Origin of the sequence: Kitasatospora herbaricolor (assembly GCF_030813695.1) — a bacterium.
GTDB classification, from domain to species: domain Bacteria; phylum Actinomycetota; class Actinomycetes; order Streptomycetales; family Streptomycetaceae; genus Kitasatospora; species Kitasatospora herbaricolor.
Genome location: NZ_JAUSVA010000002.1, coordinates 8141690 through 8199360, shown reverse-complemented (window position 1 = coordinate 8199360; position 57671 = coordinate 8141690). Strand labels below are relative to the sequence as shown.

General features: G+C 72.9%; 47 protein-coding genes and 4 pseudogenes (2 of these 51 running past the window's edge). 34 read left to right on the top strand and 17 right to left on the bottom strand.

The features are described 5' to 3' along the window. On the top strand, nt 1-59 hold the end of the coding sequence (locus tag J2S46_RS35565) for a beta-xylosidase family glycoside hydrolase (RefSeq protein WP_229913055.1). Its footprint begins 1096 nt before the window's first position; the window shows 59 of its 1155 coding nt (coding positions 1097-1155); its start codon lies beyond the left edge, outside the window; its stop codon occupies nt 57-59. Between the two features lie 135 nt (nt 60-194). Here J2S46_RS35565 and J2S46_RS35560 read toward each other — a convergent pair whose 3' ends face one another. Both J2S46_RS35560 and J2S46_RS35555 read right to left on the bottom strand, forming a co-directional pair. Beyond that, the gene (locus J2S46_RS35560; protein ID WP_191292183.1) at nt 195-719 is read right to left on the bottom strand and encodes a 2'-5' RNA ligase family protein; all 525 of its coding nucleotides are present in this window, start codon (nt 717-719) and stop codon (nt 195-197) included. 94 nt (nt 720-813) lie between these two features. Then, on the bottom strand, nt 814-1875 hold the full coding sequence (locus tag J2S46_RS35555) for an ATP-dependent DNA ligase (protein ID WP_191292184.1): 1062 nt from the start codon (nt 1873-1875) through the stop codon (nt 814-816). Nucleotides 1876-1966: 91 nt separating this feature from the next. Between J2S46_RS35555 and ligD the strand changes: the two genes are divergently transcribed. Further along, nucleotides 1967-2974: a non-homologous end-joining DNA ligase gene (ligD, locus tag J2S46_RS35550; RefSeq protein WP_191292185.1), complete on the top strand. Its 1008-nt coding sequence runs from the start codon at nt 1967-1969 to the stop codon at nt 2972-2974. Between the two features lie 29 nt (nt 2975-3003). Here the strand turns inward: ligD and J2S46_RS35545 are convergent, their stop codons facing one another. The 5 genes from J2S46_RS35545 to J2S46_RS35525 all read right to left on the bottom strand — a co-directional run bounded on the left by J2S46_RS35545 (nt 3004) and on the right by J2S46_RS35525 (nt 7199). Then, a complete protein-coding gene (locus J2S46_RS35545) occupies nt 3004-4194 on the bottom strand; it encodes an 8-amino-7-oxononanoate synthase (RefSeq protein WP_191292186.1) in 1191 nt (396 codons plus the stop codon). Between the two features lie 134 nt (nt 4195-4328). Further along, the gene (locus tag J2S46_RS35540; RefSeq protein WP_191292187.1) at nt 4329-4979 is read right to left on the bottom strand and encodes a hypothetical protein; all 651 of its coding nucleotides are present in this window, start codon (nt 4977-4979) and stop codon (nt 4329-4331) included. 29 nt (nt 4980-5008) lie between these two features. Next, nucleotides 5009-5554 (bottom strand): PPE domain-containing protein, encoded by a 546-nt coding sequence (locus J2S46_RS35535; protein WP_191292188.1) that lies wholly within the window; start codon nt 5552-5554, stop codon nt 5009-5011. A gap of 208 nt (nt 5555-5762) precedes the next feature. Then, complete coding sequence (locus tag J2S46_RS35530; protein WP_191292189.1) at nt 5763-6050, bottom strand: putative quinol monooxygenase; 288 nt, start codon at nt 6048-6050, stop codon at nt 5763-5765. Nucleotides 6051-6155: 105 nt separating this feature from the next. Further along, complete coding sequence (locus J2S46_RS35525) at nt 6156-7199, bottom strand: aldo/keto reductase (protein WP_191292190.1); 1044 nt, start codon at nt 7197-7199, stop codon at nt 6156-6158. Nucleotides 7200-7337: 138 nt separating this feature from the next. Here J2S46_RS35525 and J2S46_RS35520 point away from each other — a divergent pair, with 138 nt between their 5' ends. Together J2S46_RS35520 and J2S46_RS35515 are read left to right on the top strand one after the other, a co-directional pair. Further along, complete coding sequence (locus tag J2S46_RS35520) at nt 7338-8267, top strand: helix-turn-helix transcriptional regulator (protein WP_191292191.1); 930 nt, start codon at nt 7338-7340, stop codon at nt 8265-8267. 22 nt (nt 8268-8289) lie between these two features. Further along, nucleotides 8290-10782: a DEAD/DEAH box helicase gene (locus tag J2S46_RS35515; protein ID WP_370882342.1), complete on the top strand. Its 2493-nt coding sequence runs from the start codon at nt 8290-8292 to the stop codon at nt 10780-10782. Between the two features lie 153 nt (nt 10783-10935). On the opposite strand, the gene J2S46_RS35510 is transcribed toward J2S46_RS35515, so the two are convergent. Beyond that, nucleotides 10936-11778, bottom strand: coding sequence for an aldo/keto reductase (locus J2S46_RS35510; RefSeq protein ID WP_191292193.1), 843 nt, complete (start codon nt 11776-11778; stop codon nt 10936-10938). A 67-nt stretch (nt 11779-11845) separates the two neighbouring features. Between J2S46_RS35510 and J2S46_RS35505 the strand changes: the two genes are divergently transcribed. Further along, complete coding sequence (locus tag J2S46_RS35505; protein WP_191292194.1) at nt 11846-12517, top strand: helix-turn-helix transcriptional regulator; 672 nt, start codon at nt 11846-11848, stop codon at nt 12515-12517. An 83-nt stretch (nt 12518-12600) separates the two neighbouring features. Here J2S46_RS35505 and J2S46_RS35500 read toward each other — a convergent pair whose 3' ends face one another. Continuing rightward, nucleotides 12601-13200: a TetR/AcrR family transcriptional regulator gene (locus tag J2S46_RS35500; RefSeq protein ID WP_370882280.1), complete on the bottom strand. Its 600-nt coding sequence runs from the start codon at nt 13198-13200 to the stop codon at nt 12601-12603. Between the two features lie 272 nt (nt 13201-13472). On the opposite strand from J2S46_RS35500, the gene J2S46_RS35495 reads away from it, so the two are divergent. After that, complete coding sequence (locus tag J2S46_RS35495; protein ID WP_191292195.1) at nt 13473-14417, top strand: alpha/beta hydrolase family protein; 945 nt, start codon at nt 13473-13475, stop codon at nt 14415-14417. Between the two features lie 173 nt (nt 14418-14590). Here the strand turns inward: J2S46_RS35495 and J2S46_RS35490 are convergent, their stop codons facing one another. Beyond that, nucleotides 14591-15493, bottom strand: coding sequence for a hypothetical protein (locus tag J2S46_RS35490; RefSeq protein ID WP_191292196.1), 903 nt, complete (start codon nt 15491-15493; stop codon nt 14591-14593). 221 nt (nt 15494-15714) lie between these two features. On the opposite strand from J2S46_RS35490, the gene bioB reads away from it, so the two are divergent. The 3 genes from bioB to bioD all read left to right on the top strand — a co-directional run bounded on the left by bioB (nt 15715) and on the right by bioD (nt 19105). After that, a complete protein-coding gene (bioB, locus tag J2S46_RS35485) occupies nt 15715-16962 on the top strand; it encodes a biotin synthase BioB (RefSeq protein ID WP_191292197.1) in 1248 nt (415 codons plus the stop codon). Nucleotides 16963-17123: 161 nt separating this feature from the next. Beyond that, the gene (locus J2S46_RS35480; RefSeq protein WP_229913061.1) at nt 17124-18356 is read left to right on the top strand and encodes an adenosylmethionine--8-amino-7-oxononanoate transaminase; all 1233 of its coding nucleotides are present in this window, start codon (nt 17124-17126) and stop codon (nt 18354-18356) included. Then, the gene (bioD, locus tag J2S46_RS35475) at nt 18353-19105 is read left to right on the top strand and encodes a dethiobiotin synthase (protein ID WP_191292198.1); all 753 of its coding nucleotides are present in this window, start codon (nt 18353-18355) and stop codon (nt 19103-19105) included. The genes J2S46_RS35480 and bioD overlap by 4 nt, the downstream gene beginning before the upstream one ends. A gap of 168 nt (nt 19106-19273) precedes the next feature. On the opposite strand, the gene J2S46_RS35470 is transcribed toward bioD, so the two are convergent. Further along, a complete protein-coding gene (locus J2S46_RS35470; RefSeq protein ID WP_191292199.1) occupies nt 19274-19711 on the bottom strand; it encodes a nuclear transport factor 2 family protein in 438 nt (145 codons plus the stop codon). 116 nt (nt 19712-19827) lie between these two features. Between J2S46_RS35470 and J2S46_RS35465 the strand changes: the two genes are divergently transcribed. From J2S46_RS35465 to J2S46_RS35455, 4 genes and pseudogenes are all read left to right on the top strand, one after another. Further along, complete coding sequence (locus tag J2S46_RS35465) at nt 19828-20430, top strand: TetR/AcrR family transcriptional regulator (RefSeq protein ID WP_191292200.1); 603 nt, start codon at nt 19828-19830, stop codon at nt 20428-20430. A 43-nt stretch (nt 20431-20473) separates the two neighbouring features. Continuing rightward, nucleotides 20474-20575, top strand: a pseudogene (locus tag J2S46_RS40940) (transcriptional repressor LexA); the annotation flags it as partial. 93 nt (nt 20576-20668) lie between these two features. Then, nucleotides 20669-21025: a DUF4190 domain-containing protein gene (locus J2S46_RS35460; RefSeq protein WP_229913056.1), complete on the top strand. Its 357-nt coding sequence runs from the start codon at nt 20669-20671 to the stop codon at nt 21023-21025. A 2-nt stretch (nt 21026-21027) separates the two neighbouring features. Beyond that, nucleotides 21028-21339 carry a hypothetical protein gene (locus J2S46_RS35455; RefSeq protein ID WP_191292202.1) on the top strand — a complete coding sequence of 104 codons (312 nt, stop codon included), beginning with the start codon at nt 21028-21030 and terminating at the stop codon, nt 21337-21339. Nucleotides 21340-21439: 100 nt separating this feature from the next. Here J2S46_RS35455 and J2S46_RS35450 read toward each other — a convergent pair whose 3' ends face one another. Continuing rightward, the gene (locus tag J2S46_RS35450) at nt 21440-21865 is read right to left on the bottom strand and encodes a GNAT family N-acetyltransferase (RefSeq protein WP_191292203.1); all 426 of its coding nucleotides are present in this window, start codon (nt 21863-21865) and stop codon (nt 21440-21442) included. Nucleotides 21866-21980: 115 nt separating this feature from the next. Next, nucleotides 21981-22682 carry a class I SAM-dependent methyltransferase gene (locus tag J2S46_RS35445; protein WP_229913057.1) on the bottom strand — a complete coding sequence of 234 codons (702 nt, stop codon included), beginning with the start codon at nt 22680-22682 and terminating at the stop codon, nt 21981-21983. 241 nt (nt 22683-22923) lie between these two features. Between J2S46_RS35445 and J2S46_RS35440 the strand changes: the two genes are divergently transcribed. From J2S46_RS35440 to J2S46_RS35430, 3 genes and pseudogenes are all read left to right on the top strand, one after another. Continuing rightward, complete coding sequence (locus J2S46_RS35440; RefSeq protein WP_191292204.1) at nt 22924-24159, top strand: NAD(P)/FAD-dependent oxidoreductase; 1236 nt, start codon at nt 22924-22926, stop codon at nt 24157-24159. Nucleotides 24160-24561: 402 nt separating this feature from the next. Then, nucleotides 24562-25749, top strand: a complete 1188-nt coding sequence (locus J2S46_RS35435; protein WP_191292205.1) for an ROK family protein — start codon at nt 24562-24564, stop codon at nt 25747-25749. A 74-nt stretch (nt 25750-25823) separates the two neighbouring features. Beyond that, nucleotides 25824-26225 (top strand): annotated as a pseudogene (locus J2S46_RS35430) (transposase); the annotation flags it as partial. Nucleotides 26226-26243: 18 nt separating this feature from the next. Here J2S46_RS35430 and J2S46_RS35425 read toward each other — a convergent pair. Next, the gene (locus tag J2S46_RS35425; protein ID WP_191294906.1) at nt 26244-27446 is read right to left on the bottom strand and encodes an IS110 family RNA-guided transposase; all 1203 of its coding nucleotides are present in this window, start codon (nt 27444-27446) and stop codon (nt 26244-26246) included. Between the two features lie 234 nt (nt 27447-27680). Between J2S46_RS35425 and J2S46_RS35420 the strand changes: the two are divergent. Further along, nucleotides 27681-28259 (top strand): annotated as a pseudogene (locus J2S46_RS35420) (IS5 family transposase); the annotation flags it as partial. A 358-nt stretch (nt 28260-28617) separates the two neighbouring features. Here the strand turns inward: J2S46_RS35420 and J2S46_RS35415 are convergent. After that, the gene (locus J2S46_RS35415; RefSeq protein ID WP_191294573.1) at nt 28618-29394 is read right to left on the bottom strand and encodes a GntR family transcriptional regulator; all 777 of its coding nucleotides are present in this window, start codon (nt 29392-29394) and stop codon (nt 28618-28620) included. Between the two features lie 274 nt (nt 29395-29668). Here J2S46_RS35415 and J2S46_RS35410 point away from each other — a divergent pair, with 274 nt between their 5' ends. The 13 genes and pseudogenes from J2S46_RS35410 to J2S46_RS35350 all read left to right on the top strand — a co-directional run bounded on the left by J2S46_RS35410 (nt 29669) and on the right by J2S46_RS35350 (nt 47544). Next, nucleotides 29669-30472, top strand: a complete 804-nt coding sequence (locus tag J2S46_RS35410) for an exodeoxyribonuclease III (protein ID WP_191294572.1) — start codon at nt 29669-29671, stop codon at nt 30470-30472. A 295-nt stretch (nt 30473-30767) separates the two neighbouring features. Further along, on the top strand, nt 30768-31178 hold the full coding sequence (locus J2S46_RS35405) for a hypothetical protein (protein WP_191294571.1): 411 nt from the start codon (nt 30768-30770) through the stop codon (nt 31176-31178). Nucleotides 31179-31665: 487 nt separating this feature from the next. After that, on the top strand, nt 31666-32163 hold the full coding sequence (locus J2S46_RS35400) for an ATP-binding protein (protein WP_191294570.1): 498 nt from the start codon (nt 31666-31668) through the stop codon (nt 32161-32163). A 107-nt stretch (nt 32164-32270) separates the two neighbouring features. Beyond that, nucleotides 32271-32666 carry a hypothetical protein gene (locus J2S46_RS35395; protein WP_191294569.1) on the top strand — a complete coding sequence of 132 codons (396 nt, stop codon included), beginning with the start codon at nt 32271-32273 and terminating at the stop codon, nt 32664-32666. A gap of 344 nt (nt 32667-33010) precedes the next feature. Beyond that, the gene (locus tag J2S46_RS35390; RefSeq protein ID WP_229913410.1) at nt 33011-34120 is read left to right on the top strand and encodes an ROK family transcriptional regulator; all 1110 of its coding nucleotides are present in this window, start codon (nt 33011-33013) and stop codon (nt 34118-34120) included. A gap of 157 nt (nt 34121-34277) precedes the next feature. Then, on the top strand, nt 34278-35606 hold the full coding sequence (locus J2S46_RS35385; RefSeq protein WP_191294568.1) for an extracellular solute-binding protein: 1329 nt from the start codon (nt 34278-34280) through the stop codon (nt 35604-35606). Between the two features lie 126 nt (nt 35607-35732). Further along, nucleotides 35733-36689, top strand: coding sequence for a carbohydrate ABC transporter permease (locus J2S46_RS35380; RefSeq protein WP_191294567.1), 957 nt, complete (start codon nt 35733-35735; stop codon nt 36687-36689). Then, entirely contained in the window at nt 36686-37543 is an 858-nt protein-coding gene (locus J2S46_RS35375) for a carbohydrate ABC transporter permease (RefSeq protein WP_073928205.1), read from the top strand. Before J2S46_RS35380 ends, J2S46_RS35375 begins: the two co-directional genes overlap by 4 nt. Before the next feature lie 9 nt (nt 37544-37552). Next, the gene (locus tag J2S46_RS35370; RefSeq protein WP_191294566.1) at nt 37553-39166 is read left to right on the top strand and encodes a beta-N-acetylhexosaminidase; all 1614 of its coding nucleotides are present in this window, start codon (nt 37553-37555) and stop codon (nt 39164-39166) included. 64 nt (nt 39167-39230) lie between these two features. Next, complete coding sequence (locus J2S46_RS35365; protein WP_191294565.1) at nt 39231-42080, top strand: RICIN domain-containing protein; 2850 nt, start codon at nt 39231-39233, stop codon at nt 42078-42080. A 623-nt stretch (nt 42081-42703) separates the two neighbouring features. Beyond that, nucleotides 42704-43591, top strand: a pseudogene (locus tag J2S46_RS35360) (alkaline phosphatase family protein); the annotation flags it as partial. Continuing rightward, the gene (locus tag J2S46_RS35355) at nt 43577-44266 is read left to right on the top strand and encodes a discoidin domain-containing protein (protein WP_229913411.1); all 690 of its coding nucleotides are present in this window, start codon (nt 43577-43579) and stop codon (nt 44264-44266) included. The pseudogene J2S46_RS35360 and the gene J2S46_RS35355, both read left to right, overlap by 15 nt. Nucleotides 44267-44643: 377 nt before the next feature. Next, nucleotides 44644-47544, top strand: a complete 2901-nt coding sequence (locus J2S46_RS35350; RefSeq protein ID WP_191294563.1) for an ATP-binding protein — start codon at nt 44644-44646, stop codon at nt 47542-47544. A gap of 175 nt (nt 47545-47719) precedes the next feature. On the opposite strand, the gene J2S46_RS35345 is transcribed toward J2S46_RS35350, so the two are convergent. Then, nucleotides 47720-49900: a M4 family metallopeptidase gene (locus J2S46_RS35345; protein WP_191294562.1), complete on the bottom strand. Its 2181-nt coding sequence runs from the start codon at nt 49898-49900 to the stop codon at nt 47720-47722. 209 nt (nt 49901-50109) lie between these two features. Further along, complete coding sequence (locus tag J2S46_RS35340; protein WP_307352346.1) at nt 50110-50967, bottom strand: hypothetical protein; 858 nt, start codon at nt 50965-50967, stop codon at nt 50110-50112. 813 nt (nt 50968-51780) lie between these two features. Here J2S46_RS35340 and J2S46_RS35335 point away from each other — a divergent pair. The 4 genes from J2S46_RS35335 to J2S46_RS35320 form a co-directional block, all read left to right on the top strand. Then, a complete protein-coding gene (locus tag J2S46_RS35335; protein ID WP_229913404.1) occupies nt 51781-53514 on the top strand; it encodes a putative Ig domain-containing protein in 1734 nt (577 codons plus the stop codon). A 647-nt stretch (nt 53515-54161) separates the two neighbouring features. Next, the gene (locus J2S46_RS35330; protein ID WP_191294552.1) at nt 54162-55607 is read left to right on the top strand and encodes an RICIN domain-containing protein; all 1446 of its coding nucleotides are present in this window, start codon (nt 54162-54164) and stop codon (nt 55605-55607) included. Nucleotides 55608-55904: 297 nt separating this feature from the next. Further along, complete coding sequence (locus J2S46_RS35325) at nt 55905-56405, top strand: hypothetical protein (protein ID WP_191294553.1); 501 nt, start codon at nt 55905-55907, stop codon at nt 56403-56405. Between the two features lie 35 nt (nt 56406-56440). After that, on the top strand, nt 56441-57671 hold the 5' portion of the coding sequence (locus tag J2S46_RS35320; protein ID WP_229913405.1) for a bifunctional polysaccharide deacetylase/glycosyltransferase family 2 protein. Its footprint extends 1064 nt past the window's final position; only the first 1231 of its 2295 coding nucleotides appear in the window; the start codon lies at nt 56441-56443; its stop codon lies beyond the right edge, outside the window.

Below are 57671 nucleotides of genomic sequence, written 5' to 3'. Positions count from 1 at the left end.
CGATGAACAAGTCCGGCGCCACCGCCCGGTTCGAGTACCTGCGGACCTACGCCGGCTGATCCCGCCCCGAGCAGCCCCTCCGTCCGGTGGCCGTCCCCTGCGGGCGGCCCCCGGACGGACGCCGTCGTACCGGGGGCCGCCCGCCGCGGTCCGCCACGACGCCGCCCGGCGCGGTGACGCACCGCGCCCGGCCGTCAGCCGGACAGCTCCACGGTGCTGCGGGTCCCGCTGTCGTAGCTGCGGGCGGCGTCGAAGGTGCCGGCGGGCCGGCACGGCACCGGCAGTGCGGCGTGGGCGAGCGCCAGGCCGCGTGCGTCCAGCGGCCGGGTGAGGCTCAGGTGCGGCCGCCAGCGTCCGGGCACGAGCCACGGGTGCGGACCGGGGGCTCCGTCGAGAAGGTCCCAGACCTCGCCGTGGAGGGCGAGCAGCTCCACCGTCGGATCGACCTCCAGGGCGAGGACGTGCCGCCCACGGGCCGCCCGGAGGACGACCGGCCCCGTCGACCGGGCCGGCAGCGGCAGCGTGCGCCGCAGCAGGGCCGCGACATCCGCCAGGACCGCCGCGGGCACCGCCTCGCACGCGGCCACCGTCAGGTGCGGCCGGTTGGTCGGGTGCGGGTGCGAGGCCAGGCCGGGTACGCCCGCGTCGGCCAGCCGGCGCCACACGCGCCGCACCTCGGCGTCGAGGTCCGGCACGCAGGTCAGCTCGACGGTCCGCACCCTGCCACGGTACGGCGTCCGGGTCCGCCCGACCCGGCGGCGGCGGACGGCCCCGCGACCCGCACGGGCCGGCGGCGGGCTCCCGGGGCGCGCCCTACGTCCCCAGCACCCGCGCCAGGTCGTACGAGACCGGCTCCTCCAGTTGCTCGTACGTGCAGCTCTCCGGGGTCCGGTCCGGGCGCCAGCGGCGGAACTGCGCGGTGTGCCGGAACCGGGTGCCCTCCATGTGGTCGTACGCCACCTCGCAGACCCGCTCCGGGCGCAGTGCCACCCAGGAGAGGTCCTTGCCGCCCGTCCAGCGGCTCTGCGCGCCGGGCAGCCGCCCGCTCGCCTGGGCCTCCTCGTCGGCCCAGGCGCCCCAGGGGTGCCCGGCCGCGGCGTCCATCCGCAGCGGGGCCAGCTCCTCGACCAGCTCGCGGCGGCGGGCCGCGGTGAAGGCCGCGCAGACACCCACGTGCTGCAGCCGCCCGTCGGCGTCGTACAGGCCGAGCAGCAGCGAGCCGACCACCGGACCGCTCTTGTGCTCGCGGTAGCCCGCCACCACGCAGTCGGCGGTCCGCCCGTGCTTGACCTTGAACATCGTCCGGTCGCCGGGCCGGTAGGGCTGGTCCAGCGGCTTGGCCACCACGCCGTCCAGTCCGGCGCCCTCGAACTGCGCGAACCAGGTGCCGGCCAGCTCGCGGTCGGTGGTGGCCGGGGCGGTGAAGACCGGGTCGGCGGCGTTCCGCAACGCCTCCACCAGGGCCGGCCGGCGCGAGGACAGCGGTTCGTCCAGCAGCGAGCCGTCCCCCAGCGCCAGCAGGTCGAAGCCGACGAAGGAGGCCGGGGTCCGCTCGGCGAGGGTCCGCACCCGGGAGGCCGCCGGGTGGATCCGCTCCAGCAGTTCCTCGAACCGCAGCCGCCCCTCGCGCGCGATCACGATCTCGCCGTCCACCACGCAGCGCGGCGGCAGCGCCTCCCGGAAGGCGGTCACCAGCTCGGGGAAGTACCGGGTCAGCGGCTTGCCCGTCCGGCTGCCGATCTCCACCTCGTCACCGTCCCGGAAGACGATCGCGCGGAAGCCGTCCCACTTGGCCTCGTACTGCATCCCGGGCGGGATCTCGGGCACCGACTTGGCGAGCATCGGCGCGACCGGCGGCATCACAGGCAGGTCCATGTCTCCGATGGTGCCGCCGCCCGACCCGGCCCGCACGGGGACGGCCGCGCTCCGGGCGCGCGCCCCGGCCCCTCCGCCTAGCGTGGTCGGTATGGCTGGAGCTGTGGAGCTGGACGTCGCCGGGCGCACCGTACGGCTGTCGAACCCGGACAAGGTGTACTTCCCCGAGCGCGGGTACACCAAGCTGGACGTGGCGCAGTACTACCTGGCGGTCGCCGAAGGGGTGCTGCGGGGCCTGCGCGAGCGGCCGACCACGCTGCAGCGGTTCCCGGACGGGGTGGACGGCGAGTTCTTCTACCAGAAGCGGGCGCCCAAGGGCCTGCCCGACTGGCTGCCGACCGCGACGATCAACTTCCCCAGCGGCCGTTCGGCGGACGAGATCTGCCCGACCGAGCCGGCCGCCGTGCTGTGGGCCGCCAACCTGGGCTGCCTGACCTTCCACCCCTGGCCGGTGCGCCGGGCCGACACCGAGCACCCCGACGAGCTGCGGATCGACCTCGACCCGCAGCCCGGGACCGACTTCCACGACGCCGTCCGGGCCGCCCACGAGCTGCGCGCGCTGCTGGACGGGTACGGGCTGCAGGGCTGGCCGAAGACCTCCGGCGGGCGCGGCCTGCACGTCTACGTCCCGGTGGAACCGCGCTGGACCTTCACCGACTGCCGGCACGCCGTGATCGCGCTCGGCCGGGCCCTGGAGCAGCGGATGCCCGGCCAGGTCACCACCGCCTGGTGGAAGGAGGAGCGCGGCGAGAAGATCTTCGTCGACTACAACCAGATGGCCCGCGACCGCACCATCGCCTCGGCGTACTCGCTGCGCGCCCGGCCCGGCGCCACCGCCTCCACGCCGCTGCGCTGGGAGGAGCTGGACGACGCCTCGCCCGAGGACTTCGACCTGCGGACGGTACCGGCCCGGTTCGCCGAGGTCGGCGACCTGCAGGCCGGGATGGACGGCCGGGCCTTCGGGCTGGAGCCGCTGCTGGAGCTGTACGAACGGCAGGCGAAGGACGAGGGGATGGGCGAGCTGCCCTACCCGCCGGACCACCCCAAGGCGGCCGGCGAGCCGACCCGGGTCCAGCCCAGCCGGGCCCGCAAGCACTGACCGGGCCGGTCCGGGCCCGTCGGGGCAGGTCAGCCGGCGGCGCCCGCCGGCGCGGTCGCGGTGATGATGCGGACGGCGTCGGCGATCTGCCGCTCGGTCAGGTCGCCGCGGGCGGTCAGCCGCAGCCGGGAGACGCCGTCGGGCACCGACGGCGGGCGGAAGCAGCCCACCGCGAGGCCGGCCGCCCGGCAGTCCGCCGCCCAGGCCACCGCGGCCTCGGGGCCGGGCGCGCGCACCGACACCACCGCGGCGTCCGGTGAACTCGCCACCAGACCGGCGGCGGTGAGCCGGGCCGACAGCGTCCGGGCCACCTCGCGGGCACGCTCGGCGCGGTGCGGCTCGGCCCGCAGCAGGCGCAGCGCCCCCAGGGCGGCGCCCGCCGCGGCCGGGGCCAGGCCGGTGTCGAAGATGAAGGTGCGGGCGGTCTCGACGAGGTGCCGGACGACCCGGCGCGGGCCGAGGACGGCGCCGCCCTGCGCGCCGAGCGACTTGGACAGCGTCACGGTGGCGACGGTGTCCGGCTGCCCGGCCAGGCCGGCGGCGGCCAGCGCGCCCGCGCCGCCGGGGCCGAGCACGCCGAGCCCGTGCGCGTCGTCCACCAGCAGGGCTGCGCCGTGGGCGCGGGCGGCGGTGGACAGCTCCGGGAGGCGGGCGGCGTTGCCGTCCACCGAGAAGACCGAGTCGGTGACCACCAGGGCGCGCCGGTGCGTCCGGGCCGCCAGCGCGGCGGCGACGGCGGCGGGGTCGCTGTGCGGCGCCCGGTGGACGTCGCTGCGCGACAGCCGGCAGCCGTCGATCAGCGAGGCGTGGTTGTTGGCGTCCGAGACGATCAGGGTGTCCGGGTCGGTGAGCGCGGTGAGCGCGGCCAGGTTCGCGGTGTAGCCGGAGGAGAACACCAGCGCCGCCTCGACCCCGCAGAACGCGGCCAGCTCCTCCTCCAGCTCGGTGTGCAGCGCGGTGGTGCCGGTGACCAGCCGGGAGCCGGTGGAGCCGCCGCCCCAACGCAGGGCCGCCTCGGCGGCGGCGCCGGTCACGGCGGGGTGGTGGACCAGCCCGAGGTAGTCGTTGCTCGCCAGGTCCAGCACCGGGTCGTCGGCCGGGCGGCTGCGCAGCGTCCGGGTGAGGCCGGCCCGGGCCCGCAGCTCGGCGGCCTCGTCGAGCCAGTCGAAGACGGCGGCCGGGGTGAGGGTCTGCTGCTCGGGCGCGGTGGGATGGGCCATGGGCCGCACTCTGGCACGAGGGAAGCGGCCCGGGCAATGTGCGCCTGCGCACACGGCCCGGGCCGCCTGCCGTCGCCCCGTCAACTCCCCCGGTGCGACGGGAACCCCCGGGACGACCGGCACGACGGGATCCCTCAGTGGGACCAGTACGGGTCGTCGACGGACGGCGTACGGTCCGGGCCGCCGTCCGCCCGCCGCGGCGCGTCCGCCGGGAGCGGCGGGCGTTTCCCGTAGACCGACGTGCCGCCGTACTCGGCGTCGGCCACCGTCGCGGCGACCACCACCGTGACGTACGGGGCCGAGCCGCCCGGCCCCGCCTCCGGGTCCTGGGGGCGGCCGTCCAGCGTGACCGTGACGAACACGCCGTCCGGGGTCGTCGCCGACCGGGTGACGCGGTCCTGGCGCCCGTCGTAGGGCGTCCCGGCCGGGTCGAGGGCCGGGCCGACCCGGTACCCCCGCTGCTGCCAGGAGGCGGTCACCGCCGCCAGGAACTCGTCCCGCCGGCCGGGCGCCAGCCGCACCCGCACCCGCCAGCTGCGGCTCACCAGCGAGTAGCGGCTCGCCTCGCCGTCCCAGTGCGGATCGCCCCGGCCGACGTCGTACCAGTCGTCCAGGTAGGGGACGGCCGGGGCCACGCCGTCCATGCTCCCGTGCAGCGCGCCGTCGATCCGGTCCCGGGCCTGCTCCGCGGTCATCACCGGCCGGTCGAGCCGCGGCAGCCACCCACCGGTCGCCCACCCGTACCCGCCGAGCGCGAGGAGCAGCGCGAGGCCCCCGGCGGCCACCGCCGCGCAGGATCGCGGCGCGCGCCGGTTCACCGGCCCGCCACCAGCCGCGCGCGGTCGCCGTGGCCGGCCACCACGGCGCCGATGTTGGCGAGGGACGGCCCGCCGTTCTGCGGCGTCATGGCCAGGGTGATGCGGTCGCCGATGTCCTGGGCGGCCGCCTTCTGCGTGCGCTCGTAGTCGGCCGCGTCCGGGTCGTGCCTGCTGCGCGGGTCCAGCGGCTCCCAGCCGACGTCACCGCGGTCGTCGACGCCGAGGCCCTTCGCCCGGGCGTCGGCGAGGGCCTGCAGCAGCTTGGCCCGGGCGAGTTCGAAGGCCTCGGCGCCGTCGCGCAGCACCGCGCCGATCAGGCCGAGTTCGATGCCGGCGGCCTGCAGCCTGCCGGTGGTCCCGTCGATGGAGGCGATGGCGCCGGTGGCGGCCTGACCGGTCCACTGCGACCCGTGCACCCGGTCGGCGGTGCCGCGCTGCCAGCTGGAGGTGTGCTCCTGGAAGGCGCTGTGCAGCCGGTCGTAGGCGTCGGCGGCGCCGTACAGCTCGCCCGGCCTGGCGTCGCGCAGAGCGGCGATGTCCATCCGCTCAGCACCCGGCCCGCGGGCCGGTGACGTGCGCAGGTGTGTGGTTCATGAGCTCCCCCGAGTCGGTGTCCGGGGCGCTCCCGCCCCGTGGCGGCGATCACCCTAGCGCGTTGTCGATCATGCCGCCTGAGTACGGGTACTCAGGCGGCAGGCCCGGGCGGGCGGGGCAGGCGAGGCAGGCAGGGCAGGGCAGGCAGGCGGGCGGTCAGGCCCTCCGCTCGGTCAGTCGGCGCAACTGCGGCGGTACGGCCAGCACTTCGCCGAGGACTTCGCTCACCTGCTTGAAGTGGCCTGTCCCGAAGTGGAGTTGGAGGGCCTCCTCGTCCGTCCACTCCTCGAGGACGGCCATCTGCTCGGGCCGGTTCGGGTCGGCGTAGAGCTGGTAGCCGAGGCAGCCGGGCTCCGCCAGGGACGGCTCGATCATCGCCTCCAGCGCGGTGCGCAGCCGGTCGGTGCGGCCGGCTGCGGCCACCAGGGTCGCGATCACGATCACGGGTTCACTCCTTGTTCCACGGATGGGGACGGGGGCCGACGGACGGGCGGGCGGGCCGGTGTCCCCCAGGGGCAGTCGCCCGTCCTCGGGGACACCGGCGGCCGCTCAGGGGCGCAGCGGTCCGGAGCCGGCCCCGGTGCGGGCCAGTGCCGCGGTGATCGCGTCGAGGTCGGCGGCGTCCAGCTTCAGCCGGACGGCGCCGGCCCAGTCGTCGATCTGCCCGGGCCGGCGGGCGCCGACGATGGCCCCGCTCACGCCGGGCCAGGCGAGGGTCCAGGCGACGGCCACCGCCGACACCGTGCTGCCGTGCCGTTCGGCCACCGGGCGCAGGGCGTCCACCAGGGCGAGGTTGCGGGGGAGTTCGGTGGTGAAGTCCGGGAAGCCGCGCCGCCAGTCCTCCGGGTCCAGGCCGGCCACCCGTTCGGCCGTGAAGGCGCCGGTGAGCAGGCCCGAGGCCAGCGGCTGGTAGACCACGGCGGCCGCGTCGTTGGCCGCGGCCCAGGCCAGGTCCGCCGCGGCGGACCTGCTGAGCAGCGAGAACTGCGGCTGGATCGCGTCCACCCGGGCGACCTTCGCGGCCGCGGCCAGCTGCTCGGGGCCGTGGTTGGAGAGACCGATCGCACGGACCTTGCCCTCCGTCCGCAGGTCGGCCATCAGCTGCCAGTACTCCTCCAGCGGGGTGCCCTGGGCCTCGGCCGGCGCCTCGGCGCCCCACTCCAGCGGCCGGCCGTCGCCGGGCCAGTGCACCTGGTAGAGGTCGATCTGCTCGACCCCGAGCCGGCGCAGCGAGGCCTCCAGCTCGCGGCGCACACCGGCGGGCTCCATCACCTTGCGGGGCGCGCCGAGCGGGTCGCGGTCGTCCCAGACCAGGCCGCACTTGGTGAACACGTACGGCCGCCGGGAGGCCGGCAGCCCGGCCAGGGCCTGCCCGACGACCTCCTCGGAGTGGCCGAGGCCGTAGACGGCGGCGGTGTCGATCCAGTTGACGCCCAGCTCGACGGCGCGGTGGACGGCGGCGATCGAGTCGCGGTCGTCCTGGGCTCCCCAGCTGTAGCGCCAGCCGGCGCCGCCGATCGCCCAGGCGCCGAAGCCGATCCGGCTGATCATCAGGTCGGTGCCGCCGAGCGGCACGGTGGGTACGTCGGTCATGTAGGTCCCTCCGGAGGGGGTGCGGTCTGCTGCCGGACCCGATCCTTCGCCCGCCGCGCCGTCCCCGGCAGGGCTCCGCCCTACCCTGGGTCCAGCAGGACCAGGCTCGGCGCCGGCCGGTGCGCGATGATCTGCGGCATGGACAGACGAGCCGAGCTGGGGCAGTTCCTCCGGTCGCGCCGCGCGCGCCTGAAGCCGGAGGAGACCGGCCTGCCCGACTACGGCGGCCGGCGGCGGGTGCCGGGGTTGCGGCGCGAGGAGCTGGCCCAGCTGGCCGGGGTGAGCGTCGACTACTACGTGCGGCTGGAGCAGGGCCGGACCGACCACGTGTCGCAGGCGGTGCTGGACGCGGTGGCGCGGGCTCTGCGGCTCGGCCCCGACGAGCGCCGGCACCTGGGCAACCTGGCCCGCCCCCGGCCGGCGGCCCGGGAGCCCCGGCCGGTTCAGCGGGTGCTGCCCGGCCTCCAGCGGCTGCTGGACTCGATGAGCGACGTCCCCGCGTACGTGCTGGGACCGGACACCGAGGTGCTGGCGTGGAACCGGCCGGCGGCGGCGCTGATCACCGACTTCGGGGCGCTGGAGCCCGGGCGACGGCAGAAGGCCCGGATGATCTTCCTGGACGAGGCCTCCCGGGAGCTGTACGCGGACTGGGAGCAGAAGGCCGCCGACGTGGTGGCGTACCTGCGCCTGGGGGCGGGCCGCCACCCGCACGACCCGGGACTGTCCGCCCTGATCGGCGAACTGAGCATGGGCAGCCGCGACTTCGCCCGGCTCTGGGCCGGCCAGGAGGTCCGCGACAAGACCCGGGGCTCGTACGGGTTCCGGCACCCGGTGGTCGGCCCGCTGGAGCTGGCCTTCGAGACCTTCCGGCTGCCCGACGACCCGGACCAGGCGCTGGTGGCGTACACCGTGGAGCCCGGCAGCCCGAGCGAGGCGGCGCTGCGGCTGCTGCTCTCGCTGGAGGCGACCGACCGGCCCGGCGGAGCACCCGTCGCGGGGCCGGACGCCGCCCCGGGCGGCCCCGGCGTCCCGGCCTTTGCCCGGGGGCGCCGCGAGCAGGCAAGATAGCCGGGTGACCCTCCTTGACCTGATGCCGAGCCCCGCCACCCCCGACGCGCTGTACGAGACCTTCGCCGCCTGGGCGGAGGAGCGCGGCATCACGCTGTACCCCGCCCAGGAGGAGGCGCTGATCGAGCTGGTCTCGGGGAACAACGTGATCCTGGCGACCCCGACCGGCTCGGGGAAGAGCCTGGTGGCGGCGGGTGCGCACTTCGCGGCGCTGGCCGAGGGCAAGCGGACCTTCTACACCGCGCCGATCAAGGCGCTGGTCTCGGAGAAGTTCTTCGACCTGTGCAAGATGTTCGGCACCGAGCAGGTCGGCATGATGACCGGCGACGCGAGCGTGAACCCGACCGCGCCGATCATCTGCTGCACGGCCGAGGTGCTGGCCAACATCGCGCTGCGCGACGGGGCGCAGGCCGACGTCGGCCAGGTGGTGATGGACGAGTTCCACTTCTACGCCGAGCCGGACCGCGGCTGGGCCTGGCAGATCCCGATCCTGGAGCTGCCGCACGCGCAGTTCCTGCTGATGTCGGCCACCCTCGGCGACGTCCGCCGCTTCGAGGAGGACCTGGCCCGCCGCACCGGCCGCCCGACCACCGTGGTCCGCTCGGCGACCCGGCCCGTCCCGCTGTTCTACGAGTACCGCCGCACCACCATGCACGACACCCTGGAGGAGCTGCTGACGACCGGTCAGGCGCCGGTGTACGTCGTGCACTTCACCCAGAAGGAGGCGGTGGAGCGGGCGCAGTCGCTGATGAGCATCAACATGTGCTCGAAGGCGGAGAAGGACGCCATCGCCGACCTGATCGGCAACTTCCGCTTCACCACCAAGTTCGGCCGCAACCTCTCCCGGTTCGTGCGGCACGGCATCGGCGTGCACCACGCCGGCATGCTGCCCAAGTACCGCCGCCTGGTCGAACGCCTCGCCCAGGCCGGTCTGTTGAAGGTCATCTGCGGCACCGACACGCTCGGCGTCGGCGTCAACGTGCCGATCCGCACGGTGCTGTTCACCGCGCTGTCCAAGTACGACGGCATCCGGGTGCGCACCCTGCGGGCCCGCGAGTTCCACCAGATCGCCGGCCGGGCCGGGCGGGCCGGCTTCGACACCGTCGGGCAGGTGGCGGCGCAGGCGCCGGAGCACGTGGTGGAGAACGACAAGGCGCTCTCCAAGGCCGGCGACGACCCGAAGAAGCGCCGCAAGGTGGTCCGCAAGAAGGCACCCGAGGGCTTCGTCGGCTGGACGGAGGAGGGCTTCGAGAAGCTCATCGCCGCCGACCCGGAGCCGCTGGTCTCCCGCTTCAAGGTCAGCCACGCGATGCTGCTCTCGGTGATCGGCCGCCCCGGCAACGCCTTCGAGGCGATGCGGCACCTGCTCACCGACAACCACGAGGAGCGCTCCGCGCAGCGCCGGCACATCCGCAACGCCATCGCCATCTACCGCTCGCTGCTGGACGGCGGCGTGGTCGAGCGGCTGCCGGAGCCGGACGCCGACGGCCGGATCGTGCGCCTGACCGTCGACCTGCAGGAGAACTTCGCGCTCAACCAGCCGCTCTCCACCTTCGCGCTGGCCGCCTTCGAACTGCTGGACCCGGCCTCGCCCTCGTACGCGATGGACGTGGTCTCGGTGGTCGAGGCGACCCTCGACGACCCGCGCCAGATCCTCGCCTCCCAGCAGAACAAGGCGCGCGGCGAGGCCATCGGCGAGATGAAGCGCGACGGCGTCGAGTACGAGGAGCGGATGGAGCGGCTCCAGGACATCACGTACCCGAAGCCGCTGGAGGAACTGCTCAGCCACGCGTACGACGTCTACCGGCGCGCGCACCCGTGGATCGGCGACCACCCGCTGCAGCCCAAGTCGGTCGTCCGGGACCTCTACGAGCGGGCGATGACCTTCAGCGACTACGTCGGCCACTACGACCTGGCCCGCACCGAGGGCATCGTGCTGCGCTACCTGGCGGGCGCGTTCAAGGCGCTGGAGCAGACCGTCCCGGAGGACATCAAGACCGACGACCTCAAGGACGTGATCGCCTGGCTGGGCGAGCTGGTCCGCCAGGTCGACTCCAGCCTGCTCGACGAGTGGGAGCAACTGGCCAACCCCACCGACCCGTTGGCCCCCGAGGTGACGCTGGACGACCGGCCCGCGCCGGTCACCGCCAACGAGCGGGCGTTCCGGGTGCTGGTCCGCAACGAGATGTTCCGCCGGGTGGAGCTGGCCGCGCTGGAGAACTACCACGCGCTCGGCGAGCTGGACGGCGAGTACGGCTGGGACGCCGACCGCTGGGCGGACGCGATGGACCCGTACTGGGAGGAGCACGACGACCTCTCCACCGGCCCGGACGCACGCGGGCCGAAGATGCTGCTGATCGAGCAGGAGGAGGACGCCTGGCAGGTCCGGCAGATCTTCGACGACCCGGCGGGCCACCACGACTGGGGCATCAGCGCCGAGGTCGACCTGCACGGCTCGAACGAGGAGGGCCGCGCGGTGCTGCGCATCACCGCCGTGGACCGGATGGGCGGCTGACCCCGGGCGGTCAGCGCCGGGAGCCCTCCGGGGCTGCCGGCGCCACAACGGGCGGTGCGGACAGCGGGCGGCGCGGACAGCGGGCGGCAGGCGGCCCTGTGCGGCCGGCGGCCGGTGGCCGGTGGCCGGCCCGTGTCAGCCCCGCAGACGGGATCAGCCCCGCAGGTAGGACAGGTCCTGGTCGCCGAGCACCAGGCCGCCCGCCGCGAGGTTCTCCTCCAGGTGGTCGAGCGAACCGGTGCCCGGGATCGCCAGCACCACGGGTGAGGCCGCCAGCAGTGAGGCGATCGCGACCTGCGCGGGAGTGACGCCCAGGCCCGCCGCGACCTTGCCGAGCCGCTCCGCCTGGTAGGAGTCGCCGCCCCCGCCGAGCGGGAAGTACGGCACGTACGCGATGCCGGCCGCCTCGCACTCCGCCAGCAGCCCCGCGTCGGCGCTGTGCCGGTTCTGCACCGCGGCCACCGGCGCGACCGCCCGGGCCTCGGCGAACTGGGCGGCGTCGACGTTGCTCACGCCGAGATGCCGGATCAACCCCTCGGAGCGGAGCTGGGCCAGCACCGCGAACCGTTCGGCGATCGACTCGCCGCCCGGCCCGCCCATCCCGCCGACCCGCAGGTACACCAGGTCGAGCCGGTCCAGCCCGAGGGAGCGCAGATCGGCCTCGACCAGGCCGCGCAGCTCGTCCGGCGCCGCCTGCCGGCTCGGCACGCCGTCCGGCCCGGGCAGCGGCCCGACCTTCGTGGCGATCACCAGGCCGTCGCGGTACGGGGCCAGCGCCGTCCGGATCAGCTCGTTGGCCCGCACCTCGCCCCGGCCGTAGAAGCCGGCCGTGTCGAAGTGGTCCACCCCGAGCTCCAGGGCGCGCCGGAGCACCGCGACACCACTCTCCGCAGCACGTGACGGACCGTCAAACGTGCTCATCGCCAACCGCATCGCGCCGAAGCCGAGCCGGTTGACGGTCAGGTCCCCGCCGAGGGGGAAGGTCTTGATCGTCATGGGATCCATGCTGTCCGCGGCCACCACGCCCGGCAAGCTCGTGGCCAGTTGCTGCCAGACTGGTGGCATGCGCAACGAACCGGTGTTCTCGGTCCACGGGGACGCGGAGCTGATGACCCGCGCCGGCCACCTCTTCGAGTCGGCACGGCACGAGTTCCTGTGCGCCGCCCGGGACCTCGCCACCTGGTCGCAACCGGAGGCCCGCGCCGCGATCCGGGCCCGGATGCGCACCGCGGACGCCCCGGACTTCACCGCCCGGAAGCTGCTCAGCCCGGTCGCGCTCGCCGACGAGGGGGCCCGCGCGCACCTGCGGCTGGTCCGCAGCAAGGGCGCCCTGGTGCGGATCAGCGCCTCGCCGCTGCCGCACGAGACCATCCTGATCGACCGGCGGGTGATGATCCTGGCCGGCCGGGAGACGCCGGCCGGCCGCGAGTACACCGTCACCACCTCGCCGGCCCTGGTCGAGGGCGTGCACGCGCTGTTCCTGGCGCTCTGGGACACCGCCGTCGATCTCGACACCCGCCTGCGCGGCGACGTCCCGCACCTCGACGCCGACGGCCGGCGGATCCTGGACGCCCTCGCCTCCGGGCTGACCGACGAGTCGGCGGCCGGACGGCTCGGCCTCTCGCTGCGCACCTACCGGCGGCGGGTGGCGGAGCTGATGGCCAAGCTCGAAGCCGGCTCGCGGTTCCAGGCCGGACTGCGGGCGGGCGAACTGGGGCTGCCGCGCGACCGCTGAGCGCGCAGGCCGGGACGGAACACCGGCGGGCGGCGGGCGACCGGCCGAACGGAGCCGCCCGGAAGGGCTCTTGCGGGCCGTACTCAGGGCGAGTGGCGCAGCCCCGCGACGAGCAGCGTCACCATCCGGCGGGCGTCGTAGCGCCCGTCGCTCTCGGCGCCGACGCAGAGGTTCCCGATGCCGCGCATCAGCTGGTACGCCGTGATGTCCGAACGGATCTCGCCGGCGGCCGCGGCCCGGTCGAGGAGCCCGGTGCAGACCGGCAGCAGGCGGTCGAGGAAGTAGGCGTGCAGCGTCTCGAAGCCGGCGTTGTCGGCCTGCATCGCGCCGGCCAGTCCGTGCTTGGTGACCAGGAAGTCGACGAAGAGGTCGACCCACCGCCCGAGCGCGACGCCGGGCGTCGGGCTGCTCGCCAGCAGGGCCGGGCCGGCGTCGGCGCAGGCGTCCACCTGGTGCCGGTAGACGGCGACGACGAGGTCCGCGCGGGTGGGGAAGTGCCGGTAGACCGTGCCCGTCCCGACGCCGGCCCGGGCCGCGATGTCCCGCACCGGCGCCTCCACGCCCGAGGTGACGAAGACCTCGGCGGCCGCGTCCAGCAGGGCCTGCTGGTTGCGGCGGACGTCCTTGCGCACGGCCCCGGCCGCGCCCTGCACACCCTGGCCGCTCGCACTGCTCCCGCTCAAATCTGCCACTCCTGCCTGGACGGGTTTACAAAACGGAACACGGTTCCGTATCGTTGGCGGAACAAGGTTCCGTTTTGGCCATGATGCCAGAACGGGGGCGACGCGCCCAGGCCGCGCACCCTCGCCTCCCTCAGCACTGCCCACCCTCAGCACTACCCACCTCAGCACTGCCCGCCTCAGCGCTCCCCACCCTCCACCCTCGCGCGCCCCCGGGCCGGTTCCACGAACCGCCGGGCCCGTCGCGTGCAGCAGACCGAACGGACAGCACTGCCATGTCTGACTCGAACACCACGAACACGCACGAAGCCGCCGGCGCGCCCCGCCGCGTGATCTCCGCGAAGCCGGTCGTCCTGCCCGCCCCCGCCGGCCGGGGCGAGGACCTCCAGGTCCGGGTGTCCGCACCGGCCACCGGCGGGGATCTGCCCGTCATCGTCCTCTCGCACGGCTTCGGCTGGTCGATGAACGGCTACGCCCCGCTGGCGGACCACTGGGCCGCCCAGGGCTTCGTCGTCCTCCAGCCCACCCACCTCGACTCCCGCACCCTCGCCGTCCCCGCCGAGGACCCCCGCACCCCGCGGATCTGGCGGCACCGGATCGAGGACCTCACCCTCGTGCTGGACCGCCTCGACACCCTGGAGGACTCCGTCCCGGGCCTCGCCGGGCGCGTCGACCGCGGCCGCATCGCGGTGGCCGGCCACTCCTGGGGCGCCCAGAGCGCGAGCGTGCTGCTGGGCGCACGTGTCCTGGGCCCCGACGGCGTTCCCGGCGAGGACATGTCCGACCCGCGCGTGAAGGCCGGCGTGCTCCTTGCCCTGACCGGCCTGGGCGACGATCTGACCCCGTTCGCCGCCGAGCACCTGCCCTTCCTGAGGCCCTCCTTCGACGGCATGACCACCCCGGCCCTGATCGTCGCCGGCGACCGGGACCAGTCCCACCTGTCCACCCGCGGTCCGGACTGGTTCACCGACCCCTACACCTGCAGCCCTGGCCCCAAGAGCCTGCTCACCCTGTTCGGCGCCGAGCACTCGCTCGGGGGCATCCCCGGGTACGAGGTAGCCGAGACCACCGACGAGAGCCCCGCCCGCGTCGCCCTGGTCCAGCGGCTCACCACCGCCTTCCTCCGCAGCGCCCTCCACCCCGGGGACACCGGCTGGCGGACGGCGGCCGCCGCCCTGGAGAGCGACCCCCACCCGCTCGGGAAGCTGCAGAGCAAGTAGGCGGGGCCGGTGGCCCGGCACGCCGGCAGGCGCGGTACGTGGAGGGGCTCCTGACGGTGCGCCGCGTCCGGCCCGGGTTCTCCCCGGCCCGCGCCGGGCCGCGGCCCTTCCACTCAGGTCACCACGGCCCGTGCCAGGTCACCACGGCCCGGCTCAGGTCACGACGGCCCGGCTCAGGTCCAGATGAACTGCGCGCCCGCCGCGTAGGAGACCGCCCGGGTGGCCAGGTCCAGCAGCTGCGCCTGGCTCGGCCCGGCCGGGGCGCTCGGGGTGGTGGACGCCGCGGCACTGCCCGTGGCGGGGGCCGGCGGCGCCTCCGGGGCGCCGGCGGTGCCGGACGCCGTGGGGCCGGGGCTCGGCGCAGCGGTGCGGGACTCCGCGAACCGCGAGACGGTGACGGTCAGGAAGTGACCGACCGCCTCCACCTTCCCCGGGTCCGCGGGCTTGGCGGGATCGGCCGGCTTGCCGGCGGCCGCGGCCGGGACGGGCGCCGCGGAGGCGTCCGGCAGGATGAAGACCAGCGCCTCCGCCGGGCCGTGCCCGGCCCGCAGGGCCTGCGCGGCCTTCGCCGCGGACGCGTCGTCCGGGAAGCGCAGCACCGTGACACTGCTCAGCAGGGCGGGCTGGTCGACGGCGCTGAAGCTGACGGTCACGTAGCCCTGGCAGCCGCTGCCCTGCAGCGGGTCCGTCTCGCGGGCCTGCAGGGTCTCCGCGCAGTCCTGGCCCTGCCGGGCACCGTTGCGGCGGCCCTTGTAGGCGCCCATCTCCACGGCGCGCTGAGCCGGGAAGTACCGGTCCGCGGTGAGGCCTTCCTGGTCCGTGCCGCTCGGCGGCAGCGGGTTGCCGACCACCGGCGGGGTCTTGGCGGCGTCCGCGCTGGACGGGCCGAGCCCGGGTATCCAGTCCCCCGGGTGCGGCCGGCTGACTATCCATCCGCCACCGGCGACCACCGCGACGACGACGCACCACCCCAGCGCCCTGGCCGGGAGGCCGCGGGTCGCGTGGCGCGCCCGCGCGGCGCGCCCTTCGGGTGTCCGGTCTGCCGGTTGCGGGTCGCGTTGCCCCTGCGTGGTCATGGCGCAGATTCTAGGTGGTGGGCCGGCGCCGCTGATCAAGGGGTGGGGCCCGGAGCCCGGCGGCGGCCCCGCACCGCCGTCCGAGTGGTGGACACCGGAGCCCGGGTGACCTGCGCCACTACTGTGAGCGGCGACACTGTGACAACTCGCACATCCGCCGCGGGATCTTCTGGCGGGTTCCCTCTGGCGCGGGCGCCCGGCGAGCGGGCAGGATCAGGCGCATGGATCTGCTCGACACCCTCACCGCCAAGGGCCTGCGCCGGGAAATTCCGACCCGCGAGGAAGCCCTTGCCGTCCTCGCCACCACCGACGACGAACTCCTCGACGTGGTCGCGGCCGCCGGACGGGTGCGCCGGCAGTGGTTCGGCCGCCGGGTCAAGCTCAACTATCTGGTGAACCTCAAGAGCGGGCTCTGCCCGGAGGACTGCTCCTACTGTTCGCAGCGGCTCGGCTCCAAGGCGGAGATCCTCAAGTACACCTGGCTGAAGCCGGAGCAGGCCGCCGAGGCCGCCGCCGCGGGCCTCGCCGGCGGTGCGAAGCGCGTCTGCCTGGTCGCCAGCGGCCGCGGTCCGACGGACCGTGACATCGACCGGGTCGCGGACACCATCGCCGCCATCAAGGACGCCAACGAGGCCGTGGAGGTGTGCGCCTGCCTCGGCCTGCTCTCCGACAACCAGGCCGAGCGGCTGAAGGCGGCCGGCGCCGACGCCTACAACCACAACCTGAACACCTCCGAGGGCACCTACGGGGACATCACCACCACCCACACGTACGCGGACCGGGTGGACACCGTGAACAAGGCGCACGGCGCGGGCCTGTCCGCCTGCTCCGGCCTGATCGCGGGCATGGGCGAGAGCGACGAGGACCTGGTCGACGTGGTCTTCGCGCTGCGCGAGCTGGACTCGGACTCGGTGCCGGTCAACTTCCTGATCCCGTTCGAGGGCACCCCGCTCGCCAAGGAGTGGAACCTCACCCCGCAGCGCTGCCTGCGGATCCTGGCGATGGTCCGGTTCGTCTGCCCGGACGTCGAGGTGCGGATCGCCGGCGGCCGCGAGGTGCACCTGCGCTCGATGCAGCCGCTGGGCCTGCACATCGCCAACTCGATCTTCCTCGGCGACTACCTGACCAGCGAGGGCCAGGCCGGCCAGGCCGACCTGGACATGATCGCGGACGCCGGCTTCGAGGTCGAGGGCGCCGGCCAGGTGACCCTCCCGCGCCACCGCGTCGACGCCGCCGAGGCGGCCGGGCACGCCTGCGCACCGGCCGGCGGTGCCTGCGGTTCGGGCGGCGGCTGCGGCCCCTGCGGCGGTCACGGCGAGGCGGCCCCCAGCGTCGGGGCAACCGTCGCGGCCGGCCAGGACACCGCCGGCGTCGCCGCTGCGGGCTCCGCCGAGGAGGACGCCGTACGCAGCGACCTGGTCCGGGTGCGCCGGCGCGGCGCCGGGACCGAGCTGGCCCCCAACGCCTGAGCCGGACCGGCCCCGACCCGGACCGAACCGGCGCCGGCCGCCCCACGAGGGCCCGGCGCCGGCACACCGTGACGACCGAGGAACCCACCACCGTGGCACAGCTGTCCCCGCAGTCCCTGCTGGCGCTCGACCGGGCGCACGTCTGGCACCCGTACGGGCCGATGCCCGGCACCGCGACCCCGTACGTGGTGGTGTCCGCGGCCGGGGTCCGGCTCCGGCTGGCCGAGCCGGTCGCCGGGCACCGCGAACTGGTCGACGGGATGTCGTCCTGGTGGGCCGCGATCCACGGCTACGGGCACCCGGTGCTGGACGAGGCGGTCCGCGACCAGCTCGGCCGGATGAGCCATGTGATGTTCGGCGGGCTCACCCACGAGCCCGCCGTCCGGCTGGCGGCGACCCTGGTGGAGATCACGCCGGAGCCGCTGCGGCACGTCTTCCTGGCCGACTCCGGCTCGGTGGCCGTCGAGGTCGCGATGAAGATGTGCCTCCAGTACTGGCAGTCGGTGGGGCGGCCGGCCAAGCAGCGCCTGCTGACCTGGCGCGGCGGGTACCACGGTGACACCTTCCACCCGATGTCGGTCTGCGACCCCGAGGGCGGGATGCACCAGCTCTGGGGCGGCGTGCTGCCGCGCCAGCTGTTCGCGGGCGAGCCGCCGGCCGGCTTCGACGCGCCGGTCGACGAGGCGTACGCCACGGAGCTGTCCGACCTGATCGAGCGGCACGCCGACGAGCTGGCGGCGGTCATCGTCGAGCCGGTGGTCCAGGGCGCGGGCGGGATGCGCTTCCACTCCCCCGGCTACCTGCGGCTGCTGCGCCGGCTCTGCGACGAGCACGGCGTCCTGCTCGTCTTCGACGAGATCGCCACCGGCTTCGGCCGGACCGGCGAACTGTTCGCCGCCGACCACGCCGGCGTCTCGCCGGACGTGATGTGCCTGGGCAAGGCGCTGACCGGCGGTTACCTGACGATGGCCGCCACGCTCTGCACGGGCGAGATCGCGGACGGGATCAGCAAGGGCGATGTGCCGGTGCTGGCGCACGGCCCGACGTTCATGGGCAACCCGCTCGCGGCCGCCGTCGCCAACGCCTCGATCGGGCTGCTGCTCGGCCAGGACTGGCAGGTCGGGGTGAAGCGGGTGGAGGCCGGCCTGGCGGCGGGCCTGGCGGGCGCCGCCGAGGTGCCCGGCGTCGCGGACGTCCGGGTGCTCGGCGGGATCGGCGTCGTCCAGCTCGACCACCCCGTGGACATGGCCGCCGCGACCGCGGCGGCCGCCCGCGAGGGCGTCTGGCTGCGGCCCTTCCGGGACCTGATCTACACCATGCCGCCGTACATCACCGGGGACGAGGACCTGGCCCGGATCGGCGCGGCGGTCACGGCGGCGGCGGTGGCTGGATGACCGCCGAGGTGCTCTTCGTGACCGGCACCAACACGGATGTCGGGAAGACCGTCGCCACGGCGGCGATCGCCGCGGCCGCGCTGGCCGCCGGGCGCCGGGTGGCCGTGCTCAAGCCGGGGCAGACCGGTGTGGCGCCGGGCGAGCCCGGGGACGCCGCGGAGGTGGTCCGCCTCGCCGGGCCGCTGACCACCCGTGAACTCGCGCGCTACCCGGAGCCGTTGGCCCCCGACACCGCCGCCCGGCGGTGCGGGCTGCCGACCATCGGCCCGGAGCGGGTCGCCGAGGCGGTGGCCGAACTCGCCGCCGGGCACGACCTGGTCCTGGTCGAGGGCGCCGGCGGGCTGCTGGTGCGCTACGACGAACAGGGCCGCACCCTGGCCGACATGGCCCGGGCGAGCGCCGATCTCGGCCTGGCCCCCGAGGTGCTGGTGGTCGCGGCGGCCGCCCTCGGCACCCTCAACATCACCACCCTGACGGCGGAGGCACTGCACGCCCGGGGCCTGGCCCCGCTCGGCGTGCTGGTCGGCTCCTGGCCTCGGGAGGCCGGGCTGGCCGAGCGCTGCAACCTGGCCGACCTTCCGGTCGCCGCCGGGGCCCCGCTGCTGGGCGTCCTGCCCGAGGGCGCGGGACGGGAGGCCGCCGGCTTCGCCGGGACGGCGCTCGCGGCGCTGGCCCCCCGGCTGGGCGGGCACTGGGACGCGGACGCGTTCACGGCAGCGCACCAGGTCCCGCCGCTGCCGCTGCCCTGAGGGCCTGACCACCCGACGAACCGGCGAACCGGCGAACCGGCCGGCGGCGTGACCCGCCGCCCTGCCGGACACACCCCGGCCTCGCCGTCTCGGCGGCCCGCCCTCGTGGTCGGGCCGCCGAGCGGTGGTCGGGTACCGCGGTGGATCAGGCGTGCCCCGGCGGCGTGCTCAGGCGGAACGGCCGCGCAGGCCGGCGGTGTCGAAGACCACGGTGGACTCCACCACCAAACCGTCCACCAGCCGCATCCGGTCGGCCCCCTCCCAGGCGGCGGCGGTGCCGTCGACCGTGGCGGTGGCCCGCCAGCCGACGAAGGCGATGTCCTCGTTCAGGGCGTGGGCGAGCACGGTCAGCCGCAGATCCGGGAAGCGCTGCAGGGTGCCGGTCACCTGGGCCGCCCACTGGTCCAGGCCGACGATCGGCTCAGGGCGCCCGGGCCAGTGCAGCACGATCTCCGGATGGCTCAGGGTGTCGAGGCGGGCCGGGTCGGGCGCCGCCCAGAAAGCGGCCCATCGGTCGGCGAAGTCGCCCGCGCGGTGGGCGCGGTACGGGGTGTCCTGCGGGGTGTCCTGCGGGTCCGGCCGGGTGCCGGATCGGGTGTCCGTCATGAACTGTCCTCTCCCCCAAGGGAAGCCAGATGCCTGCCAATGTTACGTACCACCAGTACGTACTTGCGGTACGGAACTTACGTACCGTTAGTATGTGGCGTCAAGAGGAGGCAGCAATGGCCAGAAGGACCCAGGCGGACCGCTCGGAGAGCACCACCGGTGAGATCGTGGACGCCGCGATCACCCTGTTCGGCCGGGACGGCTACCCGGCCGTGTCGATCGACGGGATCGCCCGGGCCGCCGGTGTCACCAAGGGCGCGGTCTACCACCACTTCGACGGCAAGACCGCCCTCCTGCGCGCCGCCTTCCTGCACCAGGAGCAACGCCGGGCCCTGCTGCTCCACCAGGCCGCGGCCGGCTCCCCCGACGCCCTGGCGGCCGTCCGGGCCGGGTGCGCGGCCTTCCTGCGCAGCTGCCTGGACCCGGCGGTCCGGCGGATCCTGCTGCTGGACGGTCCTGCGGTGCTCGGCTGGGAGGAGGTCCGGGAGATCGAGGCGGAGCACAGCGTCGCCCTGCTGCGCAGGGGCCTCGGCGCAGCGGTCGACGAGGGCCGGCTGCGCCCGGGCGACCTCGACATCCGCACCCACCTGCTGCTGGGCGCCCTCTGCGAAGCGGGCATGCTGCTCGCCCGGGCCGGCGACCCCGAGGCCGCGCTGGCCGGCGTCACCCGCGAGGTGGACGCGCTGCTCGACGCGTTCGCGACCCCCGCGGGGGCGTGACCCCGGCGGGAGGCGGAACAGCGACGGACCGACCGACCGCAAGGCCAGGATTCTGCGCATCGTGGAGCACACCGTCGAGCAGCCCGGCTCGCCTCCGAGCACGCGGGGGATCGGCGACGCCGTCGGGCCGAGCTCCGTCTCCTCGGTCTCCTACCAGGTTCTGCCCCGGAGAAGGCATCAAGCTCGAGTCCCCCTCTCTCGTAGAGTGACCGCCGAAGCCGGCGAGAGGAATTCGGACGTGACCGCAGTTGCCCAGGAGGCCGAAACGGCAGGCACCGCCCGTAACACACCTGCGCGGATCAGCATCGGGGCTGCCTCCCTGGGGGCAGCGCTGATCGCGGGAGTCTTCCTGACCCCGCTGTTCTGGCTGCTGTACGGCGGGCTGTACACCTTCCTCGTGTTCGCGACCGGTGCCGTCGCGATCCCCGCCGGCCACCTCGGCCGCCGCCGGGGCAAGCGGCTGGGCGGCCGTGACCGCGGCCTCGCGCTGCTCGGACTGGTGACCGGCTGGATCCTGGTCCTCTTCGCTCTGCTGCTGGTCCTGGCCTACGGCGGGCTCCTGGCAGGGCTGGCGTTGTTGTCCGACACACGGTGACCGTGGCCGTCGAGGCCCAGGAGCGGCCACCGGTCGCGGATTCCGCGATCGAGCTGCTGCCCGACGAGCCACAGTCCGCCGCGGCGGCCCGTCGCCCGGTGCGCACCGCCCTGCGGGGAAGGGAGCGGGGAGGCCCGGTCGAGGCCATCACCGCCCAGCTCACCGATGAGGTGGAGCGCACCCGCGCCGCCGTCTCCACCACACTCACCTCACCGCCCGTCACATCGCCCGGGATCCGGGAGCGTCCGGGGGGCCGCCGCGCCACCGTGCCGGCCCGGCGTTGTACGCCTCGTGGGATGCGGGAGCGCGGGTGACCCCGGCGGGAGCGGGACGGCCCTCCGGTCGCGGACTGCAGGCGCGGACTGCGGGTGCGGGCTGCGGGCGCGGGCTGCGGGCGCGCCGGCGGGGGCGCGCTCAGCCGCCGAGCGGCTTGACCCAGCGGGTCCACTGCGGCTGGGGCCCGTAGCCGACGCGCTGCCAGGTTCGCTGCCCCAACTCGTTGTGGTCGAGCACCATCGCGTCCGCCCGGCGGCCGCCGAGCTCCTCGAAGCGCCGCTCGGCGGCGGCCAGCAGCGCCGCGCCGATCCCCTGCCGGCGGCGCGCCGGGTCGACCGCGAGCCGGTAGAGGTGGCAGCGCCAGCCGTCCCAGCCCGCGATCACCGTGCCGGCCACCGCGCCGTCGAGTTCGGCGACGATCAGGGCCTGCGGATCCCTGGCGATCAGCCGGGCCAGGCCGTCGGCGTCGTCGGTGATGCTGGTGCCCTCGGCCGCCCGGGCCCAGAACTCCAGCAGGTCCGGCACCTCGTGGAGGCCGGCGGTACGAATGATCGGATCGGTCATGCCGACTGTCTACCAGCTCGGCCGGGGCCGCCACGAGGGGATTTCCCCGGCGGCGGCGCCGCAACGGGCGACGCAGCACCGGGCGGTGGCGCACCGGACGGCGCCGCACCGAAGGTCAACGTCGGGCCGGCGCCTCGCCGAGCCGCCAGACGGTGGTCCGCTTCAGGGCGGTGTCCTCCAGGTCGGCGACCACCGGCACCTCGTAGGAGGCCAGCGCGGTGAACCGCTCGCGCGGGAGGTACGCCCGGCCCGGGTCACCGACCAGCACGACCGCGCCCCGGGCCTGCGCGCGCTCCAGGAAGGGCAGGAACCGGGCGGCCATCGTCCGCTCGTAGAAGACGTCCCCGGCGAGCACCACCTCGGCGGGCGCGCCGTCGCCGTCCAGCAGGTCCTCGACGGCCGCCGCGACCCGGGTGCCGTTCGCCTCGGCGTTGATCCCGATGGCGGCCACGGCGTAGGCGTCGATCTCCGCCGCGCGGACCGAGGCCGCGCCCCGCAGCGCGGCCGCGATCCCGACCAGCCCGGATCCCGCCGCGAGGTCCAGCACCGAACGCCCGGCCACCAGGTCGGGATTGTCGAGCACGTACCGGGCGACCGCCACGCCACCGGCCCAGGCGAACGCCCAGAACGGGGGCGGCAGTCCGATCTCGCCGCGGGCCTCCTCGGTCGACTCCCAGAGCGTGATGGCGTCGTCCGCCATGTGCAGGCGGACCTCGGGAACGAAGGGAACGAGCGTCAGCCGGGTCTTCTCCCGGACGAAGGCCGGATCCGACAGCGTGGTGGTGCCCGGATGAAGAGGACGAAGCTCGTTCGGCATGCCCGCAGCATAGAGGCCGCCCGGCACCCCCGATGACCGCGCGCCCGACCGCGTTCCGGACGGACGGCCGGCTGCGGGCACCCGCGCCACCGGCCGCACGACCGGCCGCACGACCGGCCGCGGGCGCCCACGGGCCCGCGGGGAACGACCCTTCCGCGTGAACACCGGGGGCGTCGGGGCCTCCCCCGGCCCTGGGCCCGCTAGCTTCGCAGCCGGAGGAAGTGCGACCACGGAGGACCTCATGCCCGTACCGACCCCGGACCCCGCGGAACCCCCGGCCCCGGCCGACGGCTCGGAGCCCTCGGAGCCCACGGAGCCCTCGGAGCCCGCCGCCCGCTACGAGGTGCTGGTCGCCGGCGGCGGCCCGGCCGGCAGCGCCGCCGCGCTGACCCTGGCCCGGGCCGGCCGCAGCGTCCTGCTGGCGGACGCCGGGACCGGTCCCGCCAAGGCCGGCGAGTCGCTGGCCGCCGTCGCGGCGGTGCTGCTGGACGACCTCGGGATCGGGCCGCAGGTGCTCGGGTCCGGACACCTGCCGTGCTACCGCAGGCTCTCCGCCTGGGGATCGGCGGAACTCCGGTCGGTGCACTCGATCCGCGACCCGTACGGTCACGGCCGGCTCCTCGACCGGGCGCTGTTCGACCGCCGGCTGCGTGCCGCCGCCCGGACGGCCGGCGCGGACCTCGCCGAACGGAGCGCCGTCCGGCCGCCGATGCGCACTCCGGAGGGCGACTGGAGCGTGGAGCTGCGCGGGCCCGCCGGCCGCCGGACCGTCCGGTGCGACTGGCTGGTCGACGCCACCGGACGCGCCGCCGCCCTCGCGACCCGCTGCGGCGCCCGGCGCCGCACCCTGGACCGGCTGACGGCCACCCACCTCACCCTCGGGCCCGGCCCGGAGGCGGTCGACGGCTGTTCCCTGGTCGAGTCCGCTCCGGACGGCTGGTGGTACACCGCCCCGCTGCCCTCGCGGCACCGCCTGGTCACCTGGTTCACCGACGCCGACCTGCCCGCCGCGGCGCCCACGGACGCCGGACCGTTCCTGCGCAGGATGCTGCGGACCCGTCACGTCCGCACCCGCGCGGAGCCGCACCCCGCCGACCCCGGCCGGGCCCCGCGCCGCGCGCCCGCCCACAGCGCGCATCTCGACCGGCCCTGGGGGGACGGCTGGATCGCCGCCGGTGACGCGGCCGTCGCCTTCGACCCGCTCTCCGCCCAGGGCGTCCTGACCGCCCTGGTCACCGGCCTGAACGCCGGGGAGGCGCTCGACGCCCGGCTGCGCGGCCACCGCTCGGCCCTCGCCGAGTACGGGCACGGGGTGCGGGCCGTGTACGCGGGCTACCTCCGCGAACACCGCAGCGTCCACCGGCTGGAGGGCCGTTGGGCCGGGCACCCGTTCTGGGCCCGGCGGACGGAGGAACCACACCTGTGGCCCGTACGGGACACCCGCGGGCCGACGGGCTTCCCCGGCGCCGTCCGCTGAACCCGCGGGCTCGGCCCGGGCGGCCGGACGGGCCACCGGCAGCCCGTGAAACGCCGGCCGCCCCAGGAGCACCGGGCGTCACCCCCGCGGGGCCGGCCCCGGTCCCCCTCGGCGGGCGAGCCCCGGGAGAGCCGCCGCACCGGGGTGACCGGCGGCCGCCCAGGCGCCCGGTGCAGGTACCCACAGATCCGTACCATTTAGATACCGAAGCCGTTATGAGCTGCGGAAATGCTCGCCCGCCGACAGGGGTCACCGGTAGCATCCGGCTCACGCCCTCCGGTTACCGCCGCACTGTCGCACGCGCTCCGGGCGGGCGTGTTCCGCGGTGCGTCAGAAGCCACCGCGCACTCGAACTCGGCACCGCGCGCCAGAGTTGTCGCGCGAACGCGGAAGGGTAGCGCCTTGTCGGATCGGCTCACCGGAGGAGACTCCTCGTTGCTGCGGCGGATCAACGCCGCCGTCACGCTGCGCGCACTGCGATCCGGTCAGTCGGTGACCCTCACTCAGCTCGTCGGAGACACCGGCCTCTCCCGGCCCACCGTCGAAGGCGTCATCGAGAGCCTGGTGGAATCGGGCCTGGTCGCCGAGGTCGAGCACGAGGCCGGCGCGGCGCAGCCCGGCGGCGGCCGCCAGCGCGGCCGCCCCGCCCGCTGGTTCCGGTTCCGGGCCGAGGCCGGTCACATCCTCGGGATCGAGATCGGCGTCCACGACATCCGGGTGATCCTGGCCGACCTGGCCGGCGAGGTGGTCGGCACCCACTTCAAGCCGGTGGACGAGGCGCTGGACGCCGAGGAGCGGCTCAGCGCCGTCCGCACCACCGTCGCCGAGGTGCTGCGCAAGGCCGGGATCTCCCGGGACAACCTGTGGGCGGTCGGTGTCGGCAGCCCCGGCATCGTCGACCGGGACGGCACCGTGCAGCTCGGCACCGCGATGCCCGGCTGGACCGGGCTCGACCTCGGGGGCCGGCTGCGCCGCTCGTTCCGCTGTCCGGTACTGATCGAGAACGACGCCAACCTGGCGGCCATCGCCGAACACTGGCAGGGCTCCGCGGTCGGCATGGGCGACGTGGTGTTCGTGATGGCCGGGCTCAGCCCGGGCGCCGGCTCCCTGATCAACGGGAAGCTGCACCGCGGCTTCGGCGGCGCGGCCGGCGAGATCGGCGCCCTGCACCTGCTCGGCCGGGAGGCCACCCCCGAGCGGCTGCTCTCCACCTCCGGCAAGCCGCTGGACCCGCTGGACGAGGCGGCGGTGGCCCGGGTGCTGCGGCTGGCCCGCGAGGGCGACGAGGTCGCGCAGGTCGCGATGGACCGCTTCCTCGGCCGGCTGGTGCACGACGTCGCCGCGCTGGTCCTGGCGATAGACCCGCAGCTGGTGGTGGTCGGCGGCTGGGCGGCCGGGCTCGACGGCGTGCTGGAGCCGCTGCGCAAGCAGCTGGCGCTGTACACCCTGCGGGCCCCCGAGGTCGCGCTCGCCGCCCTGGGCTCCGAGGTGGTGGCGATGGGGGCGCTGAGGGTGGCCCTCGACCACGTCGAGGAGCAGCTCTTCGCGGTCGACCCGCCGACGAACGGCGGTGGCGGCGCCCGGGCCTAGGGCCTGTGTGGTGTTGTGATCAATCTTCGGGTTCTGCCCCTGCTCCGGGGCAGAACCCGGTAGGAATGTTGACTGTGACGCGTAGGCAACTCACCGACGAGCAGTGGACTTTGATCGAGCCCTACCTGCCGATCGGCAGGTTCGGACCCTACCCCGAACGGCTTCGCGACCAGTTCGAGGGGGTGATCTGGCGGTTCCGCTCCAGTGCTCAGTGGCGGGAGATGCCTGAGGAGTTCGGCCCGTGGTCCACGGTCTTCGGCCGGTTTCGGGTCTGGCGGGACGCCGGCGTGTTCAGTGCCCTGCTCGAAGGCCTGATCGCCGAGGCCGCCCGCGAGGGAAAGACGGACCTGTCGCTGGTCAGCGTCGACTCGACGACTGTCCGCGCCCACCACGACGCCGCCGGGATGCTCGTCGACGAGGAGCTCATGCAGGCCCTGGAGGAGGCCGCGCGCGAGCAGGAGGCGGCCCGACAAAAGGTGCCCCTATGGTCTTCGTCAACCGGTAGCGGCGGTCGGGGGCTGGTAGAGGGTGCCGTCTCGGAGCATGGCGAAGAGGACGTCGATGCGGCGTCGGGCGAGCGCGACGAGGGCGGCGACGTGGTGCTTGCCCTCGCGTCGTTTCCGGTCGTAGTAGGTGCGTGACTCGGGCTGGGACAGGGAGGCGAACGCGGCGAGGTAGAAGGCCCGTTTGAGCTGTTTGTTGCCCCGACGGGAGGGGTGTTCGCCGCGGATCGAGGAGCCGGAGGCGCGGGTGACGGGCGCCAGACCCGCGTAGGCCGCGAGGTGGCCGGCGGTCGGGAAGACGCTTGCGTCGCCAACGTCGACGAGGATCCGGGCGGCGGTCCTGATCCCGATGCCGGGCATCGAGATCAGGACCGGGGAAAGAGGGTGCGCCTCCAGCAGTTCCTCGATCCTCGCCGCGAGGAGTCTGCGCTGGTCGAGCACAGAGCCGAGTGAGCCGGCGAGGCTGGGGACGATCAGCGCGGCGGCCTCGGTGCCGGGGACGACGACGCTCTGCTCGTCAAGGGCGGTGAAGATGTCCTCGACAAGGCGCTCGGCCAACCGTGGGGCCTTGGGCCGCAGCAGTGTGATCAGTCGACGTCGGCCCGCCTTGCGCAACTGGGCCGGGGAGCCGTGCCGTTCGAGCAGGGCGAGGACCGCCGGGTGGTCCAGTCGCGGGCCCAGCACGCGCTCGAGGGACGGGTGGATCTGGGTGAGCAGGCCCCGCAGACGGTTCTTGATCCTCGTCGACTCGCCCGCGAGGTCGTCGTCGAACCCGGCGATCATCTCCAGCTCGGCGACGGTCTCGTCGGCGGCCACCAGGTCGCGCAGGGTGTGTGGCATGGTTCGGGCGGCGTCCGCGATGACGTGCGCGTCGCGGGCGTCGGTCTTCGCCTCGCCCGGGTAGAGGTCGGCGATCCGGCGCATGGTCAGGCCGGGCAGGTAGGCGATGCGGCAGCCGGTGTCGCGGGCGACGGCCAGCGGCAGGGCGCCGACGGTGGCCGGCTGGTCGACCACCACCAGCACGGTCCCGTGCTTGGCCTGCAGTTTCGTGAACAGCTCACGGAGCCTGGGCTCGTTGTTGGGCAGTGCCTTGTCGAAGACCTTCTTGCCGGCCGGGGTGAGCGCGGTTGCGTGGTGCTCGCCCTTGCCGACGTCCAGGCCGAGATAGAGATCTATGCCGTCGGTGCTGGTCAACCGGCCCTCCCCAGGTCTCGTCCTCCCCGGCCCTGCGGCATCGGCGTGCCGGCATCCACGTTACGGAGAGCCTGCCTCACCCGGTGCGGGATCCGGCGCTCAAGCCCCTCATTAGCGGTCTGCCAACGCCTCCGAGCCCGGTGACACCACCTTTTCGATCATGATCGACTGGGGGCGCAAGTCATGCCGGGCCGGGAGGCCGGGAACCCCATTGCGGGGCCACGAAAACGGTAACGGGGCGAGTCGCAGGAACAGAACGGACAGGACGAGCGCAGACAGGTCCGACTGCGACGCAAGCTCCGTCTGAAGCAGGCCCTGCTCGGCAGGTCACGGGGTGGGCTGACCAGCAAGGTCCATCTCGCCGCCGACCGTAGGTGCCGGCCGCTGGCGCTCGTCCTGACCGCGGGACAGGCCGGCGACAGCCCACAGTTCGTCCCCGTCCTCGCCAAGGTCCGCGTGCGCCTGCCGGTCGGCCGGCCTCGCACCCGGCCCGGCGCGGTCGCCGCAGACAAGGCCTACTCGTCCCGCGCCAACCGCGCCTACCTGCGCAAACGCAGCATCAAGGCTGTCATCCCGGAGAAGAAGGACCAGGCTGCCAGCCGGAAACGGAAGGGCAGCAAGGGCGGGCGACCCGTCGGCCACGACATCAACCTCTACCAAGAGCGGAACACCGTCGAGCGCCTGATCAACAGGCTGAAGGCCTGGCGGGGCATCGCCACCCGGTTCGACAAGACGCCCGAGAGCTACCTCGCAGGCCTTCACCTCCGCGCCTCGATGATCTGGATAGACGACCTCGTGCGACCGCTCAACTGATCACAACATCACACAGGCCCTAGCGTCCGAGGGGCGGGGCGGCTCCGTCGCCCCGCCCCTTCCGCGAGCGCCTCACCGTCCGGGCCGCGCCGTCCGGGCCGCGCCGTCCGCGTCCCGGGACCGGTGTTGTCCCGGCTCCGGGCCCTCCGTTGCTCGACCCGGCCGCCGCAGAACGTCGCTGACCATGCGAAGGGCCCGTTCACCGGATCAGGTGAACGGGCCCTTCGCAGGTCGGGCCGGGCTTCGGACGTACGCGCCGTACGACGCCCTCGGGCCGAGAAGTCCGGCTCAGGGGTGCGGGATCAGGAGTTCGCGACCAGGGGCGCGGGCTCAGGCGTCCGGGCTCAGGGGTGCGGGATCAGGAGGCGGTGGCGACCACGGCGCCGCCGGCGACCGGGGTCACCTCGACCAGGCCGGTCTCGCCGAAGGTGAGCTTGCAGGTGTCGGCCCGGTAGGTGGAGACGGCCAGCGCGACCAGCCGGCCGCCGGCCGCGTACTGGCTGGTGACCACGAGGACCGGGGTGCCCGGCGGGCGCTCCAGCAGTGCGGCCTCCTGCGCCTCCGCGACGCCGAGCTCGACCGAGCGGGACTCGCCGTCGACCTCCAGCCGCTCCAGGTGGCGCAGCACCGAGCGGGCGCGGTCGTTCTCGGCCCGGAAGCCGGGCAGGTGCGGCAGCGCTGACGAGGGGACGTGCAGCGACTCGCCCGCCACGTTCTGGCCCTGCACCATCCGGACCCGGCGGACGGTGTGGACGATCTCGGTGTCCGGGATGCCGAGGCTCTGGCCGAGCTGCGCGCCGGCCGGGGCGCTGGTGCAGTCGACGGTGCGCCAGGCCTGGCTGCGGGCGGTGCCGGGCCAGCCCTCCTCGCGGCGGCTGACCGGGACGCCGACCCGGGGGGCGGCGATCAGGGTGCCGATGCCACGGCGGCGGACCAGCCGGCCCTCCAGCTCCAGCTGGTCGAGGGCCTGGCGCAGGGTGGCACGGGCGACCCCGAAGCGCGCCGAGAGCTCGCGCTCGTTCGGCAGCACCTGGCCGGTCGAGAACTCCGCGTCAATGGTGCGAAGAAGCACGGTGCGCAGGTGCCAGTACTTCGGCTCCGGCACCGCCTCAAGCTGTCCTGTCGTGGCCACCATGTCCTCCACCCGGCCTGAAGGAAGGTCGGCCAGCCCGTGCCCGGTGTTGCGGCAGGTAGGAGAGCGGGCTTTATCCGTCCTTCTTTATTAAAGGTCTTTGCAGTAAGTGACACTAGGGGGTGTGTCGGGAGATGGTCAAGACCAATGCACGGCCTCGCACGGGACGAATCAGGGATTCATGCCGTGTTCATGAAGTGAACGCGCATGACAGGACCGGCACCGCCCGCCGCGGCCGGTGCCACCGGGCGCCTCCGACCCTCGGTAGGCTTCCCGGGTGATCGTGGTGACGAGTGTGAATGTGAACGGGATCCGGGCCGCCGCCAAGAAGGGCTTCGTCGAGTGGCTGGGCGCCACCGAGGCGGACGTCGTCTGCCTTCAGGAGGTGCGGGCAGAGGCGGACCAGCTGCCGCCCGAGCTGAAGGATCTGCCCGGCTGGCACACGGCATGGGCGCCCGCGGCGACGAAGGGCCGGGCCGGGGTGGCCGTGCTCTCGCGGTCGGAACCTGAACGCACGGCCATCGGCTTCGGATCGGCCGAATTCGACAATTCGGGCAGATACCTTGAAATCGACCTGCCGGGCCTGACCGTCGCCAGCCTCTATCTTCCGTCCGGCGAGGTCGGCACCGAACGCCAGGAGGAAAAGGAACGCTTCATGGCCGAGTTCCTGGTCCACCTCGGCAAACTGCGCGAGCGCGCCGCCGCGGGCGGCCGCGAGGTGGTGGTGTGCGGAGACTGGAACATCGCGCACCGCCCGGAGGACCTCAAGAACTGGAAGGCCAACCAGAAGGCCGCCGGCTTCCTCCCCGAGGAGCGCGCCTGGCTGGACCAGGTCTTCGACCAGGCCGGCTACGTCGACGTGGTCCGCGCCCTCCACCCGGACCGCACCGGCCCCTACACCTGGTGGTCCTACCGCGGCCGCGCCTTCGACAACGACTCGGGCTGGCGGATCGACTACCAGATCGCCTCCCCGGGCCTCGCCGCCCGCGCCACCACGGCCGTCGTGGAGCGCGCGGCCACCCACGCCGAGCGGTGGTCCGACCACGCGCCGGTCACCGTGGTCTACGACGGGGGTTTCTGACGCTCCGGCTCGGGCCGGGGCCCCGGCCCGAGCCGGGCCTCCTTCGCGGGGAGTCGTCGCTTGCGTCCCCGTGGAGCACCTCTGCCGCCCGAGCAGACGCCGGGCGACTTCACCTGGGCCGCCGGGCGCGTGCCGGGCGGCCCGGCCGCGCGTCAGGGAACCGTCGGACCGGACGCCGCCCCTGCCCGCGGGCTGCCGCCGGCGGCGGCGAGCACGAAGCGGGACCGCCCGCTGAACGGATGCGGGCGGCCTCGCGCGGGCAGACCCTGGAAGGGGAGCCGACCTCGGAGGAGAGATGACCAGTACCAGTGGCTCACGGGAACCGAGCGGCATGGTGCACATGTCGATCTCCGGCGCAACGCCGATGGCGAACGTGGTCGCCGACACAGTGGGGCAGTCGTTCAAGCTGATCGTCGTCCCTGGTCCTGGCGCAGCGGGGGACTACGTCTCACCCTCCGATCAGGTGGTCCGCACCCGCTGGCAGGTGGACACGTCGACCCCGCTCGAAGAAGGCGCCGCACGGCCGGTCGCCCTCGCAGATGCCGGAGCCGGACCGGTGAAGGTGGAACTCAGCGGTCGAAAGGACGCCGTGGTCAAGATCGATGCGCTGATCCGCGGGCGTTTCCGCGCCGGACCGCCGGCGGGAATCTCGCAGGCGTTCGAAGTGTGGCCGGGGAGTCCGCCGCACGCCGCGAACCGGCCCTGACCGCTGTGCACGGGTCGGCGCGATGCCGTGCCCGCCGCACCGCATCGGCAGACCGGGGCCGGAGCCCTGCGGCATGCGGCCTGACCTGCGGCCCCATGACCGCAGGCGGGCGGCACCCGCGGCGGTACGGCCGGCGCACGACCATGGCTGGTGTGTTCACCGCGCCGGACGCCCCCTTGGCAGCCCGGCTCCAGACGGGTGGGCCGGGCCGGCGAGCAGGGCGGCGTGGTGGTACAGGCCCGGCTGCAGCCGTGACGGCGATCGACGGCCGCCTCGTGGAGGGCAGCTCCTGGGTGCCGGTGGTTGTACCTACGGCTCCGTCCCCGGCCACTTGGCCTTCCCCTATGAACCCCCTACGACCGATGCCGCCCGTCATCTCTCTGTGACCTTCGCGACCACCCGTCGATCTTCACCTGGAGGCCTCATGGGGGGAAGCGGGGGGATGGAACGGACATTCCGACCGGTGGGTCGGCAGAGGAGAACGTTCATGGAGGCCGTCGCCATCCTTCCCGTCAGATCGGTCACCGACACTGCGAGCCACATGGCAGGGCCTGCTGCCGGCGCCACCCCGAATCCCGGCGCCGCCGACGGGCCGGCCTACGACCGGAGCGGCACCGTCCGGGTGATCGCCCACCGACCCGCGTCGGCGAGCCTCGCCCGCCGCATCACCTGCGCCGCCCTCCGCGCCCGGAGCGTCGACGAGGACACCACCGACCAGGCCCTGCTCGTCGTCTTCTCCGAACTCGTCACCAGGGCGATCGAGCACTCCCTCCCTCCGATCGTCCTCCGCCTCAGCCACCCCGCTCCCGCCGACCCGCTGCACATCGCGGTCGACGACGGCGGCCCCGCCGCCCGGGAAGGAACCCGGACCGCCGGCTGCGCACCCGAGGAGCACGGCCGAGGCCGCGCCGTCATCGCCCGACCGGCCACCGCACACGGCTGCCACCCGTCAGGCCACGGCACCCCGTACTGGGCCGACCTGTGACCCCCACCGGCGACTGCGGATCCTTCGACCGACCCGTCCCACTTCGACGCGTGCAGGCCGGCGGCGCTCGGCCGAGTTCTCCGGAGGCCGCCCAGATGCACATGCACATGTCTGACACGTCCACCCTTCCGCAGCCCGCGGCCTACCTGCGCCGCCACTCCTCGCCCGGTGCGACGGCGGTGGACGTGCACCGCGAGACCCTTCGGCGCTTCGCCGCCCGCCTGGGTCTGCCCGCACCGGCGCTCTACCTCGACGACCTCACGCCCGCCCGCGGCCCACGGCCCCGGCCCCAGTTCGAGGCGCTCGTCCATGCGGTGATGGACGGCTCGCACCGGGTGCTGCTGATACCGGGGCCCTGGGTCTTCTCCAGCGAGGAGCGCCGCGTCCGGCTGGCGTATCAGGTGCTCATCGCCGCAGGATGCCGCCGAATCCTGATCCTGCCCACACCCCTCGCGACCGTCTGGCGCCGCCGGTTCGACGCACCCGACGAACACACCGGGTAGATGCCGCCCCCGGAGGGCCGCCGCCCGACCGGGACGGTCGCCGAGGTGCGTCGGCGGACAGGTGGACCGCGCCAGGTGCTGCGTTGCCGTCTCCCTCGGTCGGATTCAGCCCTTCGGCGGGGTGTGCGAAATCGTTACCACCGCCGAGTTTCGGTCCCTTGACAGGAGTTGACCAGGGGATGATTATTTAAAACATCTTAAGTAAAGCCGTCTTAGGAACTTGCGCGGATGGCTGGATCCGGAAGGAGTGTTGCGCCGTGAGCGAGTCGGTCCACAACCCGCCGGCGGCCGGCCGCCGACCGCCGCGAGGCCTGTTCGATGTAGCGCCGACGCGACGTCGGCGGGTGGAGCGTACGAAGGCGCAGACCCAGGACAACCGGGTGCACAACCGTTCACTCCTCCTGGCGACGCTCTACCGCGAGGGTGCGATGAGCCGCGCGGACCTGTCGCGGGTGTCGAGCCTGACCGCTCCGACCGTTTCCGCGCTGGTGGCCGATCTGGAGTCCGACGGCCTGGTCGCGGACATCGAGCCCCGTCAGGAGGGCGGCCGGCGCCGGGGGAAGCCCTCGATGCTGGTGGAGATCCAGGACGACGCGGTGAACCTGGTGGTGCTGGACCTGTCGCACGGCGACTGGTTCCGGGGAGCGGTGACGAACCTGCGCGGTGAGATCGTCGAACGGTCGCAGGTCGCTGTCGGCACCGCGCTCGGCGAGGCCGCCCGCGACCTGGTGAACCAGCTGGTCGCCGACCTGCTGGAGCGTGCTCCCCGCCGGGTGCTGGGGATCGGCGTCGGCTCGCCCGGCATCGTGGACGACACGGGTGCCATCCGGCAGGCCGCCCACCTGGAGTGGCACGACCTGCCGATGGCCCGTCAGCTCACCGAGGACTTCGGCATCCCGGCCTACGTCGGCAACGACGTCAACGCGGCAGCCCTGGCCGTGCTGCACTTCCGAGGCACCGAGGCGCAGAACCTGATGGTGATCGCCACCGAGCACGGTGTCGGTGCCGGCCTGGTGGTCGGCGGCGAGCTGGTGACCGGGGAGCAGTTCGCGGCCGGCGAGATCGGGCACCTCACGGTCGACGTCGACGGCGAAGCGTGTGTCTGCGGGCGCCGGGGCTGCCTGGACCCGATGATCGACGCCGGGCATCTGCGAGCACGCCTGGCGGCCGCTGCGGACTCCGGGCGCGAAGCGATCCTGGCCGCCGCCGGGCAGGCACTGGGTACGGTGCTCGCCCCGATCGCCTGCGCGCTGAACCTGAACGAGATCGTCCTGACCGGGCCCACCGACCTGATCGACGGCCCGTTACTGGACGCGGCCGCCGAGACGGTGCAGACACGCACCCTCGCCCCGATCGGCGCCTCGCTGACGGTCCGGTCACTGGCCGGGGACGACGACCTCATCCTGCTCGGCGGCGTCTGCCTCGTGCTCGCCGGCGAACTCGGCGTCCTCTGAACCCTGTCCGAGACCCGACCGGCCCACAGATCTCTGGGTCGAGACCACCCGGCGACACCGCGGCTGCAACCGCGTGCACCGGCTCGACCCAGACACCCGTGAGTACTACCCAACAGTCCGGTGATCCTACCCGCCGGACATACTGCTAGGAAATCCGATGAACCACAGATCAAGCGCTGCCGCCACCATCCTCGCGCTGGCCGTCACCGTCGCCCTGAGCGCCTGCTCGGCCGCCGGCACGGCGCCCTCCGCGGCCACTAATCCGCAGGCCGTCGCCACCGCCAAGGGTGAGGGCAAGACCCTCACCCTGTGGGTGATGGACGGCGACTACTCGGACCAGTCGCTCAAGGCGATCAACGACACGTTCACCCAGCAGACCGGCGCCAAGGTCGATGTCCAGGTCCAGGCCTGGGACGGAATCACCACGAAGGTCACCACCGCGCTGGCCACTTCGAACCCGCCGGACGTGCTGGACCTCGGCAACACCCAGATCGCCAGCTTCGCCGCCAACGGCGGCCTCAAGGACCTCACCCCCTACGGTGCCGACCTGAGGCAGGGTCAGACCTGGCTGTCGGGCCTGGTCGCCCCCGCGACCGTCGACGGCAAGCTCTACGCCGTCCCCGGCTTCGCCGGCGCCCGCGCGGTGATCTACAACAAGACCATGTGGGCCAAGGCAGGCGTCGACAAGGCCCCGACCACCTTCACCGAGCTGACCGACGACCTCGCCAAGGTCAAGGCCGCCAACCCCGGCACCGACTTCTCCCCGCTCTACCTCCCCGGCCAGAACTGGTACGCGGGCATGCAGTTCATCTGGGACGCGGGCGGCGACATAGCCGCCGAGGCGGGATCGAAGTGGACCGCGGGCTTCGGCGCCGACGCGGCACAGGCCGGCCTCGCCGACTTCAAGGCCTTCCAGAACCAGTTCTCCACCGCCGCCTCGCGGACCGTCGACACCACCACCCCCGACCAGGTCCAGGTCTTCGCCGACGGCAAGGCCTCAGCGATCATCGCCACCAGCGGGTTCATCGGACGCATCCAGAAGGCCAACCCCAACCTCACCGACTCCGACCTCGGCACCTTCCCCCTGCCCGGCAAGTCCGGCAAGGCCCAGCCCGTCATGCTCGGCGGCTCCGACTGGGGCATCGCCGCCCGCAGCGCCAACGCCGACCTCGCCCTGCAGTGGACGAAGATCGCCGCCGGCCCGGACATCCAGAGCAAGTGGGTCGTCGGCCACGAAGGCTTCATCCCCAACAGCCTCGAAGGCATCAAGGCCGCCATGGCCTCGGTCGGCGAACTGAAGAAGGGCTTCTTCGACGCCGCCCTCAGCTCCAAGGCCACCCCCGCCAACGCCAACTGGGCCCAGCTCGAGGCCAACAAGGACATCAACAACCTCTTCGCGGCGGTCGCCTCCGGAAGCAAGAGCACCAAGGACGCCGCGAGTGCCTTCGACGCCACGGCGACCAAGGCGCTGAACGCCGGTCAGTAGTGCCCTCGGGCGCCCCCGACGATCCCGGGGCGCCCCTCCCGCCCCAGGGCGTGGCTCACCGTTCCCGCCGGGCGCACGACGCGACGTGTGAGGCACGCCCTACGCCGACCGGACAAGAGAACACCCATGACGACCCAACCCCTGGCGGGCACGAGCCGCACCAGCGGGCTCCGCCCGCACACCTCGCCCCGCCGTCGCCCCTCGTGGGCCCCGTGGTGGCTGCTGTCCCCCGCGGGCCTGGTGATGCTCACCGTCACCGCCGCGCCGATCGTCTTCCTGATCTACACCTCCTTCACCGACTACAGTCAGCGCTCCCTGTTCACCGGCACCTACCACCAGGTCGGCCTGCGGCAGTACACCGCACTGTTCGACGACCCGCAGTTCTGGCAGGCCCTGCTGCGCAGCGTCCTGTTCACCGCCGCCATGGTGGCCGGCAGCATCGCGGTGGGCACGGCGGTCGCCCAACTCCTCACCCGCCTCGCCACCGCGATGCGCCTGACGGTGACGATCGTTCTGGTCCTCGCCTGGGCGATGCCGACCGTGGCGTCCTCCCTGGTCTGGAAGTGGCTCTTCCAGCCCGGCTACGGCGTCGTCAACTGGCTGCTCACCCAGGCCGGTGTGTTCGGCGACATGACCGACACCGACTGGGCCAACGACCCGTTTCTGGCCTACCTGTCGATCTGGCTGCTGATCGTCTGGCAGGCCGTCCCCTTCATCGCCCTCACCCTGTACGCCGCGCTGACCCAACTGCCCCTGGAACTGCAGGAGGCCGCCCGCCTCGACGGCGCCGGCGAGTTCCGGGTCTGGTGGTCCGTCACCCTGCCCTTCCTGCGCCCCACCCTGATGCTGGTCGCACTCCTGTCGGTGATCTGGGACTTCAACGTGTTCAACCAGATCTGGCTCGTCTCCTCGGGAGGCCCCGACTCCGCGACCACGACGCTGGGGATCTTCGCCTACCGGACCGCGTTCGTCGCCTTCAAGATCGGCCAGGGCGCCGCACTGTCGGTCATCACCACCGCCATCCTGGTGGCGATCACCGCCCTCTACATCCGCAACCTGCTGCGCTCCGGGGAGGACCTGTGAACAACCGCCTTCGCCGCAGCCGGGCCGGCAATCCCAAGGGCGGCGCGCTCGCCAATGCGATCGCCGTCGCGTTCTGCCTCGTGTGGGTCTTCCCCGTCTACTGGATGGTCAACACCGCCTTCAAGCCCCGCTCCGAGGCGATGACCTCCACCCCGCTGTTCCTTCCCAAGTCCCCGACCCTGTCGAACTTCGACGCGGCGATCAACCAGACCACGTTCTACCGCACGTTGTGGAACAGCCTGATCGTCGTGGGCGGCACCGTCCTGCTGGCCGTCGTGCTGGGGATGTTCGCGGCCGCCGCACTCTCCAGGTTCAGGTTCCGGGGCAGGCGCGCCATCATGGTGGCGATCCTGATCGTCCAGATGCTGCCCGGCTCCGCCCTGCTGATCCCGACCTTCCTGGTGTTCAACCGGGTCGGGCTGCTGGGCACCTACGCGGGCCTGATCCTGGCCTACGTCGCCGTCGTCCTGCCCTTCTCCATCTGGGTGATGCGGGGCTTCTTCATCGCCGTCCCGGTGGAGATCGAGGAGGCCGCCCGCATCGACGGCGCCTCCACCTGGCAGATCCTGTACAAGATCCTTTTTCCGCTCGTCGCCCCGGGCATGGTCGCCTCCAGCATCTTCGCCTTCATCGCGGCCTGGAACGACTACCTGGTGGCCTACACCTTCATGAAGGACCAGGACCAGTACACCCTCCCGGTGTGGCTCGCCTCCTTCAGCACCCCGATCACCGGCACGGACTTCGGCGGCCAGATGGCCGGCTCCGTCGTCTTCTCGCTCCCGGTCGTCGTCTTCTTCCTGATCATCCAGCGCAAGCTCGTCTCCGGTGTCTCCGCCGGCGCCGTGAAAGGCTGACCCCACGCCATGCTGCTGCCCCGCCCCGCCTCGCTCAGGACCGGCGAAGGCGAGTTCCTCCTCGACGCGTCCACCGTCATCGCCGCCGGCGATCACCTCACCCCTTCCGCCCTGTGGCTCCAGTGCGCCCTGCGTCCCGCCACCGGCCTTCCCCTCCCGATCAGCTCCGTCGCCCGGCGGCCGATCCGCCTGGGGCTCCGCCCGGACCTCGGGCAGGAGGCGTACCGCCTCACCGTCACCGCCGAGTGCGTGCTCATCGAGGGCGGCTCCCAGGCGGGGGTCTTCTACGGTTGCCAGGCCCTGCTCCAACTGCTGCCGCCGGCGGTCCACCGCCGCGCCCGGGCCTCCGGGCGGCGGTGGGCGGTACCGGCCGTGACGGTCCAGGACGCACCGAGGTTCCGCTGGCGCGGTGCGATGCTGGACGTGGCGCGGCACTTCATGCCCAAGCACGACCTGCTGCGGTTCGTCGACCTGCTCGCCATGCACCGGCTCAACGTCCTGCACCTGCACCTGACGGACGACCAGGGCTGGCGGGTCGAGATCCGCGGCCACCCGCGGCTGACCGAGGTCGGCTCCTGGCGCAGGGAGTCCCAACTCGGGGCGCGGGAGGGTGCTCCGGGCGACGGCCGACCGCACGGCGGCTTCTACACCCAGGACGACATCCGCGAGATCGTCGCCTACGCCGCCGACCGGCACGTCACCGTGGTGCCGGAGATCGACGTCCCCGGGCACTCCCAGGCGGCCATCGCCGCCTACCCGGCGCTCGGCGTCGGCGGCGAGCCGCTGGAGGTCCACACCCGGTGGGGCGTCAACCCGAACGTCCTCAACACCGAGGAGAGCACGGTCGCGTTCTACTGCGACGTCCTGGACGAGATCACCGACCTCTTCCCCAGCCGGTTCATCGGCATCGGCGGCGACGAGTGCCCCAAGGACCAGTGGCACACCGACCCCCGCACCCAGGAACTGATGCGCCAGCGCGGCCTCGCGGACGAGAACGCGCTCCAGTCCTGGTTCATCGGCCGGCTCGGAGAGCACCTCGCCACCCGCGGGCGCCGCGTGTTCGGCTGGGACGACCTCCTGGAGGGGCCGGTCCCGCCCGGCACGGCCGTCGCCTCCTGGCGCGGCATGACCGGGGCCCGCACCGCGGCCCGCCGGGGCCACGACGTCGTCTCCTGCCCCGACGACCAGGTCTACCTCGACTACCGCCAGTCCGAACGCCCCGACGAGCCGATCCCCTTCGCCGTCCCGCTGACCCTCCAGGACGCCTACGGCTTCGAGCCCGTCCCCTCCGGTCTTTCCCCCCACGAGGCGGGACACGTCCTCGGCGGCCAGGCCAACATCTGGACCGAACACATGGACACCCCCCGCACCGTCGACTACTACGCCTTCCCCCGCCTGTGCGCCATCGCGGAAGCGCTCTGGAGCACCGGCGAACGCGACTTCGACGACTTCCGCACCCGCCTCGCCACGCACCTGCCCCGGCTGGAGGCGATCGGCGTCGAATACCGCCGCGAGACCGGCCCGTTGCCCTGGCAGACCCGGCCCGGCATCGAGGGCAAGCCCTCCACCAGGCTTGAGTGGGCCTCCTTCATCGACCAGTTGGTCGCTCACATCAAGGTCTGAGCGCACCCCCCACAGCGCTCGGCGCACCATCCACCACCCACCCCCACAAGGTACGGAGAACGCCATGTACCGAAGAATGACCGCGGGACGGCCCGGCCTCGCCGCCGCCCTCTCCCTCGCGGTGGCCGCGGCCGCGGCCGTGACCGTGACCGTCACCCCCGCCGCCACCGCGGCCAGCGCCCCCGGCACCGTCACCATCGGCGGCAAGTGCCTGGACGACGCCGACTTCATCACCACCAACGGCGCGACCGTCCAGCTGTTCACCTGCAACGGCGCCACCGCGCAGAACTGGACCTGGCAGGACAACGGCAGCCTCACCGTCACCGTCGGTGCCACCACCAAGTGCCTGGACGTCGCCGGCGGCTCCAACGCCACCGGCGCGCTCGTCCAGCTCTACGACTGCAACGCCGGCGCCCCCCAGCAGAGGTTCAAGTACCTGCCCGACGGCACCATCTACAGCGCCAAGTCCGGCAAGTGCCTCGCCGTCCAGGGGGCCGTCGTCAACTACGCCCGGATCGGCCTGGCCTCCTGCGACCCCGCGCAGACCACCCAGAAGTGGGGCTCCGCCGCCGCCGCCCAGCCCGGCGTCGTCCTCACCGCCGGCAACAGCCTCTCCTTCGGACAGGGGAGCGACGCCCCGAGCTCGGGCTACACCGACGCCGACGGGAAGTTCTACTTCCAGAACGCCTTGGCGCAGTACGGCGACGGTCCCCGGTACTGGAAGTTCTACTCGGGCGCGAACTACGACAGCGCCACTCTCGACCCCATCAGCAACACCGCCGACAACAGCGACAGCACCACGCGCTGCAACAACAGCCCCACCGGCCTGACCGCCACCGCCACCGCGCCGGGCACCACCTACTCCCAGCCCAACTACTGCGACCTCGTGGGCGTGTGGGTCGACCCCGACACCGGCTGGTGGTACGGCCTGGTCCACAACGAGTTCACCGGCTCGCCCTTCGGCGACGGCCTCCACTTCGACGCCATCGACTCCGCCGTCTCCAAGGACCACGGCTCCACCTGGACCATCCAGGAGCATGCCCTGACCTCGCCCTACAGCACCACCCGGGGCGACACCGCGGCGTTCCCGAACCAGACCTACTACTACGGTGACGGCGACCAGCGCCTGTTCGTCGACTACGCCTCCGGCTACTTCTACGTCTTCCACGCCACCCGCGTCGTCACCAAGCCCGGCACGACCGGCGGCAACGTCTGGGAGCAGCACGTCGCCCGTGCCCCGATATCGGGAAAGATGGCGGCGTCCTCCTGGAAGAAGTGGTACAACGGCGCCTGGCAGACCCCCGGCGTCGGTGGCGCCGAAAGCAACATCATCCCCGCCGACGGCAGCGGTCTCGGCTACATCCCGTCGGGTGACGACTACAAGCCGTCCACCACGGGCGGGGCCGCTGCCCAGGTCGCAGCCGGCACCCTGCCGGACAGTTCGCAGCTCGCGGTGATGAACATCGCCTGGAACGCGTACCTGGGGAAGTACATCGGCACCCCGCAGAACAACGTCGCCCAGAACACCGGCGTCGGCACCCCGTTGCACTTCTACTCCACCGACGACCTGGCCACCCAGAAGTGGACCGACATGGGCCTGGTGCCCGGCACCGAGAACGGCTCCTGGTACCGGTGGCTGGTCGACTCCGGCAACAAGACCGACAACACCGTCCTCGGCAAGACGTTCCGCTCCTACTGCACCATCGAGTGCGGGACCAGCTCGCGGGAGATCAGCGTCTCGCCCCGCAGCAGCGCCGACCTACCGTCCCCGGTGGACACCGGCCGGACCTACCAGATCGCCGCGGGCAACGGCCGCTACCTCGACCAGAGCGGCAGCAGCCTGGCGACCAGCGGCACCGCCTCCTCCCAGCAGTGGAGGTTCACCGCCACCGGTGACGGCTTCTACACCATCACCAACTCCGCCTCCGGCCAGGCACTGGGCGTCGGCACCGGCAACGCCGGCCGCGCCTGGGGCGCCGCCGTCACCCTCGGCTCCCTCAGCACCCCCGCCGGCATCGGCCAGCAGTGGTCGATCCAGGCCACCCGCACCACGCCCAACCCCAGCGGCGCCTCCACCCCCACCGGCGCCGTCCGGCTCGTCAACCGCTACAGCGGCCTCGCGCTGAGCCTCACCAACCAGGGCACCCAGTCCGTCCTGACCTCCCCCCAGCGCAACTGGGACAACGCCGGAACCGGCCCCGACACCCGCCCCGCCAACGCCCAGACCCTCACCCTGACCGCCGTCGGCGGCACCGCCACCAACACGGTCACCGTCACCAACCCCGGAGCCCGGACCACGAACCCCGGCACCGCCATCACCCCGACCCAGGTCAGCGCCACCGACTCCGCCACCGGCCAGACGCTCACCTACACCGCCACCGGCCTGCCGCAGGGTCTCAGCATCTCCGCCTCCGGCCAGATCGCCGGCACCCCCATCAGCGTCGGCACCGCCACCGTCACCGTCACCGCCACCGACACCACCGGCGCCTCCGGCTACGCCACCTTCACCTGGACCGTCCCCGGCACCGACCTGGCCCAGGGCCGGCCGACCACCGCCTCCTCCACCGAGGTCAGCACCCTCGGCGCCGCCCTCGCCACCGACGGCAACCCCACAACCCGCTGGGCCAGCGCCCACTCCGACCCGCAGTGGCTGCAGATCGACCTCGGCACCACCCAGCCGATCAAGGAGGTCAAGCTGACCTGGGAGGCCGCCTACGGAAAGGCCTACCAGATCCAGACCTCCAACGACGGAACCACCTGGACCACCGTCTACACCACCACCACCGGCGACGGCGGCACCGACGACCTCACCGGCCTCACCGGCTCCGGCCGCTACATCCGGATGTACGGCACCACCCGCGGCCTCACCAGCTACGGCTACTCGCTCTGGTCCTTCCAGGTGTACAGCTGGTAGCGGGACGATTCCGGCACCCCAGTTGTCTGATCAACAGCTCCTGCAGGATCCCCGCTGTCGGTGACCAAGTGAGCGCATAGGTCCGCAGGCGGGAAACCGTCCGAACGGGCCGCGCATCAGCTCCGGTGGTTCAGGGATGGCCTTCCAAAGGCACCCGCGAACCACCGGAGTTCGGTGTGTCGGCAGCCTGGCACCAGCTGTCTCCTCACGTCGCCGGCCCTGACCCGTGAGAAGCCCGCCAAATGTCCCGCTACCGGACGACCAGGAAACCTTCGGGGCGGCCGATCAAACAGCACTCGCAGATGCCCCGGAAATCTGGAAGGCACAGGACCCGTCGAAATTATTCGGCGCGTGCGCCGAATTCGAGGCTCACCGTTCATGTCGCGAGGTCCCGCCGCATGCGGCGGGACCTTACGAGCTACCGATATCCAAGCGGCGGATTTTTTCTCAGCGAGAATCTCCACCGCATCAAAGGATTCGCACGAATTCATAGGAGCGCATACGACTTACGTATTCTTTGGAAATGGCAGATTCGCATAGCGTTTCCCTTCGACGCCTTACATTCAAGGGTGCTCATTGCGAAGGATGGAAACATCATTCGCCCTTCCGAGGAGTTCACGGACATGACTACCGTTCGCCCCCCGAAGCCCACCCGGCGCACCTTCACCGCCCTCGCGAGCACGGTGGCCCTCTCCGCCGGATCGCTCGGCGCCTGGGCCGCCACCGGCGGCACCGCCCAGGCTGCAACCCTTCCGGCCCCGGACCACATCGTGGTCGTGGTGATGGAGAACCACGCCTACTCGCAGGTCGTCGACAGCGCCAACGCGCCGTACATCAACAACACCCTCAAGGCCGGTGGGGCCAGCCTCACCCAGTCGTACGGCATCACCCATCCCAGCGAGCCCAACTACTACCAGCTGTTCTCGGGCTCCAACCAGGGCCGCACCGACGACAGCTGCGTGTCCGTCGGCTCGATGTCCGCGCCGAACCTGGCCTCCGAACTGATCGCCGCCGGCAAGACCTGGGAAAGCTACAACGAGGGCCTGCCCAGCCAGGGTTCGACCGTGTGCGGCAGCGGCGACTACGCACAGAAGCACAACCCGTGGTTCGGCTTCAACAACGTGCCGACCAGCACGGCGAAGACCATGACACAGTTCCCCACCGCCGACTTCGCCTCACTGCCGAAGGTCTCCTTCGTCGTCCCGGACCTCTGCAACGACATGCACGACTGCTCGGTCGGCACCGGCGACAGCTGGATCCAGAACAACCTGGGCGCCTACGCGACCTGGGCCAAGGCTCACAACAGCCTGCTCGTCGTCACCTTCGACGAAGACAACCGGCTCTCCGGCAACCGCATCCCGACTGTGTTCTACGGCGCAAATGTCACACCCGGAAGCTCTACTGCCACTACATACAACCACTACAACATGCTGCGCACCCTGGAGGACCTGGCCGGCCTGACCAGCCACGCAGGCAACGCCGCGAGCGCCTCCGACATCACCGGCATCTGGACCACCGGAACCGGCAACACCGTCACCGTCGCCAACCCCGGCGCCCGAAGCACTAACCCCGGCACCGCCATCACCCCGGTCCAGGTCAGCGCCACCGACTCCGCCACCGGCCAGACCCTCACCTACACCGCCACCGGCCTGCCCACCGGCCTGACCATCAACTCCGCCACCGGCCGGATCACCGGCACCCCGGCCGGCGTCGGCACCGCCAGTGCCACCGTCACCGCCACCGACACCACCGGCGCCTCCGGCCACGCCACCTTCACCTGGACCGTCACCGGCACCGACGTGGCCTTGGGGCGGCCGACCACCGCATCCTCCGTCGAGGGCAACAACACCGGCCTCACCGCCGACAAGGCCACCGACGGCAACCCCGCCACCCGCTGGGCCAGCACCTACACCGACCCGCAGTGGCTGCAGGTCGACCTCGGCACCACCAAGTCCGTCAAGGAGGTCAAGCTGACCTGGGAGGCCGCCTACGGAAAGACCTACCAGATCCAGACCTCCAACGACGGAACCACCTGGACCACCGTCTACACCACCACCACCGGCGACGGCGGCACCGACGACCTCACCGGCCTCACCGGCTCCGGCCGCTACATCCGGCTGAACGGCACCAGCCGCGGTACCGGCTACGGCTACTCGCTCTGGTCCTTCCAGGTGTACAGCTGGTAGGGATACCGGAGCACCCCCGTGGCCCGACGGGGCGGTTGCTGCAAGCCCCGGATGAACAAGTGATCACGTAGGCCGCAGACCCGAGCCGTCCGACCGGCCCGCCTCACCCGCACAACGGCTCCCGCGGTTCGGGGCGCTCCTCACAAGACGCCCCGAACCACCGGAGTTCGCCGTTCACCCAGACCAGCCTCCTCGCTCCCCATGACCAACACCTCCGACAGAAACCGGCACCCGGGATCAGCCTTGTCGCACCGCACCGCACCGAGCCCGGCCCCCGCCCCGGGCCACCTCATCCGCACATTGGCAGGGAAGCCGGCGGCGACTACGTTGGGATCCAGAGGGGCACGCGCAAAGGCTGTGCCGCTTGGAGGCCGGCTGTGGCAGTAGACCGTCGTTCCGACGCCGCTTCGGGGCGGGGTTTCGCCTGGGTCGGCCGACGCCGGGAACTGGATCTCCTGCTCACTGCGCTGGAGGTCCCGCCGGCCGTGGTGCTGGTGGAGGGCGAGCCCGGAGTGGGTAAGTCCCGCCTGATCCACGAAGCCACCCTGGCCCTGACCAGGCGCGGGGTGCGCGTGGTCACCGGCCTCTGCCACCCGTTGCGTGAACCGCTGCCGTTCGGCCCGGTCCTGGACGCCCTGAGCGACACCACGGACTGGCTGCCCCCTCCCGAGCGCCTCAACCCGCAGGCCGGCGCACTGGCGCCGCTGCTGCCCGCGCTCGCCCACCGGTTGCCTCCCGCCACGGCGCAGTTGCAGGACGTACGCGCCGGACGCTTCCAGCTGATGGGCGCGGTGCGCTCCGTGCTCGACGCCGTGGGTCCACTGGTCCTGGTGCTGGAAGACCTGCACTGGGCGGACGAAGCCACCCGCGAGCTGCTCCTGCTCCTCGCCCGTGACCTCCCCAAACGGCTCGGCCTGGTGCTCACCTACCGCGGAGAGGACCTCTCCGACGACACCCCCGTGCTCGGAGTTCCCTACCGCCGCCCGCCGGGGACCGGCGGCGCGGACATCCACCTCGGCCCCCTCACCGAGAACGAGGTGCACGAGCTCGCCGCCGCCGTGCTCGGCCCACGCGTGAGCACGGCCCTGAGTCGGACCCTGTTCGAACGCAGCGCGGGCCTGCCCCTCGTCGTGGAGGAGGACCTGCTCACCCTCACCGCGCAGCCGCGCCCCCGCCACCTCGATCACGGCCGTCCGGTGGACGACGTGGCGGTGCTGGCGGAAGCGGAGGTCCCACGGGGACTGCGCGAAGCGGTGGCCTCGCGCATGGCGACCTTGTCCGACTCCGCGGTCGCCCTGGTGGAAGCCGCCGCCGTCCTCGCCGTACCCGCCGACCAGCACCTGCTCACCGATGTCGCCCGCATCGACCCCGACCGCGCCGGCGCGGCGCTCACCGAAGCCCTGCGGGCCACCGTCCTTCGCGAAGGCACCGCTGGTCACTACACCTTCCGCCACGCGCTCGCCCAACAGGCCGTGCTCCGGGGCATCCTCGGCCCCCGCCGCCTCGATCTGCACCGTCGAGCCGTCCGGGCACTCTCCTCCGCCCCCTCGCCTCCCCTCGTCCAGATCGCCCATCACACCCGCGCCCTCGGCGACACCGCGGCCTGGCTGCGTCAGGCGGAAGCCGCTGCCGACCAGGCCATCGCCCTCGGCGACGACGGCACGGCCGCCACCCTCATCCACGAGATCCTCGCCCTACCCCGCCTGGAGGGTGACCTGCGTACCCGCGCCGCCCTGGCGCTGTCCCGGATCGCCGTCAACGGTGTCGACCACACCATCGGCGCCACCGCGCTGCGCCGCATTCTCGCCGCTTCCCACCTGCCGGCTGCCGCACGCGGCGAGATCCGCCTCGCTCTCGGCCTGCTCATGGTCAACCAGGGAGGCGACACGGCGGGCGGCGAACGCGAACTGGAGCGGGCGATCGAGGAACTGGCCGCCCGGCCCGACGTGGCCGCCCGCGCGATGGTCGCCCTGGCCGTGAACCCGAGCCGGCCCCCGCGGGAGGTGCAGGCGTGGATGGCGCGTGCCGAGGACGCCGTCCGCGACAGCCCCAACCGTGGCGCGCGCGCCGCCGTCCACGCCACCCGTCTCACGCTGATGGCCAGGGCCAACGACATGGCCGTCCGGGACCTCGTCGAGCGGCTGCCCCGCCATGACACGGATCCCGAAGTCCTGCGCCAGAGCGCCCGTGCCCTCTTCAACGTCGGCTACTACTCCCTCGCGACCGGGCACGACCGCCAGGCGGAAGCCCTGCTGCGGGAGAGCCTCGACCTCGCCCGACGGCTGGGCACGGCCCCTCTCATCGAGTCCTGCAGTGCCAGCCAACTGCTGCGGCTGGACTGGATGGCAGGCCGCTGGGAACACCTGGAGGAGGACCATGCGACCCTGCTCGCGCGCTATCCCGACAACGCCGACATCCTGATGGAGGCCTGCCTGGGCCGTGGAGCCGTGGCTGCGGTCCGGGGGCAGTGGGAGCTTGCCCTGGAGCACCTCCGGTACGCCGCCCGCCTCGGGGAAACGGCCCTGGAGGCCGACTGCGCCCTGCGTGCGGCGACCGCCATCAGCACCATCCACATTCACCGCGGTCAGCCGCAGGAGGCCTGGGCCGTGGTGCTTTCCGCCCTGGAGAAGCTGCGCGGCACGTCCGACTGGGGGCAGTCCTCCCTCTTCATCGCAGCTGCCGTCAATGCTGCGCTCGCCGACGGTCATCCCGAGGCCGCGCGGGGCATCGTCGCCGAGGCCGAAGTGGCTCTGGAGGGTGAGGACACCCCTGTTCTCCTCGCAGTCCTCGCATACGGCCGCGGTCGGATCCTGCTGTACGACGGCGACGCTGCCGGCGCCGCCGCATGCCTCGACCGTGCCCACCGCATACTCACCGCCATGGGCCGCCCCTACTACGCCTCCCTCGCCCTCGAACTCACCGCCCTCGCCCTCGCCCCCACCGACCCCCACACCGCCGCCCGCCACCTCACCCACGCCGCCACCGCCTTCACCGCACTCGGCGCCACCGCCGACGCGAGCCGCTGTCAACAGCACCAGCGCACGCTCGGCCTGAGCCGCCCGGCACCGCGTGGCCGCCGCGGCTACGGCGACCGGCTCTCCCCCCGCGAGACCCAGGTCGCCCGACTCCTCGCCACCGGCGCCACCAACAAGGACATCGCCCAAGCCCTCTCCCTCTCGCCCCGTACCGTCGAGCATCACGTCGCCAGGACGCTCAAGAAGCTCCGCACCACCCGCGACGACGTCCCCGGCTCCCACACCAGCGTCGACAGTTCGTGAGGGGACGAATCTCGCGGCGAGCGTGTCCGGGCTGTGCGGTGGAGCCGTCCGCGCCGGAAACGACGTACGCCGCCCGGAGAGGGCGAGTGCCTCAACCACTACGACGCTCATGGCAGCGAGGACGGCCCGAGCAGGGCCTGTGGTCCCCCGCTCGGGCCGCCGGTCGTCGGCGGGATCAGCCGGTGGTGACAGCGGTGTCGTCGATCAGGAAGCTGGTCCCGAAGCCGGCGTCTTCGGTGCCGGTGAATTTGATCGTGACGGTCCTGCCCTTGAAGGCCGACAGGTCGAGCGTGCGCTGGACGTATCCGGTGCTGGCGTCGGCGTTGGAGTAGGTGGCCAGGGTGGTCGTCGTGGTGCCGTCGACGACCTGGACCTTGAGGGTGTCGTAGGTGGTGGTTCCGGTCTCCAGGGTGGTGATCTTCCCCCAGAACGTCAGCTTGGGGGCGGTGGCGGTGGCCGGGACGGCCACCGTCTGGGAGAGGGTGTCGGTGTGGGCGGTGCCGTAGCCGTCCAGCCAGGCGTACGAGGAGCCGGTGTGCGGGGTGGCGCCGGTGTCGTTGGTGATGACGCCGGAGGTCGCGCTCCAGGAGGTGGCGCCGGACTCGAAGCCGGGGTTGAGCAGCAGATTGCCGCTCGGCGTGGGTGTCGGGGTCGGGGTGGGTGTCGGGGCGACGCCGCCGCAGGTGGTGCTGGTCGGGGCGACGTTCACGGCGCTCCAGGCCTTCTCCACGGTGGCGCACTCGGTGCTGCCGGCGCCGTAGAGGTCCTTGGCGGCCCTGACGGTGGCGGTGCGGGCGCCCGGGTAGTCGGTGTTGGAGACCATGTAGGTCGCCAGTGCCCGGTACCAGATCCTGGTGGACCTGTCGTTGCCGATGCCGGCGACGTCCGAGGCGTTGCAGGTCGGGCTGTTGCCCCACTGGGACTGGCCGGAGCCGGCCGCGAGCAGGTAGAAGAAGTGGTTTCCCACGCCCGAGGAGTTGTGCGGGTCCAGGTTCTTGGTGGTGGGGGACCAGCACTTGACCGAGCGGCCGTCCTTGCTCGGATCGTCCATCCAGCGCAGCGGGGTGCCGTTGCCGTTGATGTCGATCTTCTCGCCGATGAGGTAGTCGGGAGCATCGGCCGGGTTGTTCGCGTTGAACTCGACCATCGTGCCCATGATGTCGGAGGTGGCCTCGTTCAGGCCGCCGGCGTCGCCGAAGTAGAGCAGCCCGGCGGTGGCGGCGGTGACGCCGTGGCTCATCTCGTGGCCGGCCACGTCGATCGCGGTGAACGGCTTCGAGCCCACCGCCCCGTCGCCGTAGACCATCGAGAAGCTGGCGTCGTCCCAGCCGGCGTTCGCGTAGTTGGTGCCGTAGTGCACGAAGGAACGGGCGCCGACCCCGTCGTTCCTGATGCCGTTGCGGCCCAGCACGTTCTTGTAGAAGTCCCAGGTGGCCTGGATGCCGTAGTGGGCGTCCACGGCGACGGTGGCGCGGTCGTTCAGGGTGCCGTCGCCCCAGGCGTTGTCGGCGTCGGTGAAGGCGCCGCCCCAGCCGGCCGGCGGGGAGTCGTGGAAGACGGTCCTGTTCCGGGCGTCGCGGGTCTCTCCGTTGCCGCGGTCGGGGTCGACGAGGGTGTACCCGGCGCCGGAGGCGGTGGTGGACAGGTTGACGGCGCCGACCTGGTAGCCCCTGCCGGCGCCGGACGCGGCGACCGTGGCGGCCGGTGCGATGCTGCCGTTGGCGGGTGCGGCGTGGACACCCCCGGGCAGGAAGGTCGAGTAGGTGTCCCAACTCTGCCCGACGGCACCGGTTCTGGCGTCGACCAGGACATGCAGGTGGCTGGGCGACTGGTCGATTGCGGTGCCGTGGACGACGACCTCCCAGACCAGCTTCGGGACGGCGCCCAGGGCATCCACCGTCAGCGTGCTGGAGGTGCTGTCCTTGGTGCCCCTGAAGAGGGGGGCGGCGGCGGCGATCGCCTCCTTGTCGGTGAGCGAGGGGGTCACCGACAGGCTGAGCGGGGCCCGGAGGCTGAGGGTGACGGCGTCGAGTTGGCCAGCGGCGGCGGAGTGGACGAGCACGTCACCACCCAGGACCGGCAGGCCTTCGTAGTTGCGGTCGAAGTGGACGTGCCGGGTACCGCCGGCGTCCACCTGCACGCTGCGGGCCCGGAACGTGTCGTGGGAACCGGCCAGGACCGCCTGGGGGTGGGCGGTGACCTGGTCCGTCGCATCCCGGAGGGCTTGGGCGTCGGAGGGCTTGGGCTGCACGGCTGCCGAAGCGGCGGGGGTGGCGGACGCGGTGACGCCCGTGCCGCCTATCGCGAGGCTGCCGACCACGAGGGTCAGCGAGCCGATGAGGAGAGTTCGCTTCATGCTTCGACAGGGTGGCGGTGTGGCCATGTCCGCGTCACTCGTCTGCTCCTCGGTTGAATTACAGGTTCGACGCCTCAAGTGCGGTTCGGAGAAGCGGTGTTCGTCCGACGGGGGCGCCCGGGTCTCCGTTGTTCCGCGCTGTCGGGCCCGGGCTGCACGCGGCCGAGGGCAGAGCGCGAGGCGTTCGCTCGTCGCGACCCGGCGATGCGTCACGGGTTCCAGCGGATGCCGTGGAAGCCCGGCGGTACGTCGTAGTCCGCCAGGTGCACCCGGTCGTCGATGACGCGCAACGTGGCCACGTCCTTGTGCGGGGAGGCGCCGTCCAGCCGCCAGACCCGGTACGCCTGGCCGACACCGGTGCCGGGCGCGAAGCGGACCGTCAGGTCGAGGTGCTGCCCGGCACGGCGGAACCACCGGCCGTGACAGGGCTCCGGCCGACCGGCCGTGAGGTGGTACTCCAACGCGAAGGTCTCGCCCGCGCCGAGCGGGGCCCACAGCAACTCGGCGGCGACCAGGGCGGCCTCCGGATCGGTGCGCACCCGGCCGAGGCGGCAGTCGCGGCCGGCCCGGATCTCGGGCAGTGCGCCGCTGCCGTGCGTGAGCACCACGTGCCGGTACACGTCGGGCCGGCGGGCCCGGACAACGAGGCGGACCGTCGCCGTGGACCCGGCACCGGTCACCGTCACATCCTCCTGGACGGCGAGGACATCCAGTCCGTCGTCGGCCGGTTCGTCGAACAGGGCCCGCAGGCGCAGGGCCCGCCACAGGGGCGCGCCCTCAGCCCCGGGTGGCCTGGCGGCGCGGCCGCCCCGGACGGGTTCGTCCAGCAGTCGGCCGAGGGCCCCGCCGGGCAGGTCGAGCACGGCCTCCAGTACGGCCACGAGGTGCAGGCTGTCCGGCCGGCGCGGGCGGCTGACTCCGCGCTGCCAGTTGCTGAGGGTGGAGATGCTTACCGACAGGCCGCGGGCGGCCAGCCGATCACGGAGGCGCTCCAGACCGAGGCCCCGAGCCGCGATCGCCGAGCGTAGTGCCGTGTGGAACGGGCCGGGCGTGAAAACGTCATCCATACGCGGCGAGAACTCCCCGATCGTCAGCGAGTAACGGGCTTCGAGCGTCCCGGCTTCCATCCGTCCGGATCTGTGCGGTTTCTGTCGAGGGGAGCCGCAGAGCCCGTCCCTCCGCTCCACCAACGGCTTCCGCCGAGTCGTGGTGCTCACGGGCAGGGCTCGAATCAGCTGCTTCGGTCAGGCGATCCGCAGGTGACCGCAGGATCGAGGCCGACCAGACGGTGGTGCCATCTCATGGGGCGCCCTGAGAGCGGTGGACGATGATTGAATCTGTTTTATCAATGGACTTTATGAGCAACTTCAAACAAACGGTGACAGTTGACGCTTCCCCCGTCAAGGTCTCGTTCGACACGAGATCGATCCGGAACGCGGCTCGGGGTCACGCGAGTTGCGTCGACCGGTCGCCTGGCACACGGACCGGATGTCCCGGGAGCGGGATTCTCACGGTGGCGTGCGACGGCTGCCCACCACCGACCGGGTCGGGCACAACGGGTCGACCGCTCCCACAGGAACGCCGCGTCGAGCCCACGGCAGAATCCCGGACGAAGACAGTGGTAGTCACTCCTGACCGCTGTTCAGGAACGTCCGCCATGAGCCTTGCACCCGACTCCTCGCTGGAACCAGTGCCCCCGCCACGGTGCGACGGGCGTGGCCTCCCGGGTGCGCGCCCCCGGGAGGCTCCGCCGGGGGGCGGAAAATGTTGAACCGACGTGTTCCGTTCAAGCTCCGCTTACCCGAACATGACACCGTGTGGCCGCGCCTACGCGCGTAGCGCGCACCCCTTGTCACCCCAGGCACGAGGAGTGTTGACACGTGATCAGAGCCACGAAAACCACCAGGCCCCTGGCCGTCGCCGCCGCCGGGCTGGTGCTGCTGGCCGGCGCGGGCGCCGTGCCGTACCGGGCTTCTGCAGCCAGCACGGCGCCCGCGGCAACCACCACGGCCACCACCGGGGCGACCACGGCGGTCGCCCCGAAGCGGGTGCTCTTCGACAACAGCAAGGGGGAGACCGCCGGCAACGCCGACTGGATCATCTCCACCGGCCAGCCCGACCCGCTCACCCAGAACGCCGACCCGACCACCGAGACGTCCTGGACGGGCGCGATCTCCGCCTGGGGCGTGGCCCTCCAGAAGACCGGCCGGTACAGCCTGAAGACCCTCCCCGCCGGCTCCACCGTCACGTACGGCACCGGCGGCGCACTCGACCTCGCCAACTTCGACGAGTTCGTCCTGCCCGAGCCCAACATCCGGCTCGGCGACGCCGAGAAGACCGCCGTGATGAAGTTCGTGCAGAACGGTGGCGGCCTGTTCCTGATCTCCGACCACACCGTCAGCGACCGCAACAACGACGGCTGGGACTCCCCCGCGATCATCAACGACCTGTTGACCACCAACAGCGTCGACAACACCGACCCGTTCGGCTTCTCCGTCGACCTGCTGAACATCGCCAACGAGAACCCGCGCGCCGTCACCGACCCGGCCGACCCCGTGCTCAACGGCCCCTTCGGCCAGGTGACCGGCTCCATCATCCGCAACGGCACCACCTTCACCCTCAAGCCTGCCGACAACCCGGCGGTCAAGGGCCTGCTCTACCGCAGCGGCTACAGCGGCACCACCGGCGCCTTCTTCGTCACCTCCGCCTTCGGCAGCGGCCGGGTCGCCGTCTGGGGCGACAGCTCCCCGATCGACGACGGCACCGGCCAGTCCGGCAACACCCTCTACGACGGCTGGAACGACCCTGCGGGCACCGATGCCGCCCTGGCGCTGAACACCACCGCCTGGCTCGCCCAGGGCAGCGCCACCGGCGCCGTCACCCTCGCCGACCCGGGCGCCCGCACCGCCACCGTCGGCACCGCCACCAGCCTGCAGCTCTCCGCCACCGACACCGCCGGCGGCACCCTGAGCTACACCGCCACCGGCCTGCCGAACGGTCTGACCCTCAACTCCGCCACCGGCCTGATCAGCGGCACGCCCACCACCGCCGGCGGCTTCACCGTGACGGCCACCGCGACCGACTCCACCGGCCCGTCCTCCTCGGCCTCCTTCACCTGGACGGTCAGCCCCGCCGGCGGCACCGGCTGCACCGCCGCACAGCTGATCGCCAACCCCGGCTTCGAGACGGGCTCCGCCTCCTCCTGGACCGAGACCAACAGCGGTGGCTCCAGCGCCGTCAGCAGCAGCTCCGCCGAGCCGCCGCACTCCGGCGGCTACGACGCCTGGCTGGACGGCTACGGCGTCACCAACACCGACACCCTCGCCCAGACGGTCACCCTGCCGGCCGGCTGCGCCGCGTACACCTTCAGCTTCTGGCTGCACATCGACACCGCGTCGTCGGCGACCACCGCGTACGACAGGCTCACCGTGACCGCCAACGGCACCACCCTGGCGACCTACTCCAACCTCAACGCCGCCAACGGCTACCAGCAGCGCACCTTCGACCTGGCCGGCTACGCCGGCCGGAGCGTCACCCTGAAGTTCACCGGCGCCGAGGACTACACCAAGCAGACCTCGTTCGTCCTCGACGACATCGCCGTCAACGTCTCCTGAAGCAGGGCTCCGTACTCCCCGCCCGCCCCCGGCAGCGCCGGGGGCGGGCGTCGTGCTACCGCCCCACCCGCGAAACGCCCGACGCCACCGGCGCGAACCGTCCGACGCCGCAACCGCGCGCGGCAGCCCACCGGATCCGGGCCGCACCCTCGGCCCCGCCCCGGGCCCCGGGGCGGCCCTTCGGGTCCGGACCATCACGGCTCGACCGGAACCCTTGACAGCGCCGGGCGCTGCTCCGAAACTCTGACACGGCCGCTTGTTTGCGCCAACATGGCTAACCCCCGAGGGTGCGTCAAGTAGCCACCGAGCCCTGCCGACTCCACGGGAAGGAGAAGGCGGGCATCGGGCCGACCACGATCATCCCGCCGCCCAGCCGGCGCGCCTCGCCACCCGAGCGCGCGCCCGCCGTCGACGCCCCAGCAGGGCAAGGCCGGCACGCTCGTCCGTCCCCGGCCCGGATCACCCCCACCCACCACGTGCACGCGAAGGACCGCCCACTCCACGCCCCCGGTCGCCACGGGGCCGCCGAGGGCGCAGGTCCGGACCTCGCACGGCCCGAGGACCTCGCACCCCCATGCCTGGCATGTTCGCGCTGCCACGCCGTGGGGCCCCCGGGCCGGCACGACAGAGCAAAGGTATTCGGACCCATGCCGCACAAGAGATCGTCCGTCCTCCTCACCGCCGCCCTCACCCTGTCCCTCAGCCTGCTCGGGGGCGCCGGCTCCGCGCACGCCGCCCCGGTGACCGTCACCAACGGGACGCAGTTCAGCGACACCACCGGCAACCCGGTCCAGGCCCACGGCGGCGGCGTCATCAAGGTCGGCCAGTACTACTACTGGTTCGGCGAGGACCGGAACGCCGACAACACCTTCCACTACGTCTCGGCGTACCGCTCGACCGACCTGAAGACCTGGGAGTTCCGCAACCACGTGCTGACCGTGGCCTCCGGCGCCGAACTCGCCGCCGGCGCCAACATCGAGCGACCGAAGGTGATCTTCAACAGCAGCACCAACCAGTTCGTGATGTGGATGCACAAGGAGGGCAGCAGCACCGACTACAGCGAGGGCCGCGTGGCGGTCGCGACCTCCGGCACGGTCGACGGCGACTACAGCTACCAGGGCAGCTTCCGCCCGCTCGGCTACGACTCCCGCGACATGACGCTGTACAAGGACGACGACGGCACGGCCTACCTGATCTCGTCCTCCAGCGGGAACGCCGACCTGCACGTCTACCGCCTCAGCGCCGATTACCTCTCGGTGGAGGCCCTGATCGCCAGCCCGTCCAACGGCCAGTGGCGCGAGGCCCCCGCCCTGTTCAAGCGCGGCGGCGTCTACTTCCTGCTCACCTCCAGCGCCACCGGCTGGGCCCCCAACCAGCAGCAGTACCAGACCGCGACCAGCCTGACGGGCTCCTGGAGCGGTCTCCAGGACGCCGGCGACCCGACCACGTACCGCAGCCAGACCGCCTACGTCCTGCCGGTGCAGGGCACGGCCGGCACCGGCTACCTGTACATGGGCGACCGGTGGGGCAACTCCATGGGCGGCACGGTGAACGACTCCCAGTACGTGTGGTCGTCCCTCAAGTTCCCGACCGCGACCACCATGACCATGGACTACGCCCCGCAGCTCACGATCGACGCGGCCGCCGGCACGGTGGCGGGCGTGGGCGGCCCGTGGGAGAGGTTCAGCGCCCGCAGCAGCGGCAAGTGCGCGGACGTGGCGAACTACGACTTCGCCCCGTCCTCCCCGCTCATCCAGTGGGGCTGCGGCGCCGGGGCCAACCAGAACTTCTGGTTCAAGGACCTCGGCACCGGCTACGTGCAGATCATGGCGCGGCACAGCGGCAGGTGCCTCGACGTCGCCGGCGGGTCGACCGCGGACGGTGCGGCCGTCGTCCAGAACACCTGCAACGGCGCGACCTCGCAGCAGTGGAAGGTCCAGAAGGTCACCGGCACCACGTACGTCAAGCTGCTCGCCCGGCACAGCAACAAGTGCCTCGACGTCACCAACCAGTCGACCGCCGACGGTACGGCACTGGAGCAGTGGACCTGCAACACCGGCACCAACCAGCAGTGGCAGCGCAGCACCGTCTGACCGCAGCACCGTCCGACCGCACGTCCGACCGCTCGACGTGCTCCCGGCCGGCCCGCTCCGGTCCCCCACGGGGGCACCGGAGCGGGCCGGCCGCCCGGCCGTCACGGACCCGAAGCCGGGGAACTTTCGCCACAGGAGTGACGGCAGTGGCACCCGCGGCGCTGAAGGACATGGGACGCGCACCGGCCGAAGCCGGCGACCCGTCCGTCATGACACCCCGCTACCGCAGAGGCCACCCCCGCAATGCAACAACACCGACTCCATGCCGGGCACGAGGACACGGTGACGATGCCCCTCGTGGACGATGTCGCCCCCGGTCGGACGCGGCACGGCCGGAAGGGCGCCGCCGAGCCCACCCCGGTCTTCGTCGACGCCTCGGGCCGCCGGCAGCGCCAGGTCCGCCGGTTCGGCCGGCTGCTGGTCGTCCCCGCCGTCGGCTACGTGATCCTGCTGGTCAGCACCCTGCTCGGCGGCCCCACCGTGCAGTCCCCGTTCCTGCCCTCGGCCCAGGCGCCCCGCCCGTCCGTGAGCGGTCCCCCCACGACGCCGGAGGCCCCGTCCCCCACGGTCGAGGCGCAGCCCAGTGCCAGGCCGGCCCCGACCAGGTCCGCTGCGCGCGGTGCTACGGCGGCGACCGCCCCCACCACCACCGGCCCCGGGGCCACCACGGCGGGCGCGAGCGCCGCGCCTGCCACCACCGCGCCGGGGAACAGCGACTCGCTCCCGACCAGCGCCGCCGGCCACGGCAAACCGACCTCCGCACCCGGTCGGAGCGGTAAACCCACCGCCAAGCCCTGACCGACCGAGACCGCTGCAGGCAGGAACCACCACCCGTGTCCAAGAATCGTCGCCGCAAGCCCCGCGGCCGGCACAGCTCCGTCCGGAACGTCCCGCTGCGCACCCACTGGCTGTTGCTGAGCACGCTCGTCCTCACGCTCTCCGCCGCGCTCCTGCTGCAGGGGTACACCCAGCACATGTTCGACACCACCGCCGATGCCGCGCCCCGGACGCAGGGCCCGGCCGGCACGGTACCGGCGCAGATCACCTCCGGCGGCCCGGTGATCGACGCCGGCGCCACCCGCGCGGCCGGCCCGGCGGAGCGTACGATCGCGCTGACCTTCGACGACGGGCCCGACCCGGTCTGGACGCCGAGGATCCTCGACGTGCTGCGCCGCAACGACGTCCGCGCGACCTTCTTCACGGTCGGCACCCAGGTCGCGGCCCACCCGGCGCTGGCCCGCCGGATCGTCACCGAGGGCCACCAGATCGGACTGCACACCTTCACCCACACCGATCTCGGCGCGGCCCCGGCCTGGCGGCGCTCCCTGGAACTGCGGGAGTCCCAGTTGGCCGTCGCCGGTGCCACCGGCGTCACCACGGCCCTGCTGCGCCCGCCGTACTCCTCCGGCAGTGACGCGCTGGACGACGCCGACTGGAGCGCCGCCCTCCAGGCCGGGCGGGAGGGCTACCTCACCGTCCTCTCCACCCAGGACAGCGAGGACTGGCGCCGGCCCGGCGTCGCGCAGATCGTCGCCGCATCGACGCCCCGGGGCACCGGCGGCCAGGTGCTGCTGATGCACGACTCCGGCGGCGACCGCGCACAGACCGTGTCCGCGCTGGAGTTGCTGATCCCGCAGCTCAAGGCCTCGGGCTTCCGCTTCGCCACGGTCGGCGAGGCGGTGTCCCTCACCGATCCGGTGCGGCCCGCGGCGTCGATCGAGCACTGGCAGGGCGCCGCGCTGATCACGGCCCTGCGGGCCAGCAACGGGATCCTGGACGGGATCTCCTGGCTGCTCTGGGCCGCGGGCGCGATCAGCCTCGTCCGGGCGGTCGCCGTGTTCGTCGCCGCCCGCCGGCACGTGCGGATGCGCCGCAGGCCGTGGGGGGTCGCGGTGACCGAGCCCGTGAGCGTCATCGTCCCCGCCTACAACGAGAGCGCCGGCATCGAGTCGGCCGTGCGTTCGCTGCTCGCCTCCGACCATCCGGTGGAGGTCGTCGTGGTGGACGACGGCTCCACCGACGGCACGGCCGACCTGGTCGAATCGCTGCGCCTGCCGGGCGTCA

What these genes read in the sequence shown, in the direction of transcription:
- J2S46_RS35555 (WP_191292184.1), bottom strand. Translation starts at nt 1,875, where the DNA reads ATGGACCTGCCTGTGATGCCGCCGGTCGCGCCGATGCTCGCCAAGTCG.
- ligD (WP_191292185.1), top strand. Translation starts at nt 1,967, where the DNA reads ATGGCTGGAGCTGTGGAGCTGGACGTCGCCGGGCGCACCGTACGGCTG.
- J2S46_RS35545 (WP_191292186.1), bottom strand. Translation starts at nt 4,194, where the DNA reads ATGGCCCATCCCACCGCGCCCGAGCAGCAGACCCTCACCCCGGCCGCC.
- J2S46_RS35535 (WP_191292188.1), bottom strand. Translation starts at nt 5,554, where the DNA reads ATGGACATCGCCGCTCTGCGCGACGCCAGGCCGGGCGAGCTGTACGGC.
- J2S46_RS35525 (WP_191292190.1), bottom strand. Translation starts at nt 7,199, where the DNA reads ATGACCGACGTACCCACCGTGCCGCTCGGCGGCACCGACCTGATGATC.
- J2S46_RS35520 (WP_191292191.1), top strand. Translation starts at nt 7,338, where the DNA reads ATGGACAGACGAGCCGAGCTGGGGCAGTTCCTCCGGTCGCGCCGCGCG.
- J2S46_RS35515 (WP_370882342.1), top strand. Translation starts at nt 8,290, where the DNA reads ATGCCGAGCCCCGCCACCCCCGACGCGCTGTACGAGACCTTCGCCGCC.
- J2S46_RS35510 (WP_191292193.1), bottom strand. Translation starts at nt 11,778, where the DNA reads ATGACGATCAAGACCTTCCCCCTCGGCGGGGACCTGACCGTCAACCGG.
- J2S46_RS35505 (WP_191292194.1), top strand. Translation starts at nt 11,846, where the DNA reads ATGCGCAACGAACCGGTGTTCTCGGTCCACGGGGACGCGGAGCTGATG.
- J2S46_RS35495 (WP_191292195.1), top strand. Translation starts at nt 13,473, where the DNA reads ATGTCTGACTCGAACACCACGAACACGCACGAAGCCGCCGGCGCGCCC.
- J2S46_RS35490 (WP_191292196.1), bottom strand. Translation starts at nt 15,493, where the DNA reads ATGACCACGCAGGGGCAACGCGACCCGCAACCGGCAGACCGGACACCC.
- bioB (WP_191292197.1), top strand. Translation starts at nt 15,715, where the DNA reads ATGGATCTGCTCGACACCCTCACCGCCAAGGGCCTGCGCCGGGAAATT.
- J2S46_RS35480 (WP_229913061.1), top strand. Translation starts at nt 17,124, where the DNA reads ATGCCCGGCACCGCGACCCCGTACGTGGTGGTGTCCGCGGCCGGGGTC.
- bioD (WP_191292198.1), top strand. Translation starts at nt 18,353, where the DNA reads ATGACCGCCGAGGTGCTCTTCGTGACCGGCACCAACACGGATGTCGGG.
- J2S46_RS35470 (WP_191292199.1), bottom strand. Translation starts at nt 19,711, where the DNA reads ATGACGGACACCCGATCCGGCACCCGGCCGGACCCGCAGGACACCCCG.
- J2S46_RS35465 (WP_191292200.1), top strand. Translation starts at nt 19,828, where the DNA reads ATGGCCAGAAGGACCCAGGCGGACCGCTCGGAGAGCACCACCGGTGAG.
- J2S46_RS35450 (WP_191292203.1), bottom strand. Translation starts at nt 21,865, where the DNA reads ATGACCGATCCGATCATTCGTACCGCCGGCCTCCACGAGGTGCCGGAC.
- J2S46_RS35445 (WP_229913057.1), bottom strand. Translation starts at nt 22,682, where the DNA reads ATGCCGAACGAGCTTCGTCCTCTTCATCCGGGCACCACCACGCTGTCG.
- J2S46_RS35440 (WP_191292204.1), top strand. Translation starts at nt 22,924, where the DNA reads ATGCCCGTACCGACCCCGGACCCCGCGGAACCCCCGGCCCCGGCCGAC.
- J2S46_RS35415 (WP_191294573.1), bottom strand. Translation starts at nt 29,394, where the DNA reads ATGGTGGCCACGACAGGACAGCTTGAGGCGGTGCCGGAGCCGAAGTAC.
- J2S46_RS35405 (WP_191294571.1), top strand. Translation starts at nt 30,768, where the DNA reads ATGACCAGTACCAGTGGCTCACGGGAACCGAGCGGCATGGTGCACATG.
- J2S46_RS35400 (WP_191294570.1), top strand. Translation starts at nt 31,666, where the DNA reads ATGGAGGCCGTCGCCATCCTTCCCGTCAGATCGGTCACCGACACTGCG.
- J2S46_RS35395 (WP_191294569.1), top strand. Translation starts at nt 32,271, where the DNA reads ATGTCTGACACGTCCACCCTTCCGCAGCCCGCGGCCTACCTGCGCCGC.
- J2S46_RS35385 (WP_191294568.1), top strand. Translation starts at nt 34,278, where the DNA reads ATGAACCACAGATCAAGCGCTGCCGCCACCATCCTCGCGCTGGCCGTC.
- J2S46_RS35380 (WP_191294567.1), top strand. Translation starts at nt 35,733, where the DNA reads ATGACGACCCAACCCCTGGCGGGCACGAGCCGCACCAGCGGGCTCCGC.
- J2S46_RS35370 (WP_191294566.1), top strand. Translation starts at nt 37,553, where the DNA reads ATGCTGCTGCCCCGCCCCGCCTCGCTCAGGACCGGCGAAGGCGAGTTC.
- J2S46_RS35365 (WP_191294565.1), top strand. Translation starts at nt 39,231, where the DNA reads ATGTACCGAAGAATGACCGCGGGACGGCCCGGCCTCGCCGCCGCCCTC.
- J2S46_RS35345 (WP_191294562.1), bottom strand. Translation starts at nt 49,900, where the DNA reads ATGAAGCGAACTCTCCTCATCGGCTCGCTGACCCTCGTGGTCGGCAGC.
- J2S46_RS35340 (WP_307352346.1), bottom strand. Translation starts at nt 50,967, where the DNA reads ATGGATGACGTTTTCACGCCCGGCCCGTTCCACACGGCACTACGCTCG.
- J2S46_RS35330 (WP_191294552.1), top strand. Translation starts at nt 54,162, where the DNA reads ATGCCGCACAAGAGATCGTCCGTCCTCCTCACCGCCGCCCTCACCCTG.